The organism is Paenibacillus plantiphilus (assembly GCF_927798095.1).
In the GTDB taxonomy this organism is placed as follows: Bacteria; Bacillota; Bacilli; order Paenibacillales; family Paenibacillaceae; genus Paenibacillus_Z; species Paenibacillus_Z plantiphilus.
Window position 1 is genome coordinate 1 of record NZ_CAKMMF010000016.1, and the last position, 57,671, is coordinate 57,671.

50 protein-coding genes and 1 pseudogene are annotated in these 57,671 nt (G+C 52.0%); 9 read left to right on the forward strand and 42 right to left on the reverse strand.

Annotation, left to right across the window (positions count from 1 at the left end):
• Positions 1-359: 359 nt before the first annotated feature.
• From L6H65_RS14720 to L6H65_RS14830, 23 genes and pseudogenes are all read right to left on the reverse strand, one after another.
• Positions 360-534, reverse strand: a pseudogene (locus tag L6H65_RS14720) (helix-turn-helix domain-containing protein).
• Positions 535-586: 52 nt separating this feature from the next.
• A complete protein-coding gene (gene cysK, locus L6H65_RS14725) occupies positions 587-1,531 on the reverse strand; it encodes a cysteine synthase A (protein WP_236343364.1) in 945 nt (314 codons plus the stop codon).
• 26 nt (positions 1,532-1,557) lie between these two features.
• Complete coding sequence (locus tag L6H65_RS14730) at positions 1,558-1,902, reverse strand: 4Fe-4S dicluster domain-containing protein (protein WP_236343365.1); 345 nt, start codon at positions 1,900-1,902, stop codon at positions 1,558-1,560.
• Positions 1,899-3,527, reverse strand: a complete 1,629-nt coding sequence (locus tag L6H65_RS14735) for an FAD-dependent oxidoreductase (protein WP_236343366.1) — start codon at positions 3,525-3,527, stop codon at positions 1,899-1,901. The genes L6H65_RS14730 and L6H65_RS14735 overlap by 4 nt, the downstream gene beginning before the upstream one ends.
• A 116-nt stretch (positions 3,528-3,643) precedes the next feature.
• Positions 3,644-5,497, reverse strand: a complete 1,854-nt coding sequence (locus L6H65_RS14740) for an ABC transporter ATP-binding protein (RefSeq protein WP_236343367.1) — start codon at positions 5,495-5,497, stop codon at positions 3,644-3,646.
• Positions 5,481-7,235 (reverse strand): ABC transporter ATP-binding protein, encoded by a 1,755-nt coding sequence (locus tag L6H65_RS14745; RefSeq protein ID WP_236343368.1) that lies wholly within the window; start codon positions 7,233-7,235, stop codon positions 5,481-5,483. The genes L6H65_RS14740 and L6H65_RS14745 overlap by 17 nt, the downstream gene beginning before the upstream one ends.
• Before the next feature lie 26 nt (positions 7,236-7,261).
• The gene (locus L6H65_RS14750; RefSeq protein ID WP_236343369.1) at positions 7,262-8,254 is read right to left on the reverse strand and encodes a carbohydrate ABC transporter permease; all 993 of its coding nucleotides are present in this window, start codon (positions 8,252-8,254) and stop codon (positions 7,262-7,264) included.
• A gap of 15 nt (positions 8,255-8,269) precedes the next feature.
• Entirely contained in the window at positions 8,270-9,148 is an 879-nt protein-coding gene (locus L6H65_RS14755; protein WP_236343370.1) for a carbohydrate ABC transporter permease, read from the reverse strand.
• Complete coding sequence (locus L6H65_RS14760; protein ID WP_236343371.1) at positions 9,145-11,448, reverse strand: DUF5696 domain-containing protein; 2,304 nt, start codon at positions 11,446-11,448, stop codon at positions 9,145-9,147. The genes L6H65_RS14755 and L6H65_RS14760 overlap by 4 nt, the downstream gene beginning before the upstream one ends.
• The gene (locus tag L6H65_RS14765) at positions 11,445-13,601 is read right to left on the reverse strand and encodes a YIP1 family protein (RefSeq protein WP_236343462.1); all 2,157 of its coding nucleotides are present in this window, start codon (positions 13,599-13,601) and stop codon (positions 11,445-11,447) included. The genes L6H65_RS14760 and L6H65_RS14765 overlap by 4 nt, the downstream gene beginning before the upstream one ends.
• Before the next feature lie 22 nt (positions 13,602-13,623).
• Positions 13,624-14,502, reverse strand: coding sequence for a carbohydrate ABC transporter permease (locus tag L6H65_RS14770; RefSeq protein ID WP_236343372.1), 879 nt, complete (start codon positions 14,500-14,502; stop codon positions 13,624-13,626).
• 1 nt (position 14,503) lies between these two features.
• Positions 14,504-15,616, reverse strand: a complete 1,113-nt coding sequence (locus L6H65_RS14775) for a carbohydrate ABC transporter permease (protein WP_236343373.1) — start codon at positions 15,614-15,616, stop codon at positions 14,504-14,506.
• Entirely contained in the window at positions 15,606-18,596 is a 2,991-nt protein-coding gene (locus L6H65_RS14780; RefSeq protein ID WP_236343374.1) for an extracellular solute-binding protein, read from the reverse strand. The genes L6H65_RS14775 and L6H65_RS14780 overlap by 11 nt, the downstream gene beginning before the upstream one ends.
• Before the next feature lie 24 nt (positions 18,597-18,620).
• Positions 18,621-19,727, reverse strand: a complete 1,107-nt coding sequence (locus L6H65_RS14785; protein ID WP_236343375.1) for an ABC transporter ATP-binding protein — start codon at positions 19,725-19,727, stop codon at positions 18,621-18,623.
• Positions 19,728-19,834: 107 nt separating this feature from the next.
• Positions 19,835-21,214, reverse strand: a complete 1,380-nt coding sequence (locus L6H65_RS14790) for an ABC transporter substrate-binding protein (RefSeq protein WP_236343376.1) — start codon at positions 21,212-21,214, stop codon at positions 19,835-19,837.
• Between the two features lie 300 nt (positions 21,215-21,514).
• Positions 21,515-22,111 (reverse strand): thioredoxin family protein, encoded by a 597-nt coding sequence (locus L6H65_RS14795; RefSeq protein WP_236343377.1) that lies wholly within the window; start codon positions 22,109-22,111, stop codon positions 21,515-21,517.
• Between the two features lie 262 nt (positions 22,112-22,373).
• Positions 22,374-23,750: an ABC transporter substrate-binding protein gene (locus L6H65_RS14800; RefSeq protein WP_236343378.1), complete on the reverse strand. Its 1,377-nt coding sequence runs from the start codon at positions 23,748-23,750 to the stop codon at positions 22,374-22,376.
• 52 nt (positions 23,751-23,802) lie between these two features.
• Positions 23,803-24,144 (reverse strand): 4Fe-4S dicluster domain-containing protein, encoded by a 342-nt coding sequence (locus L6H65_RS14805; RefSeq protein ID WP_236343379.1) that lies wholly within the window; start codon positions 24,142-24,144, stop codon positions 23,803-23,805.
• Positions 24,141-25,769, reverse strand: a complete 1,629-nt coding sequence (locus L6H65_RS14810; RefSeq protein WP_371877699.1) for an FAD-dependent oxidoreductase — start codon at positions 25,767-25,769, stop codon at positions 24,141-24,143. Before L6H65_RS14810 ends, L6H65_RS14805 begins: the two co-directional genes overlap by 4 nt.
• Positions 25,770-25,972: 203 nt before the next feature.
• Positions 25,973-26,608 (reverse strand): nitroreductase family protein, encoded by a 636-nt coding sequence (locus L6H65_RS14815; protein WP_236343381.1) that lies wholly within the window; start codon positions 26,606-26,608, stop codon positions 25,973-25,975.
• 734 nt (positions 26,609-27,342) lie between these two features.
• On the reverse strand, positions 27,343-27,990 hold the full coding sequence (locus tag L6H65_RS14820) for a response regulator (protein ID WP_236343382.1): 648 nt from the start codon (positions 27,988-27,990) through the stop codon (positions 27,343-27,345).
• 123 nt (positions 27,991-28,113) lie between these two features.
• Positions 28,114-28,443, reverse strand: a complete 330-nt coding sequence (locus L6H65_RS14825; protein ID WP_236343383.1) for a hypothetical protein — start codon at positions 28,441-28,443, stop codon at positions 28,114-28,116.
• Positions 28,433-28,957: a redoxin domain-containing protein gene (locus tag L6H65_RS14830; RefSeq protein ID WP_236343384.1), complete on the reverse strand. Its 525-nt coding sequence runs from the start codon at positions 28,955-28,957 to the stop codon at positions 28,433-28,435. The genes L6H65_RS14825 and L6H65_RS14830 overlap by 11 nt, the downstream gene beginning before the upstream one ends.
• Positions 28,958-29,092: 135 nt before the next feature.
• On the opposite strand from L6H65_RS14830, the gene L6H65_RS14835 reads away from it, so the two are divergent.
• Positions 29,093-30,508 carry a PepSY-associated TM helix domain-containing protein gene (locus tag L6H65_RS14835; RefSeq protein WP_236343385.1) on the forward strand — a complete coding sequence of 472 codons (1,416 nt, stop codon included), beginning with the start codon at positions 29,093-29,095 and terminating at the stop codon, positions 30,506-30,508.
• A 15-nt stretch (positions 30,509-30,523) separates the two neighbouring features.
• Positions 30,524-31,027 (forward strand): FixH family protein, encoded by a 504-nt coding sequence (locus L6H65_RS14840; RefSeq protein WP_236343386.1) that lies wholly within the window; start codon positions 30,524-30,526, stop codon positions 31,025-31,027.
• A 117-nt stretch (positions 31,028-31,144) separates the two neighbouring features.
• Here L6H65_RS14840 and L6H65_RS14845 read toward each other — a convergent pair whose 3' ends face one another.
• The 5 genes from L6H65_RS14845 to L6H65_RS14865 are packed head-to-tail and all read right to left on the reverse strand — an operon-like array spanning position 31,145 to position 35,261.
• Positions 31,145-31,885, reverse strand: coding sequence for an ABC transporter ATP-binding protein (locus L6H65_RS14845; RefSeq protein WP_236343387.1), 741 nt, complete (start codon positions 31,883-31,885; stop codon positions 31,145-31,147).
• A complete protein-coding gene (locus tag L6H65_RS14850; RefSeq protein ID WP_371877700.1) occupies positions 31,878-32,699 on the reverse strand; it encodes an ABC transporter permease in 822 nt (273 codons plus the stop codon). Before L6H65_RS14850 ends, L6H65_RS14845 begins: the two co-directional genes overlap by 8 nt.
• Entirely contained in the window at positions 32,696-33,556 is an 861-nt protein-coding gene (locus tag L6H65_RS26715; protein WP_307728349.1) for a nitrous oxide reductase accessory protein NosL, read from the reverse strand. The genes L6H65_RS14850 and L6H65_RS26715 overlap by 4 nt, the downstream gene beginning before the upstream one ends.
• Positions 33,553-34,890: a right-handed parallel beta-helix repeat-containing protein gene (locus tag L6H65_RS14860; protein ID WP_236343388.1), complete on the reverse strand. Its 1,338-nt coding sequence runs from the start codon at positions 34,888-34,890 to the stop codon at positions 33,553-33,555. The genes L6H65_RS26715 and L6H65_RS14860 overlap by 4 nt, the downstream gene beginning before the upstream one ends.
• Positions 34,887-35,261, reverse strand: coding sequence for a hypothetical protein (locus L6H65_RS14865; RefSeq protein ID WP_236343389.1), 375 nt, complete (start codon positions 35,259-35,261; stop codon positions 34,887-34,889). The genes L6H65_RS14860 and L6H65_RS14865 overlap by 4 nt, the downstream gene beginning before the upstream one ends.
• Before the next feature lie 278 nt (positions 35,262-35,539).
• Here L6H65_RS14865 and L6H65_RS14870 point away from each other — a divergent pair, with 278 nt between their 5' ends.
• Positions 35,540-36,163, forward strand: a complete 624-nt coding sequence (locus L6H65_RS14870; protein WP_236343390.1) for an SCO family protein — start codon at positions 35,540-35,542, stop codon at positions 36,161-36,163.
• A 69-nt stretch (positions 36,164-36,232) separates the two neighbouring features.
• Here the strand turns inward: L6H65_RS14870 and L6H65_RS14875 are convergent, their stop codons facing one another.
• Positions 36,233-36,649 (reverse strand): c-type cytochrome, encoded by a 417-nt coding sequence (locus tag L6H65_RS14875; RefSeq protein WP_236343391.1) that lies wholly within the window; start codon positions 36,647-36,649, stop codon positions 36,233-36,235.
• Between the two features lie 315 nt (positions 36,650-36,964).
• On the opposite strand from L6H65_RS14875, the gene L6H65_RS14880 reads away from it, so the two are divergent.
• Entirely contained in the window at positions 36,965-37,273 is a 309-nt protein-coding gene (locus L6H65_RS14880; protein ID WP_236343392.1) for a hypothetical protein, read from the forward strand.
• Positions 37,274-37,451: 178 nt separating this feature from the next.
• Here the strand turns inward: L6H65_RS14880 and abc-f are convergent, their stop codons facing one another.
• The 4 genes from abc-f to L6H65_RS14900 form a co-directional block, all read right to left on the reverse strand.
• Positions 37,452-39,188, reverse strand: coding sequence for a ribosomal protection-like ABC-F family protein (gene abc-f / locus L6H65_RS14885; RefSeq protein WP_236343393.1), 1,737 nt, complete (start codon positions 39,186-39,188; stop codon positions 37,452-37,454).
• Positions 39,189-39,647: 459 nt separating this feature from the next.
• Complete coding sequence (locus tag L6H65_RS14890; RefSeq protein WP_236343394.1) at positions 39,648-40,823, reverse strand: MalY/PatB family protein; 1,176 nt, start codon at positions 40,821-40,823, stop codon at positions 39,648-39,650.
• A 273-nt stretch (positions 40,824-41,096) separates the two neighbouring features.
• Positions 41,097-41,333, reverse strand: coding sequence for a helix-hairpin-helix domain-containing protein (locus L6H65_RS14895; protein WP_236343464.1), 237 nt, complete (start codon positions 41,331-41,333; stop codon positions 41,097-41,099).
• 27 nt (positions 41,334-41,360) lie between these two features.
• Positions 41,361-42,128, reverse strand: a complete 768-nt coding sequence (locus L6H65_RS14900) for a nucleoside phosphorylase (RefSeq protein WP_236343395.1) — start codon at positions 42,126-42,128, stop codon at positions 41,361-41,363.
• A gap of 192 nt (positions 42,129-42,320) precedes the next feature.
• On the opposite strand from L6H65_RS14900, the gene L6H65_RS14905 reads away from it, so the two are divergent.
• The 5 genes from L6H65_RS14905 (at position 42,321) to L6H65_RS14925 (ending at position 47,236) form a co-directional block, all read left to right on the forward strand.
• Positions 42,321-43,718: a spore germination protein gene (locus L6H65_RS14905; RefSeq protein ID WP_236343396.1), complete on the forward strand. Its 1,398-nt coding sequence runs from the start codon at positions 42,321-42,323 to the stop codon at positions 43,716-43,718.
• 31 nt (positions 43,719-43,749) lie between these two features.
• Positions 43,750-44,925, forward strand: a complete 1,176-nt coding sequence (locus L6H65_RS14910) for a Ger(x)C family spore germination protein (protein ID WP_236343397.1) — start codon at positions 43,750-43,752, stop codon at positions 44,923-44,925.
• A gap of 21 nt (positions 44,926-44,946) precedes the next feature.
• Entirely contained in the window at positions 44,947-45,168 is a 222-nt protein-coding gene (locus tag L6H65_RS14915) for a hypothetical protein (RefSeq protein WP_236343398.1), read from the forward strand.
• A gap of 20 nt (positions 45,169-45,188) precedes the next feature.
• On the forward strand, positions 45,189-46,277 hold the full coding sequence (locus L6H65_RS14920; RefSeq protein ID WP_236343399.1) for a GerAB/ArcD/ProY family transporter: 1,089 nt from the start codon (positions 45,189-45,191) through the stop codon (positions 46,275-46,277).
• A gap of 110 nt (positions 46,278-46,387) precedes the next feature.
• Positions 46,388-47,236 (forward strand): DUF2935 domain-containing protein, encoded by an 849-nt coding sequence (locus L6H65_RS14925; RefSeq protein WP_236343400.1) that lies wholly within the window; start codon positions 46,388-46,390, stop codon positions 47,234-47,236.
• Here L6H65_RS14925 and L6H65_RS14930 read toward each other — a convergent pair.
• The 9 genes from L6H65_RS14930 to L6H65_RS14970 form a co-directional block, all read right to left on the reverse strand.
• Positions 47,184-48,137 carry an NAD(P)/FAD-dependent oxidoreductase gene (locus L6H65_RS14930; protein WP_236343465.1) on the reverse strand — a complete coding sequence of 318 codons (954 nt, stop codon included), beginning with the start codon at positions 48,135-48,137 and terminating at the stop codon, positions 47,184-47,186. The two genes, L6H65_RS14925 and L6H65_RS14930, sit on opposite strands and share 53 nt — an antisense overlap.
• Before the next feature lie 34 nt (positions 48,138-48,171).
• On the reverse strand, positions 48,172-48,345 hold the full coding sequence (locus tag L6H65_RS14935; RefSeq protein ID WP_236343401.1) for a hypothetical protein: 174 nt from the start codon (positions 48,343-48,345) through the stop codon (positions 48,172-48,174).
• 152 nt (positions 48,346-48,497) lie between these two features.
• Complete coding sequence (locus L6H65_RS14940; protein ID WP_236343402.1) at positions 48,498-49,160, reverse strand: ABC transporter ATP-binding protein; 663 nt, start codon at positions 49,158-49,160, stop codon at positions 48,498-48,500.
• Between the two features lie 57 nt (positions 49,161-49,217).
• Positions 49,218-51,713 (reverse strand): ABC transporter permease, encoded by a 2,496-nt coding sequence (locus L6H65_RS14945; RefSeq protein ID WP_236343403.1) that lies wholly within the window; start codon positions 51,711-51,713, stop codon positions 49,218-49,220.
• A gap of 277 nt (positions 51,714-51,990) precedes the next feature.
• On the reverse strand, positions 51,991-52,791 hold the full coding sequence (locus L6H65_RS14950) for a phosphotransferase (RefSeq protein WP_236343404.1): 801 nt from the start codon (positions 52,789-52,791) through the stop codon (positions 51,991-51,993).
• Positions 52,792-52,917: 126 nt separating this feature from the next.
• Complete coding sequence (locus L6H65_RS14955) at positions 52,918-53,526, reverse strand: hypothetical protein (protein ID WP_236343405.1); 609 nt, start codon at positions 53,524-53,526, stop codon at positions 52,918-52,920.
• 89 nt (positions 53,527-53,615) lie between these two features.
• Entirely contained in the window at positions 53,616-55,301 is a 1,686-nt protein-coding gene (locus L6H65_RS14960) for an ABC transporter ATP-binding protein (RefSeq protein WP_236343406.1), read from the reverse strand.
• Positions 55,291-57,057: an ABC transporter ATP-binding protein gene (locus L6H65_RS14965; RefSeq protein WP_236343407.1), complete on the reverse strand. Its 1,767-nt coding sequence runs from the start codon at positions 57,055-57,057 to the stop codon at positions 55,291-55,293. Before L6H65_RS14965 ends, L6H65_RS14960 begins: the two co-directional genes overlap by 11 nt.
• A complete protein-coding gene (locus L6H65_RS14970) occupies positions 57,047-57,457 on the reverse strand; it encodes a hypothetical protein (RefSeq protein WP_236343408.1) in 411 nt (136 codons plus the stop codon). Before L6H65_RS14970 ends, L6H65_RS14965 begins: the two co-directional genes overlap by 11 nt.
• Between the last annotated feature and the right edge of the window lie 214 nt (positions 57,458-57,671).

Genomic DNA, 57,671 nt, shown 5'->3' on the forward strand with positions numbered 1-57,671 from the left:
TTTGACGCTTGAACTCTTCATCAAAATGCTGACGGATATCGCCCATGACACACCTCGACCTTTTCATTTGTTTTTATTGTAACAGGTCGCTGATACAGCGTGTCTACTTTCTAGTCTACAATCACTTTGCCACCTGTAAGAGGTTTTTTCAGGCTTACAACGCAACTCGTTTCACTTTTCTGCGCTATAACACGGTATTTCCCGCTTACAGCGCTAGCCAAAATGGATTCCACAGCACGTTGCCGTCCGTATGATTGTTTTTCAGATATGAAGCTAGTTAGAGCACATCACCGTAATCGGATGAACCATCATGCATCAGGTACACTGGCTGGGAGGATAAGACCGCGTTCACTAGTAAATTAATTGCGATCTGGTGTGAATTCAATGAGTTCAGACAATTTGCAGTTGAACGTCTCGCATAGCTTAATCAACGTTTCCAGCTTCGTTGTTTCAACATTCTCTTCTTTCGTATAGCTTATTTATCGAGTTTCTGCTCAATCCTGATAATTGCATCAACTCTGTTATATCATCCATCCACTCAGGGGCATCCCCCAAATCTCGCTCGACTCCGTAATACGGCAGCATTTTAAAGCTGCTGCTCCTGCTGATACAACACGGTTGACAGGTATCGCTCGCCGTTGCTCGGAATGATCGCTACTACCCGTTTGCCTGCTCCTAAGCGCTGGGCTAGCAAGGTAGCGGCGTAGATGGCTGCGCCTGACGAAATGCCGCCCAGAATGCCTTCTTCCTTCGCGGCTCTTCTCGCCGTCTCGAATGCTTGCTCGTTGCTGACTTGAATGACCTCATCATAAATATGCGTATCCAGAATGGAAGGTACGAAGCCTGCGCCAATCCCTTGAATTTTGTGCAGTCCAGGCGCTCCGCCAGAAAGAACAGGCGATGCGGTCGGCTCGACAGCGACGATATGAATGTGCGGGTATTGCCCACGCAATACCTCTCCTACTCCTGTGATCGTGCCGCCTGTGCCTACGCCTGCCACGAAGCCGTCAAGGCCGCCGCCCAGAGATTCGATCGCTCTGACAATCTCCGGCCCCGTCGTTTCCCGATGAATGTGCACGTTGGCCGGGTTGTCGAATTGCTGGGCGGGAAAATAACCCGGATTGTTCGCCGACAGCTCCTGCGCCACCCGAATCGCTCCATTCATCCCCTCCAATCCGGGCGTCAGCACGAGCTCGGCTCCGTATGCGCGCAGCAGATTGCGGCGCTCAAGGCTCATCGTCTCCGGCATAACCAGAATGGCTCTATAGCCTCTCGCCGCTGCTACTAAAGCGATCCCGATTCCTGTATTGCCGCTTGTTGCCTCGACAATGGTATCCCCCGGCTTCAGCCTCCCATCACGCTCAGCCGCTTCAATTATGCTGATTGCAATGCGATCCTTCACACTGCTGCCGGGGTTAAAAAACTCCAGCTTCAGTAATATCTCTGCGCTTCCTTCCGGGGCCACCTTGTTCAAGCGAACGAGCGGCGTCTTCCCAATCAATTCGGTAATATTATTTACGACCAGCTCCATCCTTGCCAACCTCCTCTTTTCCTATCTTATCCCCCAGGCGTGGGGCGTATTGAATTCAGAAAATGCGTCGTATCTCTGAGCGGCATAGATCCCTCACGCTCTTTGCTCCAGCCGATCTCAGCCCGCCAGCTGCCGAGCAATCCCTTCTCGATCAAGGTCTCCTCCTGCACATGCTCCAATTCGTCGGCGAACGGCGATACATAGAGCGCGTCTACCGGACAATAAGCTTCACAGACGAAGCAGGTCTGGCAATCCTCCTGCCGCGCGATGACGGGGAGTCCGATTTCATTGGTGTCAAATACGTTCGTAGGGCACACCTTCACACAGATCTTGCACTGGATGCAGCGATCCTCGCTTACGAGCTCAATCATAGTGAACGAACCTCCTTCTCCTTGGACAGCAGCTGCTGTAAGCCAGCCGTTTCAACTACTGCCTCAGTCCGCACTCGGATATGATCCAATCCGGATACAATTAACCGATGCGTCTGTGATGGGTCGAGCTCTGGATACTCAGCGAGCGTATGCATGCCTCTTGTCTCCTTTCGGGCAAGCGATGAGGTGTAGATCCACCTTGCTGCTGCGACCATCGCGGCTGCCTCCCTTGCGCGAACGCGGCCTTGCAGCCCTTCCGGGGCGCGGCCGCGCATGAGCGGCCATAACGCATGCAGACGTGCAAGCGACTGCTGAATGACAGGCTCGCTGCGAAAATAGTTAATGTTCAGCGGCAATATCTCCCGCTGAACGGCATCCACAATCTCCTTATTGTCGATGGTGCTGCCCGATTCCGCTCCCGAGGTCAGGCCATATTGTCCGGCAGGACGCAAATTCCGCAAGACAGCCTCGCGCCCCTGCGAGACTGCGTATTGGGCAGCCCCTTTGCCGGACCACGTGCCTGAGCTGATTGCCCAGGACGCATTCAGCGCGCCTCCGCCCGATCGGCCTCCAGTTACCTTCTCGCGCGATGCCGCATCTCCCGCAGCATACAATCCTGCGACGCTTGTCGAGCAGTCCTCGCCAACGAGCCGAATGCCTCCTGTACCACGCACGGTCCCTTCATAACGCATCGTAAGCGGGAATTTCTGCGTGAAGACATCAATCCCTGCCCGTTCGTAGGGGAGGAAGAAGATCGGATGCGAGTTGCGCAGAATCCGCCGCTTCTCCTCTGTATCCGCATGCTCCAGCACTGCATAGACAGGGCCCTTCTGGAGCATCCGCGCGAGGAAGCCGTCGCCTCGCGGACCTCCCTCATTCAGACGGTTGCCTTCCTCATCATAGTAATTCGCCCAGCCGAGCAGCCTGCCGCGGGTCACTGTGCCGAACGCTGCGCTCGGCGCATAATGACGGCTGAACTCCATGCCGGACAAGTCGGCGCCCAGCTCCGAGGCCATCAGCAGCCCGTCCCCAGTCAGCACGTTGCAGCCAAGCCCCTTGCTCAGAAAAGCGCAGCCTCCGGTCGCAAGCACGACCGCATTCGCCTTGACCTCCCATTCCTCTCCGGTCAGACGGTTAATGCCGCGAGCGCCGCCGACTCCATGCTCATCGACAAGAAGCTCCTGAGCTGGCGATTGATCGAGAACGCGCACGCCAGCCTTCTGGACAACCCTTCTCATGATCCCCATATAATTGGGACCGTGAAGATGGGTTTTGACAACATTCCCGTCATGATCCTTCGGAAACGTATACCCCCATTGCGCGACCAGCTCCAGATTGTGATACACCTGATCCAGCACGCGGTGCACCCATGACGGCTCGGATAAATATCCTCCTGTCGTCACACGATCCAGAACAGCGGCATCGCGCTGCTCCGGATGCGGCGGGACGACAAGGAGGTTGGTGCCTCCCGGAGCCGTCGCTCCGCTTGTCCCGAGATAGCCCTTGTCGGCCAGTACAACCTTCGCGCCTGCTGAAGCGGCGCTCCAGGCAGCCCAAGCGCCTGCCGGCCCTCCGCCGATTACGAGGACATCCGCTGTTATGCTGACTCCTTCTGATAGACTCATCCTTTTCCCCTCCAGCCGACAATAAAAAAGGAGACGCGCCTCAGCAATTGTGAAATTGCGAAGCACATCTCCGTTTGTACGGTCGATAGTATTTGAAATTCTCTATATTGAAAATCCTATTTCACCGCAGTATTTATTACCGTCCCTATCGCATGCCCTAGCTGTCCCTGCGAATGCCGGAACAGCTCCTCATAAATCCCTTGCAGGGCAATCAGTTGCTCATGGGTTCCCTCTTCCGCAATTTCGCCCTGCCGCATCACGAGAATGCGGTCCGCCTGCATGATCGTGGAGAGTCTGTGCGCGATGACAAGCGTTGTCCGCCCCTTCGATACGACACCGAGCGCCTGTTGGATCAGCTGCTCCGTATGCGAATCAAGGTTCGCGGTCGCCTCGTCCAGAATGAGTATTCGGGGCTGGAACACTAGAATCCTCGCAAAGGACAGCAGCTGCCGCTCGCCAGCGGACAGCCCGCTCCCCCGCTCCGACAACCGCGTATCATAGCCATGCTTCATGTTGCTGATCAGTGCATCCGCGCCTACGAACTGACAGGCTTCAATGACCGCCTCCCGCGATATCGACGGATCGAACATCCGCACATTATCGATAATGCTGCCCGCATACAAGTACGGCTCCTGCTGGACCAATCCTACAATGCGGTGCAGCTTCGCCTGCGGCAGGTCGCGAATATCGTGACCATCGATCAGAATGCTGCCCTCCTGAACATCGTAGAAGCGGCACAGCAGACTGATGAGCGAGCTTTTGCCAGCACCGGTCGTACCGACAATTCCGATCATCTCTCCCGCTCCGATATGCAGATCGAGCGCCTTGATGACCGGCGTCCCGCTCTCATAACCGAATGTTATCCGGTTGAAATCAACGCGTCCCTTCACAGCATCTAGCGGCAGATCATGCTTCTTCGCTTCCTCCGAATCCAAGATCTCGGGACGAATATCGAAGATCCCCCAAATCCGGTTAACCGCCACCGTTGCCGACTGAAGCATATTCCATTGCTGTGTAATCGTATTGATCGGTTGGAAAAACTGACGAATGTAAGTAATGAAAGCATAGAGCACACCGAACTCCAACGTTTCCCCGATAACAGCCTTGCCGCCCACCCAAGTGACGAATGCAATCGACAGATTGCTCAGAATATCGAATGAGCGGTTGAACAGCACGTTCGTCCGAATCTCGCGAAGGTTCGCCTGAAAATAGGATTGATTGCGCTCCTTGAACTGCTTTCCCTGCTCCTTCTCCTGGTGAAACACTTGAATGAGATTCATGCCCGACAGGTTCTCAGCTACGAACGAGACGAGTCTGGACAGACGGGTTCTCGCCATCTGATACGTATTGCGCATGAACGAACGGAATGCGACCGCTATTATTGCAATAACCGGCAGCAGGACCAAACAGTAAGCGCCCAGCTCCGCATCCAGTTGGAACATCATAACCAGAATGAAGAGCAATGTCATCCCGTCCCGCAGAATGCTGAGCAGCACCTGATTGAAGAACTGGTTCAGAGCCTCTGTATCGCTGGAGACGTGAGTAATTAGACTGCCGCTTGGCGTTTTGTCAAAATAGGACATCGACAGCCGCGTAATATGCTGAAACAGCTGCTTGCGAATACGGGCCACGATGCTCTGTCCGGCATATTGCAGCAGATTGTTCTGCAAATAAGTGAAGAGCAGCGCCAGCAAGGACAGTCCCAGATAGACCCCGCTGATGATAAGCAGGCTTCCGTAGTCGTTTTTGCCGACCATCAGATTGTCATCGATTACGATTTTGACCAAATACGGCTGCAGCAGCTCAGCGGCAATCGCGATGAGCGTACAGACAAACACGAAGCCAAATGTCCGCCGATGCGGCTTCGCGTAGGAGCCGAGAATGCGGAATGCCGATTTGTACTGCGGCTTCGGCGGCTTGCTGAGATCGGCCTTCTGATCCATCTGCCAATTATTAATGGCCTGCGACATGCTGGCTTCCCTCCTCTTGAATCGCATAGAGCGTAGCATACAGCCCTTGCTGCTCCAGCAGCTCCTCATGCGTGCCCCGCTGTACGATTCGACCGCCATCCAGCACGACGATGAGATCGGCATGCTTGATCGCGCTAATCCGGTGAGCGATAATGATCGTCGTCTTGCCCTCGCGCTCCGCTTGAATCGTACTCAGAATCTCCGTCTCGGTCACCGCATCCACCGCGCTGACGCTGTCATCAAGAATCATGACCGGAGCATCCTTGATCAGCCCGCGCGCCAGACTGGTTCGCTGCCGCTGTCCGCCGGAGAGCGTCACACCGCGTTCCCCAAGCTTCGTCTCGAATTGATTCGGGAACGCAATAATATTGTTGTAGACCTGAGCCTGCCGGGCGGCAGTCTCCACTTCCTGCTCATTGGCATCGCGCCTGCTGAAAGCAATATTTTCACGAATAGTTGTACTGAACAAGAAGCCGTCCTGCGGCACATAAGCAATCCCGCTCCGCAAATTTTCCAGACTCTGTTCATGAATATCAGTGTCACCGATAAAAATCGTCCCTACTGGCGGATTGTACGTCCGCAGCAGCAGCTTCATCAGCGTCGTCTTCCCGCTGCCGGTCCGACCTACAATCCCAAGGGTCATGCCGGGTTCGATATCGAGGGAGATATCGTGCAGAGACGCCCTGGCAGCATCAGGATAACTAAAGGTCAGATTGTTGATCCGTATCGAGGCTTCCTCCATGCGCACCTCTCTGGCTCCCTCCATCTCCCGAATATCCGGCTCCTTCGCCAACAGCTCATTCAATCGCTGCAGCGATGCCCGCGACCGCTGGATCGTATTGATCACATTGCCGATCTGCTGCAGCGGGTTCATCAGCATGCGGATATACAAGGTCAGCGCAACGAAGTTGCCTAGCGTAATATGGCCCGTCACCGTCAAATATCCGCCAAAGGTGAGCGCGATAATGAGTGAGGTTGAGCCAAGGAACGGAATGAGCGCCTGGAAGATTGACGACAGCCGGACGAGAGACAATTGATTGTCCCGAATATCGTCCACCGTCGCGCCGAAGCGGTCGATCATGATCGGCTCTACGGCGAATTTCTTCGTCACGCGAATGCCGCCGAACTGCTCTTCCGCCGATTCTGTCATCGTTCCAAGAGATTCCTGAACCTTGAGCGAGCGCTTGCGAATTGCAGGTCCGAACTTCGTTACGATCCATGGAATGAGAAACAGCGGGCCGACCGATGCGGCGATCAGATAGAGCGGTATCCCGCTTGTCACCATCGCCACCATGCAGGACAGCAGCAGCATCGTCGCCATCGCCGTCTGATTGACGCCCATCGAGATCGATTCCCGCACACTGGTCACATCATTCATGAAATAGCTCAGCAGCTTGCCCACGCCGTTCTGCGAATAGAAATGCTCGCTAAGCCCTGTGAAATGGGCGAACAGCTTGCGGCGCGTCAGAAATTCGAACAATCTGCCGACATACATAACGAGATACTGTCCGAAGCCGCCGATGACCGCATGACCGACGCCGATTGCCAGCAGCAGCAGGCTGTAACGGACAATATCTTCACCTGTCAGCAGTCCCGTCTGCAGACGGTCGGTGAATTCGCCAAGCACCTTCGGAAAGAACACATACACGATACTTGCGATTGCGTGAAGCGAGACGGAGGACAAATAAATATACCAGGTCGCTCTAAAGAAATCAGGCAATAACCTTGGTGGCTTCAAAAGACCATCACTTCCCTTGCAAGACTTTATTCTACGATCCCCGTCCGTTCAACCCCCTCCACGAACCAGCGCTGCGTAAAAGCATACAGCACAAGCAGCGGAAGTATGATCAGGAAGGATGCCGCCATCTTCAGCGGCTCGACGAAGAATCGGAGGCCACCGGCTTCGGACTCGGCGCTCAGCATCGCGTTCAGCTTCGCCAGTCCCACCGAAAGCGGCACATTCTCCGCGCCGAACATATACATCGACGGGAAGTAGGAATCATTCCACGTCCAGACGAAGGAGAACAGGAAAACGACCAGCACCGCAGGTCTGGAGATCGGCAGCATGACCCGATAGAACATTCGGAAAGCCCCCGCTCCATCGATGCGTCCAGCCTCCTCCAGCTCCTTGGGCAGCGTAGAGAAGAACTGTCTGAATATAATAACGAACAATGCCCCCTTTAGTCCATGACCGAATAGAGCCGGTACGACCATGGGCAGGAACGTATTGATCCAGTCGAGCTCCTTGAAGAGCAGAATCGACGGCAGTATTGTCACCTGCGGCGGCATGACGAAGGTAAAGATCAGCGCGCCGAAGGCAAGCTTTTTAAACGGAAAATCCAGCCTCGCAAACGCATAACCGGCAATCGCGCAGGAAACGACCTGAAACAATGAAACCAAGCCCGCCACCGACAGACTGACAGTGAAGCTCGCGGCATAATTCAGCGCCTTGTAGGCTTCGGCAAGATGTCCGCCATAGAACCCGCTGGGCACCCATATAACGGCAGGATCAAGCAGGTCGCGCGCATCCTTGACCATCGTCGTCACCATGTACAGCACAGGCTTCAAGTAGATGAAGGCGACATCGATCAGAAGCAGATACAGGAAGACCCGGAACAGCAGTCCCTTGTCCGCTTCGACGCCCATAAGACGAAGCTTGAGCCGGGCAGGACTCCCTGCCAGTAGTGCGCGCAGAGAGCGCTTTTTCACAGCCGACTGTGGGATGTTGCTCTTTGCAAGCGTAGTTGATTTGTCCATAGACAGTCCTCCCCTCTAGCGTATTGCGCCAATGCCCATAGACCGGCTCGCTCTTCTGTACAGCAGCAGCGCAAGACCTAGAAAGAGCAGCACGATCATAAAATAAATCCAGGCCAAGGCGCTGGACACGCCGTAATTCTCCGTTGTCACCTTGCTGATGATGGGGTTGGACGGAAATGTGAACAGATCGACGACGGTATAGATGAGATTCAATAATAAGAAAGGCGACAGTCCCGGCAGCGTAATTTTCCAAAAGGTGCTCCAAGGATCGGCTCCGTCAATTCGCGCTGCTTCATACACAGAGGCCGGAATCGTCTGGCGCCCCGCGAGAAAGATCAGAATCTGCACGCCCGACGACCAGAGCACCAGCACGAATGAGCCAAGAATGCTGCGCAGCGGCTCCCCCCAAGAGCGAGGCACATAGTCGCTCAATATCCGCTCAAGCTGCGAGCCCTGCAGAATGATAAGCTGCCCTTCCCCCTGTGCGATGAATTCCTGAATGATCTGGCCGGAAGCGAAAATAACCGGAAGGAAGAAGATGACCCGGAAGATCATTCGCCCACCGAAGCGAACATTGAGCAGAATCGCCGTCAGCAGCGAGAAGATCAGAATAATCGGAATCATGAGCACCGCCTCGCGCAGAAAAGGAACCAGATCGTCGTAGAGCAGTCCGCCGTCAGCAAACAATATTTCCCGATAATAGAGCAGCCCGACTGGCGTTGTATTGATGCCGGTTGCGGTAATGCGCACCTGCTGGAAGCTCATATAGAGCGAGTAGGCCAGCGGAAAGGCGACGAAGACCAGAAATCCGATGGCCCAGGGAGCGATGAACAGAGATCCTTCCAGCTTCCGCCTCGTCGTTGCGCTAGTTATACGCAGCTTCGCCAAATTCATGCCCCCTCCTCTCCCCTCTTTACAATAAAGTCCTCAGCAGGCACTGCGAATCCTTCACCCTGATAGGGCTCCGCATTGTAATTCACAATGACGGTATGACCGCCCTCATAGATCGTTTCCTTCACGCCCGGCGCCAGACTGCGATGCCCTATTATATATTGGCCTTGCACCGCACCAAGCGCTTCGTTATAGCGCCTATAGAGCCGCGCAGCCTCCTCCTCCCAATCCGCTGCATGCATGCTGTAATACCAGATTGTATAGGCGTTCTTGAAATCGCCGGATTCCGCAGCAGTGAACACAAAGGAAGGATACGCGCCGTATTCAATGCCCCGCAGGAAGTCTTCACGGCTTCCGGCATCGACATTGACCCAATCCGACGAATACGTCACAAGCCCGTGCAGCGCAATCTGCGCGAAGGGCACGGCCTCGTCGATGAACAGATCATAGGAGTAATCGTCCGTCAGCCGATGAAGATGGCTTGCTCCTCCCTTGAGCGCATAGAAGCTTCCGTCAACAACCGATGCGCCGCCAAGCTCGCTTCTCGATTTCCCGATCAATGATTGCTGGCTTGCCGCAACCTCGTCCCGCCCGGCGCGGTACCGACTGTTGTAGTCGGTGCTGAGGCCGCTGCCGATTCCCCCGGCGAACAGAATGCCGTCTGCTCCCAGCGCGCGATATTCTTCCATATCCGCATTGCCCTCCTGCTCCCCATAGAGCGGGCTGACAAGCGGTATATCCTCCCGGCTGACGCGGTTGTGGACAGTCTGCAGCGTTCCCGCCATGTTGCGAAGTCCGTCATTGCGTGACCAGAAGCCGCCCCGTCCGCTGTTGTTAAGCGAATAATTGGCCTCCAAATAGACCGCTGCCTGAAGCTTATGCGCCTGCTCGATGAACTCCTTCATGCCGCTGTTGCCGCCGATTCGGCTGTCTACAGGAAACAGCCCGCCGAATGAGCTGTAGCCCCAGCGCTGCCATCCTCCATAATGGACGGTCATATTGGCAATGCCGAGCGAATGGAATCTGGCGAGCATCGCGCTTGCCTGATCTGTCGTCGTTCCTACGATGTAGTCATCCCATAGGAAGCCTTCCCTGAGGTCCGCTCCGATCACGTCGATGTACATCGGAATTTCAGCCTTCTTGGGCTCAATCCTCGCAAGTCCGAAGCTCTCCGTCAGATAAGTGCGATATTTTGCAGCCATGCCGACATAATCGCCCGCTTCCGCTTCCAGCGGATAATAACGGATCGACCGTTCCGGCGTCTTGAACCGCTGCTCGCTGAAGGTGTAGAAGCCTTCTGTCCCCTGCCCGTTAGTAGATTGGAAAAACTTGATTCTGTACTGCCATTCAGCCGCCGCCCAGTTAGAGACGCCGAGCGAGCCCGCAGGCGCTGCGAACAGCTTGGCATAGGCATCGCCTCCCGTAATGACCGCGAGAAACGCCTGCTCGCCCGATTTGATGCCGAACACTGGCATTTTAACCTCATTTCGAGCTGTCGGTTCGTTATAGAACGCGGCATCCGGCCCGTACAGGGGCTCCCTGTACAGCGGTTTATCCTGCGTGCCCGGCTCCTCCTTGAAGGTGACAAGAGCGCCGGGACCGTCCGGGATGAACAGATAGCCCTCCTGACCGACCGAAGGCTCAGCGCCAAACATCGGATAGAGCTTCAGATTCAACAGGCTGAGCGCGCCTTCGGCTATCCCCTCATCCAGCACCTTGGTCTCCACATAATCCTTGTGCAGCCGAACCTCTATCGGAACTGCAAATCCGGTTCGGGCGAACTGGAAGGTGATTCGGAAGCCTCCGTCGAACAGCTCGAACCCCTCCTGCACACTGCCCTCTTCCATCCAATTGGTCAGCTTGGATTGGGATTTGGAGCTGCTGGCATCAATGTATTCCGCCATGATCGGCGACAGCAGATTGTTCCGCCAGGTCCCGGCAATCGTCTCCGACTCCCAATGCTCCGGGTTCGGGTAGGATCGCCAAATCCTGCTGCTTGTTCTGCTTTCTACCTTGAAGTGGGCGGTTGCAGGATCGACATAGAGCCGGAGGCGCTCATTCTCCCCTGCCAGCTTAAATCGCCCTTCATCCGGCAGGGCCGGTTTCATCGGTTCTCCTGCCGGAGCAGAGAGCGAGAGCGACGACGTATTCACAGTCTTGGACTTTTCATTATTGAGAGGCTTCGCCCCGATCTCTGCCCGTGTTCCGGAGGCCCCGCTGATCCACAGCAGGAACAGTCCGAGAAGCGCGAGCCCCAACGTACTTAGAACAGCCCTCAGCGGCCAGCGTTTGAGCGTCTTCATCGGATCGTCACCTCCTGATACACGGAATAGATGAAGTGCCACAACTCACTGGTCAAGCTGTAGATAATAAACAAAAGCACGGCACAGACCGCCATCGTGACGATTGACAGCAGGATGTTGATCGCCGCCTCGCCAACGCTGTAATTGTGAATGCCCTGCGCTTGCCAGAAGAAAAGCAGCGCCACCCACACATATAATCCATTCTCCAGAAACAGAAAGATGGCACTTTCATTCAAAGTCATTGCATTCGAGATCAGCGTGAGCGGCAGGCCGAGCAGTAGGAATGGAAACAGCGAATAGGCGCTGCCGTAGAAGACATCCCTAAACCGTCCCTCGCCCTGCTTGAGCGAGCTGACAAGATAATGACAGACAACGAACCCGAACCAGATGCCCGCGAAGCGCGCCAGCCCGGGAAAGACGCTGGCACTAACTATCGATTCGGGGTGAAAGACGAAGTTCGTGCCACTGCTCATTACGCCGTAGGAGCCGATTGCCAGCAGAAACAGAATCATACTGCTGGCGATCCCTGCCTTACCCTCATAGCGGATCGCCTGAAACCCGTCAATCGGCCGCCGAATTAAGGCGGACACATGTCCGAGCTCCTTCAGAAACGTCGGCAGCCGTCTCCAGACTGCCAGTCTGTCCTTTAGCGAAGCAGGGATTCGGCGGCGCAGCCTTCGCCAAAGAAGATGAAGGCCCAGCAGGACGAGCGCCGCATTCATCAGCAGGCCGAATTGGTTCTGGAACCATAGCAGGCGTGTCTGCCAGAACGAATCGGAGTACCCTTGCGCCCAGCCCGCTTCCCTGAACAGCTCCTCGGCCCGCTGGAACTCCCCCTTCTGATAAGCAGCCTTCGCAAGGCCAAGCAGCGCAGGACTGTAATAAGCATTCTGTCTGGCGACCTCTCTCCACAGCGGCTCGCTCTCTCCATAGCGTCCATCCTGTGTCAGACTGTTGGCCTTATGCACGATCGCTCCGAATTCGGACAGCCGATAAGTCTGGATCATATGATTCTCACTATCCAGAATGAGCAGCGTGCCCTGCGAATTCGTCTCGACTGCCGACGGCATCGTAACGACACCGCGTTTCGCAGTCCCTCCCCCGGGCTGTCCGCCCCAGAAGAACAACAGATTGCCGTTGCTGTCATACTGGCTCACAATATTCAGCTTCGTATCGACGACGGTAATATTGCCATCCCCATCCACGGCAGCGTCATTAAGCTGCGGAAGGGAGCCATCGGCAAGAGCCCAGCTATATTCGCCAAAGCTCCGCTCTTCCTTCTTGCCGGTTTGCTCGTTTTTGACCGCCAGCTGATCCAGTCCTGCGATGTTGAGCTTCTTGATCTGCGCCCGGTCCACTTCCTTCGTAACGGTGTAGATGAAGCCGTCCGTTCCGATATCAACGCTCGTAATGGAGCCGGGGAGCTTGGATATCTCCCTCGCATACATCTCCCTCGTATATAGAAGCCGCTTCACGGCATCCGTAACCGAGAACGCCGCCTTGTTGGACCCGAAGAAGCTCTGGAATCGGCCCTCCGTGTCAAGCTGCAGCAGCCCTTGATAGCCGCCCAGCGTGGCAATGTACAGAAAGCCCCGTTTGTCGACGACCAGCTTGATTGGATCGTACTTGAACGAATCCGGGATCAGCTTGGACTGCGGCCTCTCGAACACCCGCACAAGCTTGCCGTCCCGATCCAGCCTGACGATCCGATGATTGCCCGTATCCGCGATGTAGATGTCGCCATTTCCGTGGACAAAAATGCCCTGCGGTCCATTCAGCGGACTATCCGGGACCTCCAGAATACGAATCAGGCTGCCCTTCTCATCCAGATGGACGATGCGATTGTTGCCGGTATCCGCAATATAAATCTGGTCCTCTTCATCGACGAACAGATCCTGCGGCTTGTTGAGCGGTGACCGAATGGTCTCCCCCGGGTTGTTCGGGTCCGGTATTCTGATCGTATCCCCCAGCACTCCGGAAGGCCGGTAAGCCGACTGCATCCGAAACAGCTGTCCGAACTGGTCCTTGTAATACGTTTCATAGGATACGCCAGCAGACGCTTTGCCAGGTGCAAGTACAAATGCAAATGCAAGTGTCAGCAGAACAGAGAGCGCCGTCAGTACGGCAATGGTGAGTCTAAGCGTCCGCTGCATCGGCAACGCAACCGCCTCCCTTCTATTTGATGCCGGAATGCGCCATCGTCGCGATAACCTTCCCTTGCAAAATGACGAATACGATCAGATTCGGAACGAACAGAATAAGCGCCGCAACCGCTGCAGCTCCTTGCATCGCTACATTATTAGCCAGATTGTTGGTCAAGGTGGAGAGATAGAAGGCAAAGCTTTTCATCTCCTCATCCATCATGAAGAGCGCAGACGACTCTGTATTCCCCCATGAGCTCTGAAAGGCCAGAATTGCAATCGTCGCAACCGCCGGCTTGCAGACTGGAATGACAATGCGCAGAAACACAGTAAATTCATTCGCTCCATCTATACGCGCCGCTTCCAGCAGGGCATTCGGTATTTGATCCATAAACTGCTTGAGCAGGAACACACCGATCGGCATCGCCATAAGCGGCAGAAGATGTCCGAAATAGGTGTTCATGATGCCAAGCTGGCTGACGACCAAATATCGCGGTATTTGGACAACCTCGGGAGCGAACATCAGCGTCAAAATAATAGCTGCAAAAACAAGCTTGTAGCCCGGAAACCGATGCTTCGCAAGCGGATACGCGCATAACGCGCTGGCCGCGGTGACAAGCAGGACAGCCAGTCCCGATATGAATACGCTGTTGAACAAATACCGCACCATCGGAACGGTAGAGCGGGCTGTTACCGCGACCAGCTCATTCCAGTTTTGCAGCACAGGCTCCTTCACGAAGAACGTCGGCGGATATACAAACAGCTCATGGTAAGGCTTGAAGGCATGGTTGAAAATATACACAATGGGCAGCAGCATGAAGACCGACAGCACGATCATGAGCAGCAGCAGCACCTTCTGAAAACCGTCCATCGCATGCAAGCGCGATGCCCTCCGCCATAAGCGCAGCCTCATCCTACTCATCCTCCTTCGATCCGAACAGACCCCAGCTTAATTTATTGGACACATACATCAATAGGAGCAGGAACACCGATATGGCCGCCGCATACCCCATCTCGAACCGGATAAATCCGAAATCGTCGATATGGTTAATAATCAGATGGCCCGCATATTCCGGCGTTGGATTCTGGCCGGACAGCTCCACGCCAATCGCACCGGTCTTGAAGGTCGTCACGATGGCCATCACAGCGCCGAACAGCATTTGCGGCTTCATCGACGGAATCGTGATGTACCAAATCTCCTGCAGTCGGCTTTTCAAGCCATCGATTCTGGCTGCTTCATAATAATCCTGCGGCACATTGAGCAGTCCCGCCAGCATTGCGAGGAATCCTACCCCCATGCTGGACCATAGCGTGACGACAATCATCGCATTCATCAGCAGCGAAGGATCTGTCACCCATAGCTTGGGGACGTCAATAAAGCCGATTCGCAGCAAAATGCTGTTGAGATAGCCGATTCGGTCGCCTGACAGCATCGGCAGCCAGACGATCGACATTGCGATGCCAATCGTCAGCGATGGCGTGTACATCGCCAAGGCGAACCACTTTCGCAGCCTTGCCGGAAGCTGCACGATGAGCCATGCCAGCAGGAAGGCGGCGACATAGCCGCCCGGGCCGACAATGAGCGCGAACTTGATCGTGTTGGGCAGCGCATGCTTCAGGAACAGAAGATCCTGCGAGATCAGGTACTGGAAATTTTGCCATCCGATGAATCTGGGCGATTCAATCGCATTGAAATAAGTGAAGCTGAGTGCCACCGCAGCCAATACGGGAATGGCGATGAATGCGACAAAGCAGAGCAGAAACGGCGTGATGAACAGATAGGAAATGCGATGCGCCCACATCTCGCGCAGCAGCCTTGCCAGACGGCGCTTCTGCTTCTTCGGCTTGGCCTCCGGGGCTTCTAGCCTCGTTGCTGTTGACGGCCCCACCACCGCCGAGTTCGTCGCTCTCGCCAAGCCCGCTGCCGCCGAGTTCGCCGCCAAACCCGTCATTTCCACGTCCGCTGGGTCCAGCTTCGTCATTTCTACCGTGCTGCGGGGGAGCAGCGGCGTTGCTTTACTTGACATAGCCGCTCACCCCTTCCCATGGCTTGTCGATAATCGGATATTCCAGCGACTTCAACGGCTGTCCGTTCTCATCCAGAAAGCCGAACTCCTGCTGCTTGCGGCGCAGCTCGCGATTGATATCGACGATAGCCTGCTCCAATGAGGAGCGGTAGTTCATGCCGTCCACAACGGCCCGCACCCATGCGTTGCCAAGCTCTCGGCCCATGAAATAGCCGCCCGGCGGATTCGCCTTGTCCTTGTACCACCGCCACTGCTGAAGAATGACATTGGCATCCTCCTTCTTCCACGGCAGACGGACGAACGCTTCAACATTGGCCGTATTCCAGCGGAAGGACACTCCGTTGATCGACTCCAGATCAGCGCCGTACCGTTCCTGCGTCTCGACAGAGATCCACCATTTGAGAAAGGTCCACGCCTCGTCCTTCTTATTAGAAGCTTCGAAAATAACGCCGGTCGTCTGCATGCCTCCCGCCCATCTGCTGATCGTTCCATCCGGCTGCTTCTTGCCGGGAATGACAGCAATTCCCCACCGTCCGTTCAGTTCAGGAGCGGCAGCAGCTAATTGCACATACATGTTGTAATCCGAAATGCCGATCGGCATCGCCCCGCTGCGAAAATGCTGATAGAAGCTCGGAACCTCGCGTTCGATCGCATACGTGTTGAACAGATTCGTCCATTGCTTGAACGCCTTGAAGCCCTCCGGCGCATCAAGCGCCGTCCGAAAACCGTCCGGTGTGAAGAAATCCGCGCCGTTCTGATAGATATAAGGGATAAACTCCCCCGGGTTGACGTAGAAGTTCTTGTCATACTGCTGCAGTGTCGGCAGCATCTCGTAGACATCCTCCCACGTATCGGGAATTTCCAGTTCCAGCTGGCGCAAAATATCCTTCCGATAATAGAGCACCTGGAACGATTGCGTCTCCGGCACAGCGTAGTACCCTTTGTCATAGTAGACCGGAAGCCATGATCCCGGGCTGAAGCGGTCATAGATGTCCCCGAAATCGGGGAACTGGCTCAAATCATGCACGCTTCCCCGAATGGCGTAATCGACCGGCAAATCCTGCGACAGGCCGAGCGCCACATCCGGCTGCAGATTGGCCGCATTGGACATGACGAGCAGTTGCGGATTGGGCAGCAGGTTCACCTTGACCCTGATCCCCGTCTCCGGCGTGAACAGCTCGTCGCTGATCTCCTGCAGCTGCGTCACATAATCTCTGCCCCGCTGTACCCACACATTCAATTCCTTGTCGTCCATATCCGAGAGACTGTCCCGCGTATCGAAGGATTCGGCAAAATTATTGAAGATACCGATAATTTCCTCGCCGAGATTGGCTGTCATCTTCGGAAATTCCGCGCTGGAAGGCGCAATATAGATTTCATCCAGAAGGAGCGGCTGCTTGTAGAGATTGACGACAAAATTGTTGATCTTCTCTTCAATCGAGCCAATCTCATCCAGATGATAAGGAATCTCGTCGGCTGTATTCAACAGCGCCTCAATATCCTTGGCTGACGTCAAAAACCCTTCGCTCGTGCTGTCCTCTCTTCCGTTGGCCTGCTCCATAGCTTCCGACAGCACCTTCAGATTGGCGGCAGCTATACGAAGCCGCTCTGTTAAATCGGGCAAATCCCGCTCGATATCCCATGTCCGGTTCATATCCTTTTGCCCGCCTGTCAGGGATAAGAGGTCGCGCTTAATGGCTTGGAGCAGGAAGGACAGATTCTCAATCCCCCTGACAATCGGACTGACTGTAGAGTGGGTCAAAGCCATGGACAGCGTATGCGTGCCCTTCTCCAGATAGAGCTCATAGGGCTCTCCATGCTCATCCTGCAGCACAGTACCCGTCCAATCTGCATCATAAGGAAAACGGTAGGCAAGGAACTCCTTGAACGGGACCTTGCCGTCCATCATAATCGTACGGAAGGAGGCCTTCTGGGCGAACCGATTCTGCTCCGTGCGCAGCGCCACCTTGTACAATCCCGACTCCTTCACCTCGAAGGACCAGGCAATTTCCTGCAGCGGCCAATCCCACCTGACGCCTCCGACCGTATTGTAGGTAATGCGTCCCTTCGCAAGCGGCACGGTGCGCGGGTCCCGATCCGAGAACATCTGAATCGACGGATCATTCTTGAAGGTCATTTGCTCAGCCTGCAGCGTCAGTACCTCACGGTTTGAGCCCCCGGAGGAAACCGGATAATGCGCGGCCACCTCCGCATACGGAGCGGGCGATACCGGCGGCACGAAACGAATGTCCTTCAATGCGACCGGCTCGAAGCCCTCCAGCCGCAGAATGTGCGTGCCCTTCTTGAAATGCCACAGCAGCGGCTCCGCATAGGCTGCTCCCGAATCGAAGACAGGCTTCGTCCGCCATGTCGATATATCTATGGAGGTCGGGCGAATCTGATCGCCGTCCTCATTGGTTCGCACCTCGCCCTTATCCCGCCATTCTCTGAACAAGGTAAGCGACGACGTCTCGCGATACGGCCTCTTCCCATCTACCTTGGCATCCCATACGATGGGACGAGTCCAGCCCTTGCCAAGGAGCGGATGGTACGTAACCTGCATTTCATATAGCCCGTCAGCAGGTATGGCCAGCTCATACTCAACCCAGCTTGTATCCGTTGTCTCCCAGATCAGAACATCGCTTTCCCCTTCATAAGCACCTGTGCGAAACTGCGTCTCGTCCGATTGCCGCTTAGGCTTGGAAGCATCAATGACAACCTCCCTCTTGGCAGCAGCGATTCCCTGCTCCCGCCAGCCCTTCAGCACATCCGCATAGTAAGGCTCGATGTCAGGCTGCTGCAAATCCGGGTCCGTCCACGATTGAAAGCCGGCAGCCAGCCGCTCCGGATCGATGGACGCTGCTTGCACAGGCTTCGCATCATTCGACTTCCACAAACCCCAGCCGGAAATGATGAATACGACAGCAATAAGAATGACAGCTATCCGCTTGGAGCGGGAATGGAATGGTGGAATAGACACGTTCAGCGCACCTCTCTCTTACAATTATGCAAACCGGACACCTGTGTCCGGATGGAAGAACAGCGCCTTGGACATATCAGGGACGATCCGCAGAGGCTCATCCTCCACAGCCCGGATATGAGCTTGAACACGCAGGACAAGCAGACGCTCCTGACCAATCTCAAGATGAAGATAGCGATCTGCGCCCATCAGCTCATCAAGCTTGAATATGCCGGTTATAACCGCATCGGAGTATAGTCCTTCCAGACTGATATTCTCAGGACGAATGCCTAACGTTACGCGCTTGTCTATCAGCCCATGGCGCTCCAGCATCGCAGCGATGTCCTGCGGCAGCGGAATGGCAAAGCGCGACGTATGAAAGGCTAGACGACCCGTCGGTTCCTTCTGAATTCTGCCCTCGATGAAGTTCATCTGGGGAGAGCCGATGAAGCCCGCAACGAACGTGTTTGCCGGGGTGGAATAGACAGCTTCGGGCGTGTCGATCTGCTGGATCAAGCCATCCTTCATAACGACAATCCGATCCGCCATCGTCATCGCCTCCACTTGATCATGGGTGACATAGACAAAGGTTACGCCCAGCGTTTTATGCAGCTTAATAATTTCCATCCGCATCTGTACGCGCAGCTTGGCATCCAGATTGGAGAGCGGCTCATCCATCAGAAAAACCTGCGGAGAGCGAACGATCGCGCGTCCAAGCGCAACGCGCTGCCGCTGCCCGCCAGACAATTGGCTCGGCTTGCGATCCAGATAAGCGTCAAGCTCCAGCGCCCGCGCCGCCCGGCGGACCGATTGGTCGATCTCGTGCCGGGGCAGCTTGCGGAGGCGCAGACCGAAAGCGATATTTTCAAACACGCTCATATTGGGATAAAGCGCATAGTTCTGGAACACCATCGCAATATCGCGATCCTTGGGGGGCAAATCATTGACAAGCCTGTCTCCGATATAAACCTCCCCTTCGCTGATTTCCTCCAGACCCGCAATCATGCGGAGCGTCGTCGACTTCCCGCAGCCCGACGGTCCGACGAAGACAAGAAATTCCTTGTCCTTGATCTCCATATGGAAATCGCTAACGACCGCATGCTTGCTGCTGCTGTATCGTTTGTAGACGTGATTGATGAGAATCGTAGCCACTGTCATGCACCTCCAAAGCTTTTACGTTCAGGAGCCGTCATTAAAGCCCCATTGGAAAATAGAAAAGGCCATCCGCATCCCTGCTCAGACGACCTTTTCCGATACCATTAGCGTGTCGTTTGAAGCGTCTGTAGTTCCTTGTTGACGTTGTCCTCTGCTTCGCGGATTGCCGTATTCACATCGATACCCTCCAGCGCAATGCGCTTTGCTGCCCCATCGACGAACTTGCGAACATCCGATTCGAACTCATGCGGCTTAATGACCTTGCGGGGCTCGGTTTTGAATATGTTCTCAATCTTCTTGCCCTGCAGCACCGGAATGTCTGCACCGTACAGCTTCTCCAGCTCTTCGTTCTGGATCGTCGGTATGCGCCCTGTTCTTGCCAGCTTCTCCTGCACCTCATCGGACAGCACATTGGCGATCACCTGGAACGCTTCATCCTTATGCTTGCTCGTCTTCGTTACAAGCAGCGCATGCACGTTGGCCGATCGGTTGGTCCCGAGGTTCTCCGTAAAGTTCGGGAACGGCGCGAAGTCCCAGTCCAGCTCAATGCCCTGCTGCCGCAGCTCCTCCAGCGGACCGATGAGATGCGCGAGATTGAAGGCAAGCATGCCGAGATTCTGTTCATTGAAGAAAATATCATCATCATTCGCATACTGATAACGTCCGTCAGCGCCAATATAGTTAGGAACCTCATAGCTCTTCTTGAGGACATTGAATACCTTCAGCCAGCCCGGATTCGACGTCAAGGTCGACTTGCCTGTCGCAGGGTCCAGAATGTTAAGATCCAGTCCGGTCGAAATATTCCGTGGCCCGTTAACATCGAAGCCGATAAAATCAACGCCGCCATCCTGCTTCGTCACCTGCTTGCCCAGCTCGATCACTTCATCCCAGGTCGATTGATCGTCCTTCGGATAAGAAACTCCGAATTTATCGAAGATCTCTTTGTTATAGAAGAGCACCGGCAAATTCAGCGACAGCGGCAGCACTGACAGCTTGCCCTCCGGCGAATAGGTCTTGATCGTATCCAGCACGACAGGCTTCAGCCGGTTCAGGTCGACGCCATATTTTTCGATGTAAGGCGTTAAATCCTCCACCAGATCAAGCCGTTCATAGTCGCTCGTAGCAGCCGTCGTGGATGCGATAATAATATCCGGCACGGTCCCCTGCGTAATGAGCGGCTCGATCTCGACATCCTCCGGCGCCTCAACCCACTCCAGCGTAATATGCGGATATTTCTCCTTGATCGCATCCGCCAGATAGGCGTTAAACTCGGTTTCCGTTACCGTAATGCCGGCTCGCAGAACCTTCAAGGTGACAGGCTCCTGCTTGGCGTCGCTGCCCGCTTCTCCGGCTTTCGCGTCCTGCCCTTGTGCTGCGGCCTTGCCATTATCGTTAGCTGCGCCTTGTCCGTTTTTGTTTCCTTCGGAGCATGCAGTCAGTACAATCATCATCATTGCAATTGCCACTATCGTTAGTTTTCTCATAGAAGTTCCCCACCTTATTTTTGTCGAGTTCATAGAAATAAAAAAAGAGACGTACTTCATATAGAAGTACATCTCCGTTTTGTACGGTCGATTATACATTTCATATTATTCATATAGATTTAATTGGTTTTAAGGTTCCATCATCCTATCATTCGGTTGAGAGGATGTCAATTTATTTCTCATTTCATGTTTCTCATTCGTCCTCATTCGCCTGTCGGGTACAGTCTGGACCTCGCAGCCTCTGTTCGTTCTGTCCGCTCTGTCCGCTCTGTCCGTTCTGTTCGTTCTTTATACCGATCCCTATACGGACTGCGGCAGCACGAGATCGCACGCTTCTTCCGGCATCCAGCGTTTGTCCTTGCCTTCCCACTTCACATTGCAGCCAATCGGGTTCGTAATCTCGACGCGAAGCGGACGGGCGGCCAAATAATCCTCCAGCGCATTGTCCAGATCGTTCACCGTAATGTTCGCAGCATCCTTGGGCGAATCGACTGCACGACCTGTATAAATCAGCTTGCGATCCCCATCGAATACGTAGAAATGCGGCGTTCTAAGCGCACCATATGCGGTCGCAGCCTCCTGCTTCTCATCATAAACGTAAGTCCACGGAAATTGATGCTCCTCGATGCGCTCTACCATTTTCTCATAGGAATCATCCGGATAGGAGGTCGCGCTGTTGGAGCTGATCGCTACGAAAGCGACGCCTTGGGGCGCAAATTTGTTAACTGTAGCCCGCGTCACCTCATCCGATCCTTTAACAAATGGACAGTGATTGCATGTAAACCATACGACCAGCGCTTTCGCGCCAGCGAAATCCTGAAGTCCGTAGAATTCTCCGTCTGTCGCCTTCAAGTGGAAATCCGGCGCTTGCTCGCCAATTTGCAGTGTGTATGCCATTCTTCTACCAACTTCCTCTCTGAATTTAAAATAAAAAAGGAGACATGCCCATAGAAGGGGATGTCTCCGGTTTACCGGTGGAATCAGCCATAACTCATAATATCACACTATTCCCACCTGTCAAGTATGATTTATAGACCTATTGATTCACCGTCCAATCCAACTGTCGCTTGTCCGCATCAAGCATTCAGCATTCAGCTCGGCAATCGATCGATGCGGCAGATGACTCATTCGTTGAACGCCTGATCGCATTTCTGGCATGCTAGGATTTTGTTTTCTCCAACGTTTCCAAGTCCTTGTCGATCCGCTCCTTTGCCTTGCGCAGCGCACTGTTGACGTCCAGCCCATGCAGAGCGATTTCCCCCGCTGCTTCGGTTAAATACTTGGTGATTTTGCCCTCCAGAATGTTGGGGGTGTGAGGCGTCCGCGGCTCTGCTTTGAAAATATTGCCCAGCGTCTTCCCCTTCAGCACCTCGATATCCGCGCCGTATTCCTGCTCCAGCTCAGGGATGTCCAGAACCGAGACGCGCCCATTGCGGGTCACGATGCGCTGCACCTCCTCGGAAAGCATATAATTCATGACCTGATAGGCCTCATCCTTATGCTTGCCAGCCTTGGAGAGCGTCATGGAGTGCACGTTAATTTCGATGCTTGAGCCAAGTGCCTCCTTGAAGTTCGGATGCGGGGCAAAATCCCAGTTCAAGGTCACGCCCTGCTTGCGCAGCTCCTCCAGCGGACCGACCAGCTGGGCGAGATTATGGGAGTACATCGCCAGATTCTGATCGGTGTAGAAAATATCATCCTTTTCCGTCCACCGATAATGATTATCCGGACCGATAAAGCCCGGAATCTCGTACAGCTGCTTCAACGTTTCGTATACTTTGACCCACTCGGGAGAGGTGATGGCAGCACGATTCGTCTTGGGATCGATAACATCCAGCGACAGTCCGCTTCCCAATCTAGCCGGGGCCAGATCGATGCCGATGTAATTGACACCGCCGTCGGTTCTCGTGAGCTGCTTGGCAATGCCTAGAATCTCGTCCCATGTCTTCACGTCTTCGGGATACGCAACCCCGAATCTGTCGAAGATGTCCTTGTTATAATAGATGACCGGCAAATTAATCGAGAACGGCAATTGATTGCTTCCGCTTCTCAGCTCTGTGGCATCGGCAACCGTCCGCTTCAGCCGCCCATCGTCGTACCCGAACTTCTCCTTATAGGGGGCAAGCGGTTCAGCGAGCCCGGCCTCATCGATTGCCTGATAGCTGCCGCCGAATATAATATCCGGGACGATCCCTTGCGTCAGCAGCGGCTCAATATCAGAGCCCTCCGGCACATCGATCAGCTTGACCGTTATATGCGGGAATTTCTTCTGCACCGGTCCGTTGAAATAATGCTCGACCTCCGTCTGCGTCAGCGTAATGCCGCCCCATTTGAACAGCAGCAGTTCAATGGGCTCCTTCTTCTCCCCCGACTCTGAGTCGGCATTGCGGGCAGCGCCGTTCGCCGCCGTCCCTGATTCCGCATTGCTGCTGGCGCCGCCAGAGTTGGATGCCGCCTGCGAGCAGGCTGTCGCAATTAATGCGGTTAACAGAATGGCGATTACTGCGGGATGAAGCTTCATCTTCGTTTTTTTCATATTCTCTCCAAGCCTCCGTATCCGTTTCGTATCATATCGTATTTTCTCCCCATCAAGCTCGGCCTGGACGTATGCGGCGAAGAACAGGTGTAGTATCGTAGCTGGCCATGGAGTCGCCGCCATTCCTTCCCCACCCGATCGCCGAACGCCAGCTGCCGAGCAGCCCATTCTCGATCAGCTTCGCTTCATCCACACTTACCTTCTCATCCGCATGATGGGCAACGAACAGCGCATCAGCAGGACAATACGCCTCGCACATGAAGCAGGTCTGGCAATCCTCCTGCCTCGCAATGACCGGAATGCCGTCATCCCCTGTATCGAATACAAAGGTCGGGCATACCTTCACACATATATTGCAGCTTATGCAGCGATCTCTACTAACCAGCTCGATCATAACGGCAGCGCCTCCTTCACGATGACTGGCGGTGTGACATGGCTGGAATAAGGAGGCACTATCTCTGCAGCGACCCTAATCTGTTCGAAGCCTGAGACGAGAAGGCGGTGGGCATAGGCTGGATTCTCCCCCGGGTACTCTGCCAGCAGGTGCAGCCCCCGCGACTCCCGCCGCGCCAGCGCAGCCGTATACATCCAACGCGCTGATGCAGCCATCGCGGCAAGCTCACGAGCCCTTACACGTCCCTGCACCGACGGCGGAACTTGCCCCTTCACCTGAGGCCAGAGGGAATGGAGCCGCTGCAGAGAGGCCTGCAACACCGGCTCGCTGCGAAAATAGTTAATATGAAGCGGAAACATCTCGCTTTGAATACGCTCGACGCCGCCTGCTAAATCAATGGTCTCACTGGAATCCGCAGTATGCGGCAGCCCGTAACGTCCCGCCGCCTCCGGCTCCCGAAGATTCGCCGGCTTGGACTGCTTCCGTGCAAAATCCGCCGCTCCCTTGCCGGACCATGTCCCCGAAGCGATTGCCCACGAAGCATTGTAAGCGCCGCCGCCGGATTTGGCCCCGGCCGTCTTCTCGCGGGAGGCTGCATCGCCCGCCGCATACAGCCCCGGTACAGTCGTAGAGCAATCCTCGCCGACGATCCGAATGCCGCCCGTTCCCCTAATCGTTCCTTCATACCGCATCTTAAGCGGAAAACGCTGCGAGAACGGATCGATGCCGGCCCGATCGAAGGGCAGGAACCAAACCGGCGTCGATTTGCGGAGAATATCCTTCTTCTCCTCCGTATCCGCCAGCGTAAGCTGGGCATAGACTGGGCCTTTAAGCAAATGCTTCGCGAGAAAATCTCCCTCGCGCGGTCCTCCGGCATGCAGAAGCTTGCCTCCCTCATCGTAATAAGACGCCCAGCCCAGCATCCGATTGCGGGTAACCGTGCCGAAAGCCGCCGTCGTGGCATACTGCCGGCTGAACTCCATGCCCGACAGCTCCACGCCCAGCTCTGCCGCCATAAGCAGTCCGTCTCCAGTCTGCACATTGCAGCCCAGACCCTTGCTCAGAAATGCGCAGCCGCCGGTGGCGATGACGACAGCGTTGGCTCTGACCTCCCACGTCCCATCAGCCACGCGGTTAATGCCGCGAGCTCCGGCAACGCCATGCTCATCCACAAGCAGCTCCTGCGCCGGAAATTGATCCCATATTTTCACGCCAGCCTTCAAGACGACCCGGCGCATAATAGCCATATATTCGGGGCCCTGCATATGGGCCTTGAACAAATTCCCGTTGTCATCAAGCGGGAATTGGTATCCCCACTTCTCCATCAGCTCAATATTAAGATAAGCCTGCTCCATCAATCGATGGACCCATGGCGCTTCTGACAAATAGCCGCCGCCCTTGTAGCGCTCCTCAACATTCTGCGCCCGTTTCACCGGATCTGGCGGAACGTATAGAAAATTAGTGCCGCCAGGAGCCGTTGCGCCGCTGGTGCCGAGATAGCCTTTGTCAACCAGAATCACTTGCGCCCCGTGGGAAGCCGCACTCCATGCCGCCCATGCGCCCGCAGGACCTCCCCCGATAATAAGCACATCTGCCGTTGCCTGCTGTCCTTGTTCTACTGCCACTAGCGCTGCCCCTCTCATAGAAAAAAGAGACGCACCTCGTATAGAAGCGCATCTCCGATATAAACGGTCGATAAGCAAAATAATTTTTCTGCACCACGCGCGCCTCCCGGCGTGCGGTGCCATCACGGTACGCGGTGCTCAGTCACACATCGGCGGTCAAACCTCGTGCGGCTCTTCGATCCCAGCTGCTGTCCGCGACGCGATTAGACCTTCGGCACAATAGGAAGAATGCTGTCCGCCAGCGGACGTCGGCTGTTGGGCTTCTCCTGCTCATGAAACTCAGGGTCGAGCGTTTCCTTGTCCCCGCGATAGCCCAGCGCAATAACAGCATGAAGCTGGATTTGCTCCGACACTTGGAGCAGCTCGCGGGCAGCGGCTTGATCAAAGCCGCCCACAGCCCGTGTAGACAGGCCGAGAAGATTCGCTTGATAGGCGATAGCAGCCCAAGCGGCGCCCGTATCGAAGGCATGTGTATTCAGCGGCTCCCCGCTTTCTCTTACTGTAACCGAGCCGATCAGAATAAGGACAGGCGCGTTCACCGTCCACAGCTGGTTGCGCGGGCGAATGAAGCTTTGGAAGGCCGCATGCTCTTCCGGCAAGCGAGCTACATAGAACCGCCAAGGCTGCTGGTTGCCGCCAGACGGCGCCCATCTCGCCGCTTCCAATACCGTGAACAGCACCTCGTCGCTAACCGGCTTATTCACTGCATAGGATCGAGGGGACCAACGGTTCAGAATGAGCGGATGAACGGGATAGTCAGGCTGTCTGCTTGCGCTTGCCTCCTCATCGTATTGAAGTCCTTCCAGGTGTTCGAGCAGGTTGCGCAGTGATTGTGTCATTTGCCATTACTCTCCTTCTCCAAATAAAATAAAAAGGCACTCCTCTAAAATATAGAAGACTGCCTCCGTTGGTACGGTAGCTGATCAATGGAACGGGATGCCTCATTAGCTATCGCTTCCCTTGATCTATTATATTGCTTATTGATAAGGTTATATCGTTTATCCGAGTATGTCAATGCGAATTATGAGTTATTTGATTTTTCTAAATAAAGAGGGCTTAAGAAGCGGTCAAGGGAACGGAGGATCATCCTTCCAGCTTGCCACGCACAGCTTATTCTTGCTGAACAATGCTGAACAAACACGCGGATGCTTTTCCGATCACTGTTGTACCCGGATTTCCTGATGATTAGAGGATATTTGTTCGCCAGCTATGCTAATCGAGAGATAATGACAACGGATGTGCAGCATTAGCCGTTTGCTACCATCTCCGTTACTGCGTTACTGCAAAAATACAGTTAACATCGCTAAAGGTGACCATTTCAAGCGACTTACCTGCAAATGTACATCAAAAAAGCAGGAAAGCACCGCATACGCTGGATACTGGTGATACTTGGTGTATTTTTGTAGTAAACCCAGCTAATATAGGATTGTTTTTGATCAGAAACTGTATTATTGCAGTTGTGTGCGAATTGGTAGCGTTCAGTTGGAGTTGCAGTATCCAATGTGGCCTGTTTGATCTCCGTCATGGACAAGCCGCACTCCGCCGTCGACTTGGCTGGCTTACGCTGGTTCCGTTATCTATTTCCCATCCACCCCTTCTCATAAGCATAACGAGCCAATTGCACTCTATTTTCCAAATGCAGCTTCTGAAGAATATTTTTCAGGTGGTTCTTCACTGTATGCTCCGAAATATCCAGCGTATTCGATATGTCCTTATTAGACATCCCCTTGGCTACAAGCTCCAAAATCTCCCGCTCCCGATTCGTGAGCGGGCTACACTGGTCCGTGCCGTTGTCAAACTGCGAGAACTCCTTCAGAATGCGGAAGGCCAATTCGCGTGTCATCGGCGCTTCGTCTACGGCAATCGCCTTTAAATATTCATGCCACGATTCTGGCTTCAAGTTCTTCAACAAGTATCCTTGCGCACCTTTCTTCAGTGCATCGAATAAATGCGCAATATCGCCCGAAACTGTGACCATCACAACCTTCACATAAGGATACTTGTCCTTCAGCCGTTTCGTCGCCTCCAGTCCGTCCATTCCGGGCATCTGAATATCCATCAGTATCAAATCAGGCATCCACCGCTCGGTCAAGGCAATGGCTTCCTCCCCGCTTCTTCCTTCCGCCACCACCTCAAAGACAGGATCATCGTCCAGAATCATGCGAATGCCTTCTCTGGCATCATCACTATCGTCCACAATCAATACACGAAATCGCGACATCCTGTACCTCCACCTTTCGAATCCTAATTGCTGCCCGAGCTCCGAGCCGGAACTACCCCGCTCCTGTGCCACGTTTTCCGCCGTTTCCCCGTTCCCGCCACCGCAGCCGTAGCCGCTCTGCTTTTACCAAGGCCATGAGCTCGGGATGATGCCCAAGCTTTCCTGCATTTTGCTCCACAAGGTTTGTGCAGCTGGCTGCATCAGCTTCAACGTACACGTCGATTCCGGCTGATAGCCCTTCTCCTTGGCGTTCTTCCATGTTGTTTCGGTCAAATAATTACTTGCGCTCGATTGCTCGAAGCAAGGCGGTGCGATGTATACCTCGAACGTATGATCCAGAATAATTCTCAGATCATCTGGCGGCCCAGAAGAAACCGGAACCAGAAAACAGAATAGGGCGAGGATGCTTGCAAAACCTCCACCCAGCAGCAGCCGACCACGTTTAGTCAACATCGATTCGTTCCATCAGTCGAAAAATATCTGACATCTCGCTCAGTTCTCCCTCATGCCTCTCCATAATGTTGCCGCGCTCATCAATCAGCACCGTAAGCGGCAGGCCAACCGCGCGGTATTGCTCCATCATCTCGCCCTTAACATCAAGCAGAATCGGGAATTCCAGCTCATACCGGTCTGCGAACTTCCGCACGGTTTCCTCGTCTTCCCCCAAGTTGACCGCAACCATTTCAACATTCCTCAGCTTATAGGCCTCGTTCAGCAGAGGCAGCTCATTCACGCATGGATTGCACCAGGACGCCCATAGATTCAGAAGCACCCCTTTCCCCTTGTAATCCGCCAGCCTAACCTCTTGCCCGCTCATATCGCGCAGCGTAAAATCCGGTGCCGGATCTCCGACCGAAACGGATACGCGCTGTTCCGTCATCGCTTGCACAACAGCATAACCAATCCCGACGACAAGCATGAGGATCAGAACACCTTGCATCCATGGCGAACGCATTACATTTTTCATATGTCATCACCCATCGCTCACAAATTTGCCATATCTACCTGGTTCACTAACTCCTAAGAGTCATATGTTTTTGGACCCTGCTGAATTTATAATAACAGTCGTGCAATGATCAGATGATGCTAAGGAGTCGAACCCATGAATGCAATGCCTGTTGAAAAGCTAGCCCCTCCCGCCCCTGAATCCGGCAAATCTCCGGGCTCCCGCTTATTCCCCGCTCTTTATCAATCTGTATGGAGGTGGCATTTTTACGCTGGCGTTTTGTTTGCGCCATTGCTCGTCATTCTCGCCTTCAGCGGTTCGGTGTACTTGTTCAAGCCGCAGATTGAAGGCTATTTGTACAAGGATATGCTGAGCGTAAGCGAGGTTGGCGCTGCCTCGCTTACAACCGACGAGCTGATTGCCAAAACCGTACGCGCGTATCCGGGAACGACGATTTCCTCGATCACATTACCAGACCAACCCGATGCAACTATCAAGATGGCTGCCAGCCGGAACGGCACCTCAACAACGATGTATGCCGACCCGTATACCGGCAACATCACCGGCATGTTGAACAGTGACAAAACCTTCGCCGCCTTCTTCAAGAAGATGCACAGCGAGCTGGTTGTCGGCGGCACATGGGCGAACCGCCTCGTAGAGCTGGCCGCCTGCTGGGGTGTTATTCTGATCGTAACCGGCCTATATTTATGGTGGCCGCGCAGCAAATCAGCGATCTGGGGCACGATCCTGCCACGGCTCGGCAATCGCGGAAGCCGCCAGTTCTCGCGCGACCTCCATGCCGTCCCCGCCTTCTGGCTGTCGATCTTCATTCTCATTCTGATCGCTACCGGCCTGCCCTGGTCCGGCGTGATGGGCGGACAGATCGATCGGCTGGCGAATGCCACGAATTCGAACTATCCGCCTTATGCTCTCGCCTTCATGGCTAAGCCGGAATCCGTCACAGTCGCCAAGGATGTCGCGGATGATCTGCCTTGGGCGGCGGAGAACATACCGGTTCCCCAATCGATGGCAGGCAGCTACCTGACTCTCGGCATTCAAGATATCGTCGGTATCGCCGACAAACAGAACGTGAAGCTGCCGTATACGATCTCAATGCCGCGGGGCGAAACCGGCGTGTATACGATCTCGACCGCGCATGTGAGGCCGGGGAACAGTGCCACCCTGCACATTGACCAATACAGCGGCGCCGTGCTTACCGACGTTCGATTCGCTGATTATGGCATAATGGCTAAAATGATCACGTTAGGCATCGCTCTGCATGAAGGGCGGCTGTTCGGCCTTGCCAATCAATTGCTTGGCCTTGCTGCCTGCATGGGGCTGATTCTCATTGCCGTCAGCTCCTATGTCATGTGGCGCAAGCGCAAGCCGGACGGCAAGCTTGGCGCCCCCGGCAAGCCGAAGGACAAACGGGCCACTATCGGCGTCTTGGCGATCATGCTCATTTTCGGCGCGCTAATGCCTCTGGTCGGATTATCCATCATATTTGTTCTGCTGCTGGAGTGGCTCGTTATTCGCAGAATACGGCCGCTCAAACATTGGTTTTCAGTTTAGGAGGAGAATAATGAGATGATGCCTATTACGAAACGAAATGCCGCGAGAGCGCTTATCGCTATATTGCTGAACGCCCTGCTGAGCGGATGCACAGCCAATGTCAACTCAACAGATGAAAGGGGATTGCTTCCCCATCTGACCGTCGACTTGCAAATACCGGAGCAGTTGCAAGCCGGAACAGAGGGCACGTTTACGATGATTGTCCACCAGAACGGCGAGCCCTTCGAAGCTGCCGCCGATAGCGCTGCATTCGAAATCTGGCCGGAAGGACAGCGCGAGAACAGCATCACGATTCCCGGCAAGCTGGACGGCGCAGGCGTGTACACCGCCAGCCCAACGCTGGACGTCGGAGGAATATATGTGGTCCGGTGCCGCGTCTCTTCAACAAATTACGAGGTTATGCCCTCCAAACGCTTCGCCATTGGCGAGGAAGCTGTGAATCATCTGGCCATGCTGGAAGAGCAAGCATCCTCCGAAGATTCTGCTCCAGACAGCGGAGACGGAGGGCATCACCATTAAGAATGAATGCGTTGGAGAGGCGTGGTCGACCGACCGCAGTCATGCAGCTTCGCATCGCGCGTTGGGAGTTGCGCGCGGTGGTGCGAAGCTCTGCTCTGCAGCGCGCCTCTCCCCATACTAACTCCTTCGGACAGCAGCTTCCGGAATGCCGGGCAGCTCCAAAAAAGCATTCGACAAGCCCGCTCCGTCAAGATGCTGACGAATGTCTCCCCCCGCGCCATCCAGCACAATATGACCGCCTTGCAGAAAGACGATCTGGTCGGCTAGCGCCTCCGCTATGTGAAGCTGATGGGTTGAAAAGAATACCGTTTGCCCGTCCGCCGCTGCGTTGCGGACGAGCTGCATAAACGTCTCAATCCAGTAAGGATCGAGGCCGTTGGTCGGCTCGTCCATAACGATGAGCGGCGGCCGTGCAAGCAGCGCTTGTGCAAACAGCACCCGCTGCTGCATCCCTTTAGAGAAGGAAGCGACGGGTTTCGGACCGGTATGCTCCAGCCCGACCTCGGCCAAAGCTTCGATCGCCCGAACTTTTTCAAGTCCCTTGAGCTTGGCCCAGAACGTCATCGTCTCCATGGCGGTCAGACCGGCGCTGAAGCGGTAATCGTCAGGCATGTATCCGATCAGGCCCGCGTAACGCTTGCGGTTGTCCCTCCAACGCAGGCCGTCGATTGTTATATCCCCCCGTGTAGGCTGCAGAATGCCGACCAGCATGCGCAGCAGGGTGCTTTTGCCGGCCCCGTTCCCGCCGCACAGCGCAATAACCGCTCCTCTCCCTGCATGCAGGCTGACTTCCCCGATGATGGTCTGTCCCTTAATCGCTTTGTGAACACGTTCAAACCGGACGAACGATTCAGACACGTCTTCTCCCCCTTTCCCACAGCATATGGGCTATACCCAAGGCAATGCTGGTCCATAAAGCCGCAACCAACAGAAATGCCGGTGTGCCAGACGGCTTGCGAATCCATAGTATCCAATCATAATACTCCGGCCCCAGCATAGAGCCTCCTCCCAGCTTTACCACTGTGAACAAACGGGTAAGCTCTGCGGGATTCAGGAAGGTCAGCGCGGTCAAGACCGGCTTGATCCATAGATAGGGCATCATTCCAAGCGAGGCAATCAGGACGGGAGGCCAGGCGATAATTGTGAAAAACCAGACCGCCACCGCAACCGTCAACGCTTGCCAGCGATTCCGGGACAATGCGCCTGCCACCATGGAAACAGCGAGGAACAGCAGCGCCAAGCAAACGGAAAAGGCCAGCAGCTTCGCATATGTCGGGAAGTCAAAGCCTCCTCCAGCAATCCAGCCGGCCAGCCCGGTCAAACCAAAGCCCAGCGCGACGATCACCAGCAGCACGACCGCCAGTCCGATATATTTGCCTAGCAGAAACGCCCATGTACCCAGCGGATAGGTTGATAGCAGCTCCCAATTGCCATCCTCCTTGTCACCCGTTAATGAGAAGGAGCCCAGCGTCAAGGTCATCAGCGGCAGCAGGTACAGAACGAGATTCAGCATCGTCCCAGTTACACCGGAGTAGCCTGTCGCGTACCCTTGAGCGTTAATGAGGAGCAGGCTCAGCATGAATAGAGCAAAAAGGGCCATGAAAGAATAGGCCCACGGATTGCGAAATCCAATTTTCACCTCTCTTACAGCCACATGAAAGCTTGAACTCACGATGAATGCCCCTCGGAGCCGCCGCCATCGGAGGAATGGCCGGATTCGCCGTCGCTATCGCTATGACCGCCTTCTGCTCCATGACCGGACTTGTCGTCGCTATGACCGCCTACCGCTCCATTCCCCGACTTGTCGTCACCCTGTTCGCCTTCCGCTCCTTGCCCAGACTTGTCGTCACCATGACCGCCTTCCGCTCCATGTCCCGACTTGTCGTCACCCTGTTCGCCTTCCGCTCCATGCCCAGATTTCCCGTCACCATGACCACCTTCTGCTCCATTCCCCGACTTGCCGTCATCATGATCGTCTCCTGCTCCATTCCCGGACTTGTCATCACCATAGTCGCCTTCCGCTCCATGGGAATGGCCGTCCATGCCTCCCATATCCATCATGTCGCGGTTCACTTCCCAGGAATGGCCGTCCAGCTCCTGCGCGGTCATAAGCTTGCCAGCGCCTTGCTTGTCAATAAACGCTTGCGCGTCGGCTTCCTTCTCGAATGAAACAATGCCGTAAGCCATTGGCGTTTTGTACGATGAATCATAGGCATAGTAGGCTTTCTCGTACTTAAGCCATTGCTTGCTGTGATAGTCCCGGACGAACGCGGCTCCTATCGTATCGTTGCCATTCTCCTTCTTCCATTCGTTCAAGCAGCCGATATCGTCGAATTTCAGCGCCTGACCATCTTTCGTAACAATTTGTGTGGCGTATTGATTATCCTTCACAGCCATTTTGCAAATGACGCAAATATCCGTCTCCTCATTAATTGCCTGCGGCTCGTAATTTTCCTCGCCGCAAGCGGCAAGCAGCGTCATCGACAGCAGCAGCAATGCTGCAAGCAGCCCGTTCCTTATTTTGTTCATATGCTTCTTCTCCTTGTCATTAATATCATCGCGCCCGCGCCGCCTAACAGCAGCAGTCCGGCAAGTCCGGTTGCGCTGCCAGACTGCCCCCTCTCCCCGACATGTTCCGCCAAATGCGGCGGAGCCATCAACGGTGCTCTATCCGTCGTCCACGACTGGCGCTCCGACTGATACAGCCCTTCCAGAAACATCATGCCGGGCGATTGGAAGAACAGCTGGAACGCCGGACGTTTCCCGGTCAAGCTCTGGAAAAACGGATTGATCGCATAACCGATATCGCTTCTTCCGTCCCCGTCCGCATCAATGCCCTGGAATGTGTCCCAATAATTGCCGTTCAAATCGTTGTCTGCGCTGCTTCTGGCCTGGGCATCCGCTACATTTCCCTGAAACCGATTGTTCGAAACCCGATTGTCGTTGGATTCCAGCAGTTGAATGCCGATAAAGTTGTAGCTGATTGCATTGCTCTCGATCCGGTTGCCCGTTGATAATTCCACGTACAGCCCTACACGATTGCCTTCGACTGTGTTGCCTGCTACCAAAGTATCGTGCGCATCGTACAGCAGAATGCCTTGCGAATTGACATTCTCATTTTGCTTCATGAAAGTGTTTGTGCTTATTTCCACATCTCTGACCGCCATCACCATCGCCCCGGTCACGTTCAGAAGCCCCTCATTATCCCTAATTAAGGTCCCTCGGGTGTACATGCAGTGAACCCCGTATCGGGAACGCTCAATCCGGTTGCCAGTGACCGTCGTGTCGTCGCTGTTCTCCAAGTAAATTCCGTCATGCACATCGCGGATCGCGTTGCCGTTCAATCGGACGCTATGCGAGTTGTAGAGGTCAATCCCATTGCCCTTGTCGGCCATGCGGACATCTGCCGCCCCCCACTCGATGGTTGTGCCGCTCACTTCCCCTTCATCGGCATTCCGCATCACGATTCCATCCGAACCGGTTCGGATCAGCAGCCCTTCCAGCCTGACCCCACCGCTCGTAACGAGGACCGACGGTGATTCCTTCACAGCTTCATCGATAATATGCAGACCGGCAACAAGTACCCCGCTGGCTTCGATCTTTAGCGCCGGCTCCTGACTCCTGTTCAGCAGCGTCACCGTTCCCGCGCGCGCAGCCTTCAGAATGATCCCCTTGCTGATCGTCAACGGTCCTTCGTATATGCCCGGTTCCAGTTGAATCGTATCGCCCGGCAGCGCCCGATCGACAAGCTCCTGCAGCTCATCGGCCAATTCGGCCGCTGTGATTGATACTGGGCCTAGCCCTAAGCACAATCCCGCGAGCAAGACGACCGCCGCGATCCACCGGCAAACGCCGCCAATCATTGCACTTCCACCTGCTTCTTTTTCGTGATATGAAGATCATCTACGTACAAGTGAAGATACACATCGTAAACCCCCTTCTCCGGGAACGTGAACTTGCCGTTAAACAGCCCATCCCCTTCATTGGAAGCGTCAAAAAGCTCCGGCCGATCACCCAAACGAACATCGAATGTGACGCTAACCTTGTCCGAGAATGAAGCTCCTGTAAAAGCAGCCCTCAGCTCGACCGGACTTCCCGCCATGGCTGGCGCGGGCTCGGTCGATAACGTTGCATCAATCGCTGCCGGGTCCATCGGTGGCTGCTCGCCCGAGCATGCAGTCAGCATGCTGAAAAGCGCGGCTGCTGCCACTACGGCCCTGATTGCTCGCATCATTTCGTCACCACCCCTCTGTCAGCTTGTAAACGAACCCATTATATCAATGGAGTCCACTTCGTCCCATGACTCTATCGGGCTATATGGCACTCAATTGAGCCATTTATTTTGACAAACTGGCAACAAATTACCCGCCGCCCGGATATACCGCCTCGACCATGCTGACAATGCCCAATCAAGCAGTCGGCTGACCTTGAATAGCCCTATGTAGTCATAGAAATGCGGCAGGAAGTTATGTACAATGAAGCGATTCCGCGCCAGAGAGGTGAGATATAACCATGACAAAAGCTCAAAGCGCCGCTAACCGGCGTTGGATCGGCATTGCTCTCCTGTTCGCACTATGCGTAAGCGCCTATGTGCTGTATGATCTATTTTTCAAGGATAAGGGCCTTCCCGTAGTAATGAATTCGCCTTCGTTCTCTCTGCCCGATCTGGAAGGTAACCTAGTCACACAAGACCAATTCGATGGGAAAGTTCGTCTCATGTCGTTTATTTTCACCCGCTGTCCCGATATATGTCCGGCAACTACTGCTAACATGGCAAGGCTCCAATCAACTTTGAAGGAGAAAGGCTGGTTCGGCGACAAAGTCAGCTTTGTTTCCGTAAGCTTTGATCCGTTGAATGATACGCCGGACGTGTTGAATCAATATGCCCAGCGCATGGGCATCGACCGTTCTGGATGGACGTTATTGCGAAGTGATGACGAAGCTCCTGTAATCGATCTGGCCAAAAAATACGGGTTTTCCATTCAACGGATGGACGATGGCTTATACGCTCATTCCGTCACCTCGCTGCTGCTCATCGATAGCGAGCACCGCGTCCGCAATATATATCGAATGGGCGAAGAGATGGACAATGAGCAAATTCTAAGTGATATCGGCGCGCTGCTTGCAGAGCAGTAGCGCCGACGCTTAGTTTCCTGTGGGCAGAATCGCTATGCTGCGCTCTCTTGCACGTTCCCCTTGACTCAGCTACTTCTGAGCAGCCAGCCATGCGGATAATGTCCCGATCTCTTCCGTATCCAATCGATTCTCAAAACCAGGCATGCCGCCCTTCCCCTCCCGAATGATTTGGGAGAGCTGCTCCTCGGTTAGGCGACCGCCTACCGTTTGCAAATTCGGCCCTACCCTGCCTTGAAGCTCGCTTCCATGGCATGATAGGCAGTTTTGTTTATAAACAGGCGGTACAGTAAGCTCGGCCCCGTCAGTCGTGCGCCCCTTGGTGGCTTGGTCATTTCCACAGCCAACCAAGCTGCCGATCACGCATAAGAATAAGATCCATCCCAACCATCGATGCTTCATTTGATATCGTCCCCTTGCCGCAAATTTAAGCGTATCCTGCTCTACCGCTCCCCTCCTATTTTTGCGCAAACCGTACCGTTTGGACATGACTCCTTAGAGCTATAGCAAGCTGTAATTGTGAGAAAACGTTGACACAAGCCATTCATTAAGCCGCAAAAATATTGATGCCATAATAGATTAATGCGCTGTATAATTAAAGCCGTCACAAACCAAGATGAGCTGCAACGCCAGATTAGCCTTAGAAATCAAAGGCCACTGCGACCGGATAAGCACATCAGTCGGAGAAGCCATTGATTGATCAACGGGTATCTTCCGTGCGCTTGCACAATTCCTATGGAACAGGCCCAATCGCCCACTCCAATTACTTCTGCATAAGACTACTGATAAGGAAAGGGTTGCGCAATGATGATGTTGGAGCATGAAGAGGATGATGAGGACGAGGAAACACTTGTGGTTCAAGTGAACTCTTTTTACAACATCGGGAATATTAGCGCCTCCTACTATACGACTCTCGATGTTGTCAGAACCTTCGTGTCCGAGTTTCACATATCTGCTTACCCGACCTTTGTCATCGCAGAGGGAAATCCTTTCAGCAATGAGATGGAGGGAATGCTCAGATACGCCCGATTGGTTTCACCTCATCCCGCAGCCATTACCCGCTTCCTGCAGGACGAAATCTTCAACCACGAGCAGTCGCTGCGCTCACAATAGGATAGGCTGGCTAGGATCGTTGCGCGCCGCACGCAATTCGCGCGGGGTTCCGCTGAATGACAGCGGGCGGCCACAGGCTATGCTCTAAGCCCCATCTCTTAACTTCGGGGGCAGCCAGCATTAAAAATGACGGTCCAAAACATGCATACAAGCATGTCTGGACCGTCATTTGTCTTATCTATTTTTTCAGACCTCTCAATTCCGCCAGCAGCTGCCGGTACCTCTTATCCAGCTCTTCAATGTCGTCATCCGCCTTGCGTATGGATAAGCGGGAAACAACCTCTGCAAGCTCATATTCCAGCACCAGCCGCTTGCTCGCAAGCTCATGATTGGAGGCGACATGGGCTCTACTATCCCCTTTGCCCGCAGAGGCGGAGGACATATCCCGCCTGCCCTCGAAGGCCCCCGCCTCTGTCCACAGCCAGCGTCCCTGTTCAAGCTGCAAAATATGCGTAGCGACCGTTCTGATCAGCCTTCGATCATGCGAGGCAAATACAATCGTGCCAGGATATGCGTTCAATGCCTCTTCCAGCCGTTCCCGGGCAAAAACATCCAAATAATTCGTTGGCTCATCCAGCAGCAACGTATTATAAGATCCAAGAAACAGCATCGCAAGCGCTGCTTTAACCCGTTCGCCGCCGCTAATATCTGCGACTCGCTTAAGGGCATCCTCACCCTTGAACAAGGTTCTCGCCAGAACCGTTCGGATGTGGGACAGCTCATAGTTCGAAGCAGCCCGCACATTGTCCAGCACAGAACGCGAATCATCGAAGAGCTGCAGATCCTGTCGGAAATAGCCTGCTCTGCAGCTTGGCGATTTCGCAACTCCGGCTGCCCCCTCCATCATCATTCTGAGCAGAGTCGTCTTGCCGGAGCCATTGGCTCCGACAATTGCCACCCTCATGCCTGGTTTAATCCCGATACGAATATCATGGAACAGCCTTCGCTCCCCGCAGGCAGCACTCACAGCTTCGAGCCTTATAATATGCTTGCTTCGACAGGGCTCATGCGCATGGGCATCGAATAGCGGAATCTCAGCCTTGCGCGGCTTCTCCTTCACCTCCAGCCTGTCGATGCGCTTCTGAATCGACTGCCCGAACTTGTCGAGCTTGGCCTGCTTCGTGCCACGGGCATCCTGTCCCCATTTGGCCTCCATCGGACTCATATGCTCGGGATTCAGCTTTCTCGATCTGGCGTTCTGCTTAAGCTCGAAGAGCGACTGCTGAAGTCTTGCTTTCTCTGCCGCATATTGCTCATATTCGAATTGCCTTCTGGCAATCTCAGCCGCCTTCTGCTCCTGATAGTCCTTGTAGCCTCCCTGATAGACCGTAAGCTTCCCTTCATCAATCTCCAGAATGGAGGTGCATACCGCGTCCAGCAGATCCCGATCATGGGAAACGAAAACAACCGCTCCATTATAAGCTTTGAATGCCTGCTGGAGCCGGATAATGCCTACCTGGTCAAGATGGCTGGTCGGCTCATCTGCAATAATCAGCTCAGCCCCGCTCCCGAATAATGCGGCAATTCGCCCTCGTGTAATCTCTCCTCCGCTGCTGGTAGCCAGCTCCTTACTGCCAAGCGGCTCATTGGCCCGCCACCGTTTATCCATCTCAAGCTCGCTTTGCGCGGTCATAGCTGCTTCATCCGAATTCAATCCGATGACTGCAGCATCGCCGCGTCCGCCAGTCAATTGCAGCATCTCTGTAAAGGAGCCCCGACGATTCACACTGCCACGGTCAGGCTCCAGCCTTCCGGCTAGCACTGCCAGAAGCGTTGATTTGCCCGCTCCGTTCGCTCCTACAATGCCGACCCGGTCTCCCGCGCCTACCTGCCACCGTTCGGTCTGCTCGAACAGCAGCCGATCTCCGATATATACTTGCAATCCTTCTGCGATCATGCAGGGTATCATCATCATTGCCAAGCCTCCTCAGTTCGAAGTAAAGAATCGATCTGAAGAAGACTACGAGTCCAGCACAAAAAAGAGGGCCAAGTGTCCACCGATCCAATAGGAAGAACTCGTAATCTCACTCCAGAAACATTGCAGAAGAAACTTGACCATCCTATATTCAATCCTTAGAATGGCGTCACAATCTGCTGCGAAATAACCGCTATCTGCGCGTTATTCATCGTTTCGTTAGGGGTAAGATTAGTTCTCCATATTCCTCGGACACCTGTCCCTCTCTATACGTTGATCTTATGCAGTCATTCGTATGACTGTACCTAGTAGTATACGGTCATTCCAATTTATTGGCAAGAGCTGTGCACAGTGCGAAAAAAGTCCAGTACCCGCATGTGGTGGTACACCGACCGCCGTCATGCAGCAAAACACCGCGCGCCGAGAGTTGCGCGCGCGGTACGAAAGTGCAGCGCAGCCTTATGTTGCGGCATTGGCAGCGCGGCAGAATCGTTCCAGCGCCTCCTGCACAATCGAGCGCGGGCAGGCAAGATTGACACGCAGATACCCTTGACCATTCGTGCCGAATACGGAGCCTTCGCTGAAGGCGACCTTGGCCTTATTGAACATCAGGTCCTTCAAGCCCGCAATATCAAGTCCTAAGCCGCGACAGTCGATCCACAGCAAATACGTTCCGTCTGGGCGCATCGGCTTAACCTGAGGCAGATGCTCGTTCAAATATTCGATTGCATAGTCAACATTGCCCTTTATGTAGACGAGCATCTCATCGAGCCATTCCCCGCCTTCGTTATATGCGGCGGTCACAGCATCGATATTGAAATAGTGCATCATATGCAAGCTCAGCGCCTTAAGCCGGTAATCGAATTTCCGTTTCAGCTCTGCATTCGAAATCGCAACGAACGACGACTGCAAGCCCGGCAGATTGAACGTTTTCGTCGGGGCGAGTGTCGTCAGCGTCAGATCGGAAATTTGCTCTGACAGCGATGCGAAGGGAATATGCTTATGCCCGGCAAGCACGACGTCGCAGTGAATTTCATCTGATACGACGATGACGCCGTATTTCAGGCATAGCTCGCCAAGCCGCTCCAGCTCCTCCCGCTCCCAGACACGTCCGCCCGGATTATGCGGGCTGCACAGCAGCATCAGCTTCGCCCCGCCCTGCATCAATTGCTCCAAATTATCATAATCCATCTCGTAGCGTCCATTGTTTATGACGAGTGGACTTATGGCGGTTTCACGGCCATTCATCCGAATGACATCATAGAACGGGTAATAGACCGGCGATTGCAGAATGACTTGTCCATTCGGTTCGCTGAACAACTCAACGGCAAGGCTAAGCGCCGGTACAATTCCCGGTGTATCGGTCAGCCACTTCGGGTCGATGGCCCAGCCATGTCTTCTCGCAAACCAGCCCGTGATCGCGTTCACATAGCCCTCCGTGCGGATTGTGTAGCCGTAGCTGCCTTGCGATGCTCTCGCTACAAGCGCCTCCTTGATCGCAGGCGGACTTTCAAAATCCATATCAGCCACCCACAGCGGCAATATATCCTCGCTGCCAAACAACCGCTCCGACTGATCCCATTTGTATGAATGCGTATTTCTCCGATCCAAAATGCGGTTAAAATCGTATGCCACTCCAAAGTCACTCCATCCTGTGCGATCTGTATTTACATTACTGTTGCCGAATATTGCTCATACAACCCTATTTTATACCATCCCAAGCAGAAAAACGAGGCTGTCCCGGCAGTAGATTGCTTCTACAGGGACAGCCTAAGAGCCCTCGGCCTCCCACAATTGTGAGAAACCAAGGGCTAATCCGGCTTATTAGCAGCGCTCTGTTGACGGCGTTCGCCCGTCCGCAAACGATTGGCCCTTGGCCTGCCAGCTCGCGGAGCATGATGGCGTGTGCTAGTCGTTCGTATTCTTCGCCCCGTCCGCGAACGAGAGCCCTTGGCCTTCTAGCTCGCGGCGAATGATACCCAGCGCTTTGGGGCCAACGCCATGCAGCTTCAGCAGCTCCGCCTCGCTGACCTTCGCAAACTGCTGGAGCCTCGAATATCCGGCCCCGATGAACGCCCGTGTTGCCGGCTTGCCTATCCCTGCTGGAAAATCGTGCTCCGGTAATGCTTCATTCTTGTTCGCCATCACTTTTTCACCCTCCTGTCCAGTTCTCTATAAAAGAATACACGATTCCGCAGACAGCCAAAACAGCTTTTCCCGTACAGAGGCTTGCTGCGTCCAATTTCTTGAATCCCATTCCTCAGCGCTTATATTATCGCCAGCATATAGAAGCTGCGCAAACAGGACCTCTCTAAATTCCGCCGCAGCAAAAAAAGCGGAGCATTCCATCTCTACAGTGGTGCATCCCTCTGCTCGGCGCAGCTCGATTTTGCCCGGGGTAGATCTGTAGAAAGCGTCGGTTGTCCATGTTTTGGACAGCATATATTTAATTTGATGAGCGTTCAGCACACGCTCAATTGCTTCGACCCCTGCGATGCTTGCGGCAGCCTCTCTGCCTGGCGGCAGGTAATGATAGGAAGTCCCTTCATCTCTGACTGCTGTCGTCGGTATAATGATGCGCCCCACTTCGATGCTCCCATCAAGCACACCTGCGCCTCCGCAAGCGATAAACTTCCTTCCCCCTAATGCGATCACTTCCTCCAGAAGTGCTACTGCGCTCGGGGCGCCCAATGTCGGATGAAAGAGCGCTACCCGCTGACCGTTGAACTCGAATTCGTAGACCGGATCCCTCCCCGTTTCCGAGCTAAGCTCTGCCAGTACACGCAGCTTCCCCTGATCCTTCAAACTATCGATTACATCTTTAAAGAAACAAACGACACAATGCTCGGGCATATCTATTGCTTCGATATTGTCAGTCGGATTGTTATTCGCTCTTGCTGCGGGGTCAAATTCCAGTATCGGGTATAGATTGCGAAGCATCCTTCCACCTCTTTCCATTCGCTGTTATTACCTAAATTAAATGATTGATATGGGAAAATCAAGAAAAATATATGGAATTGATGTACATATCACGATAACCAACATCATCTGACAGAAGCCCGGCGGAATCTCTGCGCATGAATATTTCTCACCCCAATCGATAAAGATACTACCAAAAAAGGAAATCCCAACATGGAACTGACAGCATGGTTGAACGATCGGCTTCAAGGACGCCGAGACGTCGTCTCCCAATCAATCGAACAAGGAACATTCATCTGCACCGTCTTTTATTTGACCGGCGGCATCGATCTGGAGATGCTGCAGACCCATGTGCTGAAGCCACTGCTGCAGCCGTATCCCGGGCAGGATGAGGAGCGTCTATCCGATATATTGGACCACCGGTCCTTTTTCCCGACGACCTATTCGCTTACACAATCTCCTGAGGCGGCCTTGGACGGGCTGTTGAACGGGCAGGCGCTGCTGTGCATATCAGGCCAGAGCAAGGGCGTTCTCTTTCCTTTTCAGAAGAAATCACAACGAGCGGTCACCATATCCGAGAACGAGAAAACGATCCGCGGACCGAAGGAATCGTTCGTGGAGAATATTTGGACGAACCTGTCGCTCATCCGCCAGCGCATGAAAAGCGAGAAGCTTCAAGTGGAGGAATTTACGATAGGCAGCGAATCCCGCACGCTTGTGCTGATGTTATATATGGCTGGACGGTGCAGTCCCGACCTGATCTGCACGATCAAAGAAAAGCTGCAAGCAATCCAGACAGAACGGGTAATAGGCAGCAGCTTTCTGGAGGAAGCGCTTGATGACCGATTGTCATCCCCGTTCCCTAAGATGCTGAATACCGAAAGGCCCGACGTTGTCGCTTCCGCCTTGTTCGAGGGACGGGTCTCTTTGCTGACGGACGGCACACCTAGCAATCTGATTGCTCCGGCAACGCTGCTGTCATTCATGCAGTCTGCAGAGGATTATTACCAACGGTATTTTTTCAGCAGCTGGGTGCGTATTCTTCGCTATCTGTTTTTCGCGGTCAGCTTGATTCTGCCTTCCGCTTATGTCGCCATTACGACATTTCACCCGGAGATGCTGCCCTATAATTTGCTGATTTCTATTGCGTCCAGCCGGGACATCGTTCCTTTCCCCGCTATTGTAGAGGCCTATATTATGGAGGTCGCGTTCGAGCTTATGCGGGAGGCCGGCCAGCGCATTCCAACGGTGATCGGTCAGACGATCTCCATAGTCGGAGCCATCGTGATCGGGGATGCCGCGGTGCAGGCAGGAATCGTGAGCGCTCCGATGCTTATTATCGTTGCGCTCACGGGCATTTCCTCCTTTGTCGTTCCGCATTTCTCCCTTACACTAACAGTCCGATTCCTGCGGTTTGTCTTACTGTGCATCTCTGCCATGTTTGGTCTGCTCGGCTTGCTGATCGGCATCATCTTGCTCGCTATCCATCTGGTGTCTCTTGACTCCTTCGGCACGCCGTACTTATCGCCATTCGTCCCTTTCAAACCGAAGCTTATGAGGGATGCTGCAGGCCGCTTTCCCTGGACCCGCTGGATGAGAAGAAGCGAATAACGGATTCACCAAGAAAGAAGGTACAGATAAGGTGCATATCGTCAAACTGACAGCTCGTTTGCTGATGGCCCTATGCCTGGCTTCGATCATGCCAGCTCTGCTGTCAGGCTGCTGGTCGAAGCAAGAATTGAACGACAGATCGTTCGTCTCGACAATGATCATCGATATGAACAAAGAGGGTGAGACAGAGGTTTCTACGTTGTTTCTCCTGCCTAACCGGATTTCGACGGGATTGGAATCGAACGCTCCGGGTCAGAAACCATATGTGCTTGTTACCGGCAAAGGACGGAACGTTGCAGAGGCATTCCATAAGCTCCAACGGGATCTGCCCCGCAATGTTACTTGGGGACAGATGTCGGTTATTATCATCGGCGACCGGTATGCACGAGCCGGACTGGCTCCCCTGTTCGATTTCTTGATCCGCTCTACGGAGTTCAGGCTGCGAGTCAATGTGTTTTATTTCAAGGGCGTCGCTCGCAATCTCTCCAAGCTTGCTCCCATATTCGAACGGTTTCCGACCGAAATCTGGCGTGAGACCACGCATACGAAACGAATTCCACCGATACAGATACGCGATTTGTTATATGCCTATTGGAATAATCTTGGAGATGGCTACATGCCTGAGCTCGTCCTGCGAATGAACAATCTGCTGACCGAGAACAAAAAGATGCCATGGTCAGGGATCGGCGGAGCGGCTTTAATCAAAAATGGAAAAGTAACGGATCGGTTTACAGATGAGGAAACAGAGGGCATTCTTGTTCTAACGAATGATGTCGATGAATTGCTCGTAACAGCACAAATGCCGGACGATGAAGAACTGGTCAGCGCGCGATTAATCGATATCAGACGCAAAGTAAAGGCGGTAAGACGCGGCAATCAGGTCGAGATCCCCATTTCTGTCACAGCGGAAGCGGACCTGGTGTCCATTCATTCCAGCCTTGATCTGAGCAATCCTTCGAATTTAAGGAAGATCGAGAGGGCACTGCAAGAGCGCCTTCAAGAGAAGATACATGCTGCTGTCGATAGAGCCCGGAGACGCCGTGCCGATGTGTTCCAATGGAGCGAATACATTAAATATAAGTACCCGTCCCTCTGGCGGCAATGGTCGGAGCGGCTTCGTGAGAATCTTGTCGAGAACGTGAAGCCCGAGATTGACGTCCGTATACATCTGAGGAACACCGGTGTAAGCCGGTCAAACAAGTCTTAAATGAGGAGGCGACACCAAGCCATGCTGATTCTGATCATCGGTTTCACGGTCGTCGGATATTACCAGGCTGCCTTGCATCGCCGTCTTAAGACGGGCAGACGGGAGAAGAGTCTTGCATACAGCGTTACCGGACTGGCGTTCGTCTATAGCGTGCTCTGCCATTATTCGCCGGTGTGGGTGAATCCCAATAACGCGATCCGTCTTGTATTCGAACCCCTTCAAAGCTGGCTGCTGCAAAATTAAAGGGGGAAGGGGCTTGCGCAATGAAATCGAACGGAACCGTAACCGGACTTCAGCTAGGGGCGCTGACCTTCATTTTTATTTTCTCCACCACAATCGCTTTCTTGATCGGGCCGTTGGTGAAAGCAGCTTCCTTCGACGGCTGGTTATGCATCTTGATCGGTGGAATCGTCGGTACTGCGATTGCGGTATTATCCATACGCTTTGCTTTACGGCGGCCTAACTCGAATCTCGGCGAATACGGCAGAAAAATTGTAGGCAGTCCTGTTCATACATGCATCATGCTGCTGACGGCTTTCTTCTATCTCCATCTGTCTGCTTATATTTTGCGGGAGTTTACCGATTTCTTCGTGCCGTCTTATTTGCGCCAGACGCCGACGCTTGCGGTAGCGGTACTGGTCATGTCGGTGGTCGTGGCGTTGACACAGTCGGGCATATCCGCCTTGTTCAGATTTGCTCAGGGCTGCTTTATATTCATTGGGCTGTTCTTCTTGCTGAAGCCGCTATTCTTTGTTTCGGCTCTCGATACGCCGATATGGCATGAGATTGCACGCGTTCACAATTGGAAATCACTGTGGACCCAAACCTATACGATCATCCCTTGGTACGGGGAGCTGATCATGCTGTGCTATGTCGTTCCGCACTTCACCTCCAAGCAAAAAACGTCCAGAGTACTTTGGATTAGCTCCATGCTGGGAACTTACATTCTGATCGTTGAGTTTCTGCTAATTGTGCTGTTCTTCGGGCCGGAGCTCGCGGGCACACTCATCTATCCGGCGCTTGATTTGACTGGCTTCATTCATTTCGGCGATTTCCTGTACAATCTGGACGCCTTGATCGTCTCCATCTGGTTCATGGGATTTTTCGTGAAGCTGTGCGCAATATTCGCCATAGGCACACTAATTTTCTCAGAGGCGCTGTCCATAAAAAATTATCAGCCTCTGACCGCTCCGCTGGCTGCGGTTGTTGTTGCGATCTCAATCGTCATGTCGAGGAATCCGGAGGAGCTGGCAAGTTTCTTCAACAGCAGCTGGTCCACCTTCGCGTTGGCTCTGGAAAGCTTGACACTTCTCTACCCGCTTGTCGCATGGGCGAGAGGGATTAGAGCCTGAATGCTGGTCATCAGGCCATCCCGTATCCGGTCATCCCTTCGTCTATTGGACTGCCTTGCAATCATACACTAGGTGAAACGATTCTTTGTCTGCAGGGAGGGCTTTCATCTATGGAACAAGCCGCAGGTGGATGCATAACGGTTCGGGAGGAGCATTTGTTCTGGCTCGAAGTGCTGGAGGATCACGCGCATTTTCTTCGGGATTATCTATCCCCGGTGGAGACGAGATGGTGGCATGAAGCAGAACGATTCATCGAACGGTTCCGCGCAGCGATTGGGCAAGCTGCTGCGCTCCCGCTCTATGATGAAGCAAATTCGGAGAAAATGACAGCATTTGCCCGTAGTGTGTATCCGCTTGCGGACGCCTATTGCAATCTTGAAGGACATATGCAGCATTTGCGGCTATGGAATCTCGTCAACCTTAATCTGACCCCGTCTTACTTTAACGGCACGATTAATGAGAATCGAGAGTATTTGCGCCAGCTATCCTACTTGATGAAGGGGATCCCTGCCAAGCCGCTGACGCTGACGCAATTGCTTGATTTGTGGCTGGAAGATCAGGTCGGCCATGCTGTGCTGCTGCAAGGCTTGCTCGATCCTGTAGAGCGGACGCTTGGCGCCGAAGCGGATAAATATGCAACGTTATTCTCGTCGTACATGGTCAAAAACCGTGCCATGCAAGGCTACCTGCGGTTTACGCCTCCCGGATTTCCAGCAGAAATCCAGTTCGCCACGGAAGTGCTCGGAACGACGAAGGCATTCTATGATTTCGTGCAGCGGGTTGTTCTTCAGTACTGCCAAGCCCAGCTGCTGTCGAAAGCGACTCTCCGTTTTCTGGAGCATCATTTTCCGGAATCCTGCTATTTCATGCGCAAGCTGGCAGCGTTCATCCCTGGCTCGCCTTCATTCACGGATTGCCCGTTGACCCGCCGCCCATTGAATCACCCTTCGTCCGGTTAGTCCAGGCCTCTCCCAGCAGCTCGCCATTAATACTCATACCTGCCAACGCGCCCATAGAGGCAGCTGTAATTACCTGATACATCTCCGTTGCCGCATCTCCGGCACTATAGATGCCCGGCACATTTGTTTTCCCGAAGCCATCGACGACGACAGTTCCTGACTCCGTGACCTCGCAGCCTAATGCTTGCGGCAAGTCTGAGCCGGCAGCAAGCTTCGGCGCGAAGAAAATCCCTGTGCACGGGATGATTGTGCCGTCGTCAAGAACAACCCGCTCCACCATGCCATCATTGGACTCGATACGGCGGATCGGCGAATCTAATGCAGGAACGTCATGTTGCCTTAGTTCCTCGCGCTGTTCATCGGTCCATTCATCGGGTCCATCGGTGCAGATTGTATATTGACTGGTCCATCCGGTCAGCATTTTGGCTAAGTGCAGCGCCCGCGCTCCCTTGACAATCAAGACGAGCGGCTGGTCTCTTAATTCCCATCCATCGCAGTAAGGACAGACAAAGGCGCTCGTACCATATACATCTGCCAGCCCGTTAATATTCAGAGGAAGGTCCCTCATTCCTGCTGCGAAAAGCAGCTTTTTGCACCGGTAGGCCGTTCCTTGTGCGGTCGTAATTTGAAAATCACCATCGCCTCCCGTGACCGCCACAGCCGTATCCTCCACAAAATGGACGGAGGGATACGCATGAATCTGCTCCCTCGCAATGCGCCGAAATTCGCTCGGCTTAATGCCGTCCCGAGTAAGAAAACCGTGAGACTCGCGAGTCACCCGATTGCGCGGACGTCCTTCATCAATGACCACTACGCTTTTTCTCGCCCTGCCCAGCACAAGAGCTGCATTCAGACCAGCTGGTCCGCCGCCAATAATCCCCACATCGATAAACTGCTTCATCATAATCACCTTCCTGGATCTTTAGTATCTATAATTAATTTTCAAAAATGCACAAGGAAGTAATCCAACCATGCATTACTTCTTGTGAATTGAGATACATCTGCTCTTCAGCGCCATACATCACCTTCTTGACCAAACATTCCTTATCGCCTGGTTGGTTGGAGGAATGGGCCTCCGAACCCTCCGCTTCAAAAAGCATGCCATGCATAACCCCGTACTCTTGGAAAATTGCATGAGCATCGCCTCCCTTCGACACGATTAACGCATATTACAGATCTATAATGTCTATTATAGATAAATAGAGTCCATAATTCAAGCAAAGACCATTCCGCGAAGAATGGCCTTCTAAACAACCGTACATCATGCTAAACAGAGTCCGCCAAGATCGGAAGAATCCTCACATATCTCTCCATCCTTCAAATTGACGATCCTATTTCCATAAGCGGTCGATTCTTTTGAATGGGTTACCATAATGACGGTCTTATTCTTTGTTCTATTGATATCTCTCAGCAGCTCCAGAATACCAGTGCCTGTCTTACTGTCAAGATTACCTATGGGCTCATCAGCCAAAATAATGTCCGGATCATTGATTAAGGCTCTTGCAATGGAAGTTCTCTGCTGCTGGCCGCCTGATAGTTCTCTAGGCGTGTGATGCCTTCGATCGCTCAACCCCACAATCTCCAGCAACTGGTCTACTTTCTTTATATAATCCTTTCTTTTCTTGCCATCCAGTAAAACCGGAAGTAGAATATTCTCTTCCACATTCAAATTCGGAATCAGATTGTAAAACTGGAATATGAACCCTACATCTTTTCTTCTCATTTTACTTTCTGTAGAATCATTCATGCTTGAAAGCTTGTTGCCATTAATCGCAATGGCACCCGACGTGATTTTATCCAGCCCGCCCATCAAATACAGAAGTGTACTTTTACCCGAGCCTGACGGTCCCATGATTGAAATAAATTCCCCTTTATTAACTTTCATGCTGACGTTTTTCAAAATATCAACAACTTGATTGCCCATCTTAAAACTCTTATACAGATCTTTTATTTCCAACACACATGTGCTCATCGTTTTCTCCTATTCATATTTAATAGTTTCCATAATACTCAACTTGTTTGACTTCAGGACAGGGATGAAGGAAGTCAACATCATGATTACGATGCTCATCCCGGTTAGAACAACAAATGTTGATATTGAATAGTACATGATGATGGAGCCGTACATAAAGCTCAGCATAAACGGTACAATTTCAATTAATGCAACAGCGCCGATCAAGCCGATTAATACTCCAAAAATCCCGATGAACGTCGACTCCGTGACAAGCATTTTCTTGAGTTGACTTTTGCTCATTCCAATGGAGCGATAAATGCCAAGAAACCTCTTCCTTTCAATAAAACTTACAATCAGGTTATTTACAATTCCTACAACACCAATTAATACTGCCAACAGCGAGTAGGCGATAATAATATCGAACATGCCGCCGATGAATCCTTTATTAATGTCCTTTAACTCCTGCATCGTTCTGATCACTAATATATCCTTTAAGAACGTTCTTTTGATATCGTTGTATACTTGATTGACGTCTCCCTCTGTTTGGATATAGGTATCGGTATAATACTTCAGGCCGGAATCATTGCTCATATTCTCTGCAGAAATGAAAACCATGTTCCCTGTGTTGAACGAACTGTCAATAGAGCCCGTGATCGTATATTCGCCCTGTTTTCCCTTAAAGTCCAGAACCAGCTGATCCCCTATGTTCAGGCTGAGTTTTGACATCAAAATATCGGTAACAACTACGTTTCTCCCGCTGTTCAATTGGCTGATTGCCTTGACATCATCGTCCCTCAAATTGGCTTTCACATAATTAAAATAGTCAATCCCTCCGATTCCGTACACTCTGTTCAAATAATATTGTTTGTTGGAAATCTGGACATTTTCCATTTCAAAGGTGTTGTTACTGCCTTCTACACCTGAAACTTGATTGAGCTGTTCAACAAAGCTCGTATCCGCTTGACTGTGTGACAATTTAATATCGTATCCATGGTACTTCTCGTAGGAGTTCTCAATATCCCTGCTCATGGAACTGGAAATGGTAAAAATCAAAAAGATGCCTGCAATGGACACAGCAATAAGCTTGATGTTGTTTAAAAAGCTTTTATTGTTATCAATGTTTTTAATTGCAATGGACATCTCGTTACTAAACAAATTTGTGCTTACAAGCAGCTTAATCAATATTCTGACAGCCATCGGAACGATGAGAATTAAGGAAATCAACAGAGTCACCATACATACGATGTCCAGAATGAAAGAAAACAGATTGGTTTGTAACAGTCTTGGTACGATTAAGGATGCGGCGAACAGCAGGACTCCGACTACAGCACCTGCTCCTCTTCTCTCTCCTGCTTTAGAATAGCTGTTTAGGATGATGTCCTTAATCGGCATTCTCGTCGTTTTGACAATAGGAATGACTGCACTAATTACTGCGAGTACGATAGCAAAGACAACGGTGTATAAAAGCTGACTCGCAGTGAAGCTTAATTTGATGTCCTGCCCGCTAGTCAAATGGGGTAAATAGACGAATGCCATAAAATATAATGCGATGATTCCCAGCATACAACCAACAATTCCGCCTGCTAATCCCAAGAAAACACTTTCTAATAGAAGCAGCGAATTGATTCTTTTTCTAGTACTACCAATACTTCTAAAGGTTCCTATGACAGGAAGCCTTTCAATGACGATGATATTAAATGACGTATACACAATAAACACGCTCATAAACATGGCCAGTATGGACACAATCATGAATGGGAGCGATACACTTGAAACGGACTGTGCCAGCTCTGCCTGATTCACCGCTTCTTTAACATCGCTATCAGGGTATGCCTCCCCTAGTGAAGTCAACATTTCCGCCAACTGGGAAGAATTCTTTAATTTAATATAGACGGCATTCATGGCTCCATTCGCATCATAAAGCTTGTCAAGTGTACGCTTCGGAACGATGGCGACCGTGCCCTGACTTTCATTGGAAAAGTAGCCTTTTTGATGCGAGATGGCTGCAACGGTGAAGTCTGTCTTCTGATCCGAGACTTCAAGCTCCATGATGCTTCCGACAGCTAGACCGTATCTTTCGGCTATGTACGTACTGATAATGATTAGGTTGCCTTCGAAATTGTTAAGCTCTCTTTCCTGATCGATGCTCAGCGGATTATAGGTATGGAGATCTTCAATGTCAATTCCCATCACTTTGATATAATTCATATCCTCTACATTGGGTGCATATAGAATCATTCCCTCCAATGTACCCACTGCATACTCCAACCGGTCCTTGTCATTTTCTAATGGGGCCATCTCCACATATCTTGAAACGGCAGCATCATTGTTAGGTCTAATAACAATGTCAGAATTCCCTGCAAATTGCCTGACACGATCCTTCATCATTTCCTTGCTTGTCGTTGATATGGCGCTTGTAGCGAAAAACAAACCTGCCGAAACTGCAATAGCGACGATAACTAGAAGTGTTCGGAACTTTTTTTCAGCTATATTCCTTAATAAATACTTCAAAAAAATACCCATTTTTTTGGCCCTCTCCTTAATCGAATAAGCTGACTTGCTGCTGGATGGCAGGCTAAAGTACCAAAAACGGTAAATATGCAATTTATAACCATCTGGGATATAATATACCATAGATTTACATTTGCAGTCTATCGTATCTTCGCAAAATGTCATTCAGTCTCATCGCTTAAGACGATGTGCGGTCGACCGACCGCCGTCATGCAGCAAAACACCGCGCGCTGGGAGCAGCGCGCGGTGCGAAATGAACTAATATATCCTAATCGCGCAAGATTCGATTCTACATCCATTCTTCGCAATGATCGGTTACGAATCGAATCTCGCTCTCATAGTGTGCCAAGTGTCCCTCATCAACCATTTTTTGAAAAGCAGCATTTCCGTCGGCAGCGCCATTTCTCAACGTATCGCACAGTGTAGTCAATCGTTGAATAATCCACTGACGCAGTTCATTAGGGATAGGAGTTCCATACATTTCAAAAAACAAATGAATTCGCCGACGGCGCTCTGCAGCGTGAATATCCGATTGGTACGCTACTGTAGTTCCCGTGGAATGCTCAGGTGCAAAACTCGCAAGCGGAACCGATGTGTAAAGGGAGTACGCAATGTCCCACATGCGCGGACCGGGGCCTGCCATGTCAAAATCAATCAGCGCCACAGGAGCCTCCTCTTGAAAAACCACATTGTACAACGCAGCGTCATTATGACAGATCACTTCATGCTGACCAACGTCGGCATAGCTAAGCTGCCATCTGCCCTCCGTTATGAGCGCGAATCCTTCAGTTGCATCATGGAAACGGCGCAAAAGACGGGCTAAACCGGCAAGCGCTTCATCCGACCACATGTAAGGCTCAAGCTCAGGGTAACCGTTTCCTGGAACTTCCCCAGCGACGAATGTTAATACTTCACGATCAGTGCCGTCGATTCCGAGAAATCTTGGCGCTCCCTCAAAGCCCTGCTTCTCCAAATGCTTGAGCAGTTCATGAACACACGGACTCCAATAACCTGTAGGGCGGAGAACGGTGTCTGCCCTGCGGACAATATGATTCACATTACCGCCTTCCAACACCTCTTCATGAGTCACTATGCCTCATCCCTTTTCTCTTTTCAGCGTGTTATAGATCTCTACAGACTATATGAAACGGACAAAGGAGCGGAGCAGGAAGAATGAACCTGTAGAAGCGTCAGCGTTCGCCTTTGTTCCCGGATTTCAACCTCTTTTACGAACGAACCCATAAGCGATCGCCCCGGCTGCAGCCGCAATGACGATAATTAGAATAACCGTCCATCTACTCGAAGCATCGTCCGTCTCAGCTATTGCCGTGTTGTCTGCGGCTTGATCATCTGCGGCATGATCATCTGCTTTACCGCTGCCGTTTGAAGGCATTTCAGCGGGAGCCGTTTCATAATCCAACGCAATTTCCTTATCCTTCAAAAAAGCAAGCTGCTCTGACGCATCGGCAATTTTCACCGTCGGCGCGCACAAAGGATTTTCCCAGCCCCCATCTTTCTTGTTAAGAAAGAAAAGATATTGCTGGCCTACTTCACTGGGTCCATTTAGCGCGCCCCATGTCATGTCCTCATCGATCGAAATATTTTGTTTATCGACGCCTTTATAGCTTTTGCTGACCGTTAGCTTGGCTTCATGGCGGTCATCATGCCGGGACACCTCGTCCACCTTGCCTACAATAATTCCATCATATCTCTCGTATGCTTTGTCGACCGACGGTAATTCCACACAAGATAGGGCGTAGGTAGTTGCAGCATGCATTGGACTGAGCAGCAGGAGGGCAAATGCAAGCCCTATTATTTTCTTCATGATGAGCGTCATCTCCTTTGTAACAAAAGACGACATTAACGCCCTCCAAGGTTGCATCTATTTGTTTAACTGAGAAGTTGTTCTAGCTTTTAACTCGACAATGAGTAGGGTTGACTTTCCTCCAACACAATCTTCCGATCACATAAGCTTATCGATGAGGCGCGGTGTGCAACAACGATAATCGTTTTATCTTTTGGTATACTGTTGATTGCATCATGTATAATGCTCTCGCTGTATTGATCGAGCGCGCTTGTAGCTTCATCGAAAATAAATATATCCACTTCACGCAGAAACAGTCTGGCCAAAATGAGCCGTTGCCGTTGGCCTCCCGATAGCTTTACGCCGCGTTCGCCAATAATAGTGTCAAACCCATCTTCCAGATTGTTTATATAATCGTAGATATACGCTTTTTTGCATGCTGCAACCAGCTCCTCGAAGGTCGCATTTCCTTTGCCAAAAAGCAAATTTTCAGCGATAGTAGTATTGAATAGCGAATTGTCCTGCATGACAAACCCTATTGTCGCATGTAATTCGAAAATATTGGCATCAGCCAAATCAACCCCTGCGAAGAGCACTTTCCCGTCCGTCGGCTGTACCAATCCAGTCATCAGCTTAAGTATCGTCGTTTTTCCGCTGCCGCTTTTTCCTGTAATAGCTACCCGTTCACCTTTGTTTACCTGAAAACTCAAACGATTGATGACAGCCCTCTCGCTGTTCGGGTATCGGAAGCTTACATCGTCAAATGTGATCGTAGTAGAGCCATCGAATACAAAATCGCTCTTCTTCGTATGTATCTCCACTGTGTCCAGTTCTTCCATAACCCGGTTTATATAGGGCATTTGCGTTTGAAGATCCGCGTCTGTTGTCGATACGGTATTGATTGCGGTAGAGAACATTCCGTAATACATGGAAAATACCAATAAGTCGCTGATCTTGAATCCTTCGTATATAATCAAAAGACCTCCTAGAAAATATAGACCGAACTTCATGAAAAATTCATCTCGTATTTTAGGGAGAATCAATGCGCGCATCGTCCAATAATTGATCCATTTGGCATAATAAAGCGCATATTTGCGAATAAATCCGACGAAACGAATTTCCTGGTTCTTCTCCAGATTCAACGCCTTAATTTCTTTCCATCCCTGAATGCTGGCGTGAAGCCAGGTAGACATTTTCTGGTCGTTCTCCCTCTGCTCATTATTCAGAATCATTTCTCTTTTACTGAGCAGATGATCAACAATAAAGGTGGTAGGAATAGCCAGCAGAGAAAAGAGCGCCAACCGCCATTCAATCAAAAACAGCAGCACTAAAGAAATAATTAGCGTAATATACGAAATGATATATTCTATCGTTTGAGAACTGGCGAAAGGCAATATGGCGTTCACATCGTCTTCAAAGCGCATTTTAGTGTCTCCAACCGACTTCCTCTCATATTCGGAAAAATCCTGCTTGAATAGCCTCCTCCAAATTTTCAGCTTCAAACGGTAATTAACCCGGTTTACAATTCGGTTGTTCCCGTAGTTCTTTATATAGTCAATTAGTATAGTTATGGCGTGGATGGACAAGTAGCCGATAATGACAGTGCCTAATACGGTAATCTTTCCTTGCAGAATAACCTGTTCAATAAATATTTTATAGAAGTAAGGAAGAATAAAATTCAGCCCGATTGCAATCAAGCTGAGAATCAAATTAATAAAGATAAACCGCTTTACGCCCGAAACCAGCGGCTTCAACTTCAACAAAACCATCAACCTGTATTTATTTTTAGTTAGCAACGCTTTGCTCCTCCCCCCTTGCATCTTTTAAAGCAAAGAGGCTTCTGAAAATATCGCTCTTCTTAGCCAGTTCACTTGGAACCCCTGCCTCGTCCAAACGCCCGTTGTCGATAATGGCCATCTTCTCACACAGCATGACCGAACTTTGATTATGCGCGATTATTATCGCTGTTCGCCCGGCCAGCATCTGACTCCACGTTTGATGAATTTGCTCCTCCGTTTCACGATCCAGTGCCGATGTCGCTTCATCAAAAATAATAATTTTCGGGTCTTTCAAATAAATCCGGGCGATAGCAATACGCTGCTTTTGTCCTCCAGACAAGCCGATGCCACTTTTTCCGATAATCGTATCTATCCCGTCCTGCAATGTTGTTAACAACTCGCCCAGCCCTGCACGCTCGCAAGCGGCAATAACTTCTTCATCTGTGGCATTTTTTTTGCCGAGCAGCAAATTTTCTTTGACGCTTCCATCAAAAACAAGTATATCCTGCTGTACAATACCAATATTCTGGCGGATTGATTTCAACGAGCACTCCGACAGCTTTTGTCCATCAATTTCAATTTCTCCATGTTGAGGGAGATAGAATCCGATTAGCATGTAAGCAAGCGTCGTCTTCCCCGAGCCGCTTTTGCCGCAAAGCGCAAAACGCTCTCCTCCTTGAATATCAAGGGTCACTCCCTTTAGAACCTGATTTCTCTGATTATAGGCAAACTCAACATCGCGGAAGGTTATATCTCCGTTTGTAACACGCAATTCCTCTGTTCCCTTCCACTCCTTTTCAGTCGGCGAATGCATGAAATCATAAATCCGCTGTATCGACGAAATTCTGTTTTGCGCCTCCAAATAAATTTCGCTCAAAAAACGGACTCTCTCCGTTATTCCCGTAAAATAAGCTAGAATGACGGTCAGTATACCAATCGTCATATTATTTTTAAAGGCCATGTACGCACATAAACTGAATATAGAAAGATGCATCATTAAATTAACGGTCGTAATAATATTTTGAGACGTCAGGCTCAGCAATCCGTTTTTTATGCCTAGTCGATATAGCTCCTTTTGCTGCCTGATGAACGACTTGTTGACTCTGTTTTTTGCCCCGAGCATACGAATATCCCGTATTCCTGAAAACATTTCAAAGAGCCAACCGTTGTAAGCATCGTATCTCACCCTTTTTTCATCCGAATAGTTCCTTACTTTTCTACCGAATTTTGAAGTGATATAAATCGAAATCGGAACCGATACAAGCATCAACAGCCCAAACTGCCAACCAATGACCAGAATATAAGCAATATAAACGATTAGCGACAGCAAATTATTTATAGTATGAATGATGTTTCGAATGACAAATACCATACACTCGTTGCTGTAAGATTGAATAATATTGATGATGTCGCCGGTTTTGGCATCCGACATGTAGTTGGCTTGAGCCGCTTGCATCGCTTTGTATACATCTTTCTTAATATCAAACGTAAACATGATCTCCAGATAAGCATATTGAGCCTGGCAAAAAAAATGAATGACACATGCAAATAGCAGCATGATAACAAATGACAGGCTAATCTTTAAAAAAACATCGATATTATTGTAATAAACAATCTCATCAATCATGACCGCAAACATAATAGGGGTGAAAATTTTCAGTAATGCGTCAAACAGCCAACCGAAGTAAAATAAGATGTAGTTTTTCTTATGCATTGCAATATACTTGAATAAAAACTTAATTGTTGTATAGTAATTCAGCTTTTCAGTTGCCATTAACTTTCCCGCCTTTTAAGAAAACCCTTTCAAAAAGGGTTGTCTCGCCTATAGGAACATCAACTTTCACATGACCCAAGTCCGACTCACTCCCGCTTCCCTCGACGTATAGGATGGTATTCCCGGCATCGTACTGAACCTCACTTGTCATTTGCATAGGGTATACTTTCTCATTTCTGTTCGTATATACGTATACTTTACTTGGCATGTTGGCAATTTCATGATCGCTGATAACTATAGTCTGATTGTTCATCACCCCATCATATGTGTTTATAACGTTTAATTTGGTTGACATCGTTAGAACAAACAAGGAAAGCACCGCCAGCGCAACAAACCCTATAAAAGGAAGCGGGTTTTGGGCTGTAAATCTCACATACAAATTAGCTGTTTTTTTGTTCATATTTCCCACCTGTCTCTCGTTATAGGCTAAATTTCTTATGCATATTAGATTGCCTTCCAATAGGTTAATTGTCAACTATTTTCTTTTTTTCAAATATTAATATGAACATATTGAAATTCATTGTCCGATGCTTGAAGCAAAAATCCGCCTTATTCAAACATTAAAGCGGCAAACCGAGGCGCTATTTCATGCCTGATCTGCCGCTTTTATATAC

Bases quoted from the DNA above. Each gene is read 5' to 3' on its own strand.
- cysK (WP_236343364.1), bottom strand. From the start codon at position 1,531: ATGGAGCTGGTCGTAAATAATATTACCGAATTGATTGGGAAGACGCCG.
- L6H65_RS14730 (WP_236343365.1), bottom strand. From the start codon at position 1,902: ATGATTGAGCTCGTAAGCGAGGATCGCTGCATCCAGTGCAAGATCTGT.
- L6H65_RS14735 (WP_236343366.1), bottom strand. From the start codon at position 3,527: ATGAGTCTATCAGAAGGAGTCAGCATAACAGCGGATGTCCTCGTAATC.
- L6H65_RS14740 (WP_236343367.1), bottom strand. From the start codon at position 5,497: ATGTCGCAGGCCATTAATAATTGGCAGATGGATCAGAAGGCCGATCTC.
- L6H65_RS14750 (WP_236343369.1), bottom strand. From the start codon at position 8,254: ATGGACAAATCAACTACGCTTGCAAAGAGCAACATCCCACAGTCGGCT.
- L6H65_RS14755 (WP_236343370.1), bottom strand. From the start codon at position 9,148: ATGAATTTGGCGAAGCTGCGTATAACTAGCGCAACGACGAGGCGGAAG.
- L6H65_RS14760 (WP_236343371.1), bottom strand. From the start codon at position 11,448: ATGAAGACGCTCAAACGCTGGCCGCTGAGGGCTGTTCTAAGTACGTTG.
- L6H65_RS14765 (WP_236343462.1), bottom strand. From the start codon at position 13,601: ATGCAGCGGACGCTTAGACTCACCATTGCCGTACTGACGGCGCTCTCT.
- L6H65_RS14770 (WP_236343372.1), bottom strand. From the start codon at position 14,502: ATGAGGCTGCGCTTATGGCGGAGGGCATCGCGCTTGCATGCGATGGAC.
- L6H65_RS14775 (WP_236343373.1), bottom strand. From the start codon at position 15,616: ATGTCAAGTAAAGCAACGCCGCTGCTCCCCCGCAGCACGGTAGAAATG.
- L6H65_RS14790 (WP_236343376.1), bottom strand. From the start codon at position 21,214: ATGAGAAAACTAACGATAGTGGCAATTGCAATGATGATGATTGTACTG.
- L6H65_RS14795 (WP_236343377.1), bottom strand. From the start codon at position 22,111: ATGGCATACACACTGCAAATTGGCGAGCAAGCGCCGGATTTCCACTTG.
- L6H65_RS14800 (WP_236343378.1), bottom strand. From the start codon at position 23,750: ATGAAAAAAACGAAGATGAAGCTTCATCCCGCAGTAATCGCCATTCTG.
- L6H65_RS14805 (WP_236343379.1), bottom strand. From the start codon at position 24,144: ATGATCGAGCTGGTTAGTAGAGATCGCTGCATAAGCTGCAATATATGT.
- L6H65_RS14815 (WP_236343381.1), bottom strand. From the start codon at position 26,608: ATGACACAATCACTGCGCAACCTGCTCGAACACCTGGAAGGACTTCAA.
- L6H65_RS14820 (WP_236343382.1), bottom strand. From the start codon at position 27,990: ATGTCGCGATTTCGTGTATTGATTGTGGACGATAGTGATGATGCCAGA.
- L6H65_RS14825 (WP_236343383.1), bottom strand. From the start codon at position 28,443: ATGTTGACTAAACGTGGTCGGCTGCTGCTGGGTGGAGGTTTTGCAAGC.
- L6H65_RS14830 (WP_236343384.1), bottom strand. From the start codon at position 28,957: ATGAAAAATGTAATGCGTTCGCCATGGATGCAAGGTGTTCTGATCCTC.
- L6H65_RS14835 (WP_236343385.1), top strand. From the start codon at position 29,093: ATGAATGCAATGCCTGTTGAAAAGCTAGCCCCTCCCGCCCCTGAATCC.
- L6H65_RS14840 (WP_236343386.1), top strand. From the start codon at position 30,524: ATGATGCCTATTACGAAACGAAATGCCGCGAGAGCGCTTATCGCTATA.
- L6H65_RS26715 (WP_307728349.1), bottom strand. From the start codon at position 33,556: ATGAACAAAATAAGGAACGGGCTGCTTGCAGCATTGCTGCTGCTGTCG.
- L6H65_RS14860 (WP_236343388.1), bottom strand. From the start codon at position 34,890: ATGATTGGCGGCGTTTGCCGGTGGATCGCGGCGGTCGTCTTGCTCGCG.
- L6H65_RS14865 (WP_236343389.1), bottom strand. From the start codon at position 35,261: ATGATGCGAGCAATCAGGGCCGTAGTGGCAGCAGCCGCGCTTTTCAGC.
- L6H65_RS14870 (WP_236343390.1), top strand. From the start codon at position 35,540: ATGACAAAAGCTCAAAGCGCCGCTAACCGGCGTTGGATCGGCATTGCT.
- L6H65_RS14875 (WP_236343391.1), bottom strand. From the start codon at position 36,649: ATGTCCAAACGGTACGGTTTGCGCAAAAATAGGAGGGGAGCGGTAGAG.
- L6H65_RS14880 (WP_236343392.1), top strand. From the start codon at position 36,965: ATGATGATGTTGGAGCATGAAGAGGATGATGAGGACGAGGAAACACTT.
- abc-f (WP_236343393.1), bottom strand. From the start codon at position 39,188: ATGATGATGATACCCTGCATGATCGCAGAAGGATTGCAAGTATATATC.
- L6H65_RS14895 (WP_236343464.1), bottom strand. From the start codon at position 41,333: ATGGCGAACAAGAATGAAGCATTACCGGAGCACGATTTTCCAGCAGGG.
- L6H65_RS14900 (WP_236343395.1), bottom strand. From the start codon at position 42,128: ATGCTTCGCAATCTATACCCGATACTGGAATTTGACCCCGCAGCAAGA.
- L6H65_RS14905 (WP_236343396.1), top strand. From the start codon at position 42,321: ATGGAACTGACAGCATGGTTGAACGATCGGCTTCAAGGACGCCGAGAC.
- L6H65_RS14915 (WP_236343398.1), top strand. From the start codon at position 44,947: ATGCTGATTCTGATCATCGGTTTCACGGTCGTCGGATATTACCAGGCT.
- L6H65_RS14920 (WP_236343399.1), top strand. From the start codon at position 45,189: ATGAAATCGAACGGAACCGTAACCGGACTTCAGCTAGGGGCGCTGACC.
- L6H65_RS14925 (WP_236343400.1), top strand. From the start codon at position 46,388: ATGGAACAAGCCGCAGGTGGATGCATAACGGTTCGGGAGGAGCATTTG.
- L6H65_RS14930 (WP_236343465.1), bottom strand. From the start codon at position 48,137: ATGAAGCAGTTTATCGATGTGGGGATTATTGGCGGCGGACCAGCTGGT.
- L6H65_RS14935 (WP_236343401.1), bottom strand. From the start codon at position 48,345: ATGCATGGCATGCTTTTTGAAGCGGAGGGTTCGGAGGCCCATTCCTCC.
- L6H65_RS14940 (WP_236343402.1), bottom strand. From the start codon at position 49,160: ATGGGCAATCAAGTTGTTGATATTTTGAAAAACGTCAGCATGAAAGTT.
- L6H65_RS14945 (WP_236343403.1), bottom strand. From the start codon at position 51,713: ATGGGTATTTTTTTGAAGTATTTATTAAGGAATATAGCTGAAAAAAAG.
- L6H65_RS14955 (WP_236343405.1), bottom strand. From the start codon at position 53,526: ATGAAGAAAATAATAGGGCTTGCATTTGCCCTCCTGCTGCTCAGTCCA.
- L6H65_RS14965 (WP_236343407.1), bottom strand. From the start codon at position 57,057: ATGGCAACTGAAAAGCTGAATTACTATACAACAATTAAGTTTTTATTC.
- L6H65_RS14970 (WP_236343408.1), bottom strand. From the start codon at position 57,457: ATGAACAAAAAAACAGCTAATTTGTATGTGAGATTTACAGCCCAAAAC.